The 57671-nt window shown below is 56.4% G+C and carries 50 protein-coding genes, 2 pseudogenes and 1 riboswitch (1 of these 53 running past the window's edge); of the genes and pseudogenes, 30 read left to right on the forward strand and 22 right to left on the reverse strand.

Annotation, left to right across the window (positions count from 1 at the left end; all coding sequences use genetic code 11):
• Window positions 1–167: 167 nt before the first annotated feature.
• A complete protein-coding gene (gene modF / locus IBT54_RS02530; protein WP_201251523.1) occupies window positions 168–1640 on the reverse strand; it encodes a molybdate ABC transporter ATP-binding protein ModF in 1473 nt (490 codons plus the stop codon).
• Window positions 1641–1709: 69 nt separating this feature from the next.
• Entirely contained in the window at window positions 1710–2492 is a 783-nt protein-coding gene (gene modE, locus IBT54_RS02535; protein ID WP_095707537.1) for a molybdenum-dependent transcriptional regulator, read from the reverse strand.
• Between the two features lie 136 nt (window positions 2493–2628).
• Between modE and IBT54_RS02540 the strand changes: the two genes are divergently transcribed.
• The 4 genes from IBT54_RS02540 to modC all read left to right on the forward strand — a co-directional run bounded on the left by IBT54_RS02540 (window position 2629) and on the right by modC (window position 5447).
• The gene (locus IBT54_RS02540; RefSeq protein ID WP_033731900.1) at window positions 2629–2784 is read left to right on the forward strand and encodes an AcrZ family multidrug efflux pump-associated protein; all 156 of its coding nucleotides are present in this window, start codon (window positions 2629–2631) and stop codon (window positions 2782–2784) included.
• Window positions 2785–2929: 145 nt separating this feature from the next.
• Entirely contained in the window at window positions 2930–3703 is a 774-nt protein-coding gene (modA, locus tag IBT54_RS02545; protein WP_041456714.1) for a molybdate ABC transporter substrate-binding protein, read from the forward strand.
• Window positions 3700–4389 (forward strand): molybdate ABC transporter permease subunit, encoded by a 690-nt coding sequence (gene modB / locus IBT54_RS02550; RefSeq protein WP_013357173.1) that lies wholly within the window; start codon window positions 3700–3702, stop codon window positions 4387–4389. The genes modA and modB overlap by 4 nt, the downstream gene beginning before the upstream one ends.
• A complete protein-coding gene (modC, locus tag IBT54_RS02555; RefSeq protein WP_013357174.1) occupies window positions 4389–5447 on the forward strand; it encodes a molybdenum ABC transporter ATP-binding protein ModC in 1059 nt (352 codons plus the stop codon). The genes modB and modC overlap by 1 nt, the downstream gene beginning before the upstream one ends.
• Here modC and IBT54_RS02560 read toward each other — a convergent pair whose 3' ends face one another.
• Window positions 5448–6266, reverse strand: a complete 819-nt coding sequence (locus IBT54_RS02560; protein ID WP_095707536.1) for a pyridoxal phosphatase — start codon at window positions 6264–6266, stop codon at window positions 5448–5450.
• 155 nt (window positions 6267–6421) lie between these two features.
• On the opposite strand from IBT54_RS02560, the gene pgl reads away from it, so the two are divergent.
• Window positions 6422–7423: a 6-phosphogluconolactonase gene (gene pgl, locus IBT54_RS02565; protein ID WP_013357176.1), complete on the forward strand. Its 1002-nt coding sequence runs from the start codon at window positions 6422–6424 to the stop codon at window positions 7421–7423.
• A gap of 333 nt (window positions 7424–7756) precedes the next feature.
• Here the strand turns inward: pgl and IBT54_RS02570 are convergent, their stop codons facing one another.
• A complete protein-coding gene (locus IBT54_RS02570; protein WP_013357177.1) occupies window positions 7757–8233 on the reverse strand; it encodes a kinase inhibitor in 477 nt (158 codons plus the stop codon).
• Window positions 8234–8308: 75 nt separating this feature from the next.
• Window positions 8309–9613, reverse strand: coding sequence for an adenosylmethionine--8-amino-7-oxononanoate transaminase (bioA, locus tag IBT54_RS02575; protein ID WP_147788512.1), 1305 nt, complete (start codon window positions 9611–9613; stop codon window positions 8309–8311).
• An 86-nt stretch (window positions 9614–9699) separates the two neighbouring features.
• On the opposite strand from bioA, the gene bioB reads away from it, so the two are divergent.
• Genes bioB through bioD form a run of 4 tightly spaced genes read left to right on the forward strand, consistent with a single transcriptional unit; the run spans window position 9700 to window position 13289 of the window.
• Window positions 9700–10731 (forward strand): biotin synthase BioB, encoded by a 1032-nt coding sequence (bioB, locus tag IBT54_RS02580; RefSeq protein WP_033782361.1) that lies wholly within the window; start codon window positions 9700–9702, stop codon window positions 10729–10731.
• Window positions 10731–11882: an 8-amino-7-oxononanoate synthase gene (gene bioF / locus IBT54_RS02585; protein ID WP_147788511.1), complete on the forward strand. Its 1152-nt coding sequence runs from the start codon at window positions 10731–10733 to the stop codon at window positions 11880–11882. The genes bioB and bioF overlap by 1 nt, the downstream gene beginning before the upstream one ends.
• Entirely contained in the window at window positions 11866–12621 is a 756-nt protein-coding gene (bioC, locus tag IBT54_RS02590; RefSeq protein ID WP_201251524.1) for a malonyl-ACP O-methyltransferase BioC, read from the forward strand. Before bioF ends, bioC begins: the two co-directional genes overlap by 17 nt.
• Window positions 12618–13289, forward strand: coding sequence for a dethiobiotin synthase (gene bioD, locus IBT54_RS02595; protein WP_147788509.1), 672 nt, complete (start codon window positions 12618–12620; stop codon window positions 13287–13289). The genes bioC and bioD overlap by 4 nt, the downstream gene beginning before the upstream one ends.
• Before the next feature lie 121 nt (window positions 13290–13410).
• On the opposite strand, the gene IBT54_RS02600 is transcribed toward bioD, so the two are convergent.
• The gene (locus IBT54_RS02600; protein WP_013357183.1) at window positions 13411–14133 is read right to left on the reverse strand and encodes an ABC transporter ATP-binding protein; all 723 of its coding nucleotides are present in this window, start codon (window positions 14131–14133) and stop codon (window positions 13411–13413) included.
• An 891-nt stretch (window positions 14134–15024) separates the two neighbouring features.
• Between IBT54_RS02600 and uvrB the strand changes: the two genes are divergently transcribed.
• The gene (gene uvrB / locus IBT54_RS02605) at window positions 15025–17046 is read left to right on the forward strand and encodes an excinuclease ABC subunit UvrB (RefSeq protein WP_033731912.1); all 2022 of its coding nucleotides are present in this window, start codon (window positions 15025–15027) and stop codon (window positions 17044–17046) included.
• Here uvrB and yvcK read toward each other — a convergent pair.
• Window positions 17030–17953 carry a uridine diphosphate-N-acetylglucosamine-binding protein YvcK gene (gene yvcK, locus IBT54_RS02610; RefSeq protein ID WP_013357186.1) on the reverse strand — a complete coding sequence of 308 codons (924 nt, stop codon included), beginning with the start codon at window positions 17951–17953 and terminating at the stop codon, window positions 17030–17032. The two genes, uvrB and yvcK, sit on opposite strands and share 17 nt — an antisense overlap.
• A 204-nt stretch (window positions 17954–18157) precedes the next feature.
• A riboswitch (molybdenum cofactor riboswitch) is annotated at window positions 18158–18291 on the forward strand.
• On the opposite strand from yvcK, the gene moaA reads away from it, so the two are divergent.
• The 5 genes from moaA (at window position 18281) to moaE (ending at window position 20977) form a co-directional block, all read left to right on the forward strand.
• Window positions 18281–19267 carry a GTP 3',8-cyclase MoaA gene (gene moaA, locus IBT54_RS02615; RefSeq protein WP_061061958.1) on the forward strand — a complete coding sequence of 329 codons (987 nt, stop codon included), beginning with the start codon at window positions 18281–18283 and terminating at the stop codon, window positions 19265–19267. It overlaps the preceding riboswitch by 11 nt.
• 14 nt (window positions 19268–19281) lie before the next feature.
• A complete protein-coding gene (gene moaB, locus IBT54_RS02620) occupies window positions 19282–19797 on the forward strand; it encodes a molybdenum cofactor biosynthesis protein B (RefSeq protein ID WP_201251525.1) in 516 nt (171 codons plus the stop codon).
• Between the two features lie 2 nt (window positions 19798–19799).
• Window positions 19800–20285, forward strand: a complete 486-nt coding sequence (gene moaC / locus IBT54_RS02625; protein ID WP_090962843.1) for a cyclic pyranopterin monophosphate synthase MoaC — start codon at window positions 19800–19802, stop codon at window positions 20283–20285.
• Window positions 20278–20523: a molybdopterin synthase sulfur carrier subunit gene (gene moaD, locus IBT54_RS02630; RefSeq protein ID WP_013357190.1), complete on the forward strand. Its 246-nt coding sequence runs from the start codon at window positions 20278–20280 to the stop codon at window positions 20521–20523. The genes moaC and moaD overlap by 8 nt, the downstream gene beginning before the upstream one ends.
• A 1-nt stretch (window position 20524) precedes the next feature.
• Window positions 20525–20977, forward strand: coding sequence for a molybdopterin synthase catalytic subunit MoaE (gene moaE, locus IBT54_RS02635; RefSeq protein WP_201251526.1), 453 nt, complete (start codon window positions 20525–20527; stop codon window positions 20975–20977).
• Window positions 20978–21072: 95 nt separating this feature from the next.
• Here the strand turns inward: moaE and IBT54_RS02640 are convergent, their stop codons facing one another.
• On the reverse strand, window positions 21073–21858 hold the full coding sequence (locus IBT54_RS02640; protein WP_201251527.1) for an OBAP family protein: 786 nt from the start codon (window positions 21856–21858) through the stop codon (window positions 21073–21075).
• Window positions 21859–21963: 105 nt separating this feature from the next.
• Here IBT54_RS02640 and IBT54_RS02645 point away from each other — a divergent pair, with 105 nt between their 5' ends.
• Together IBT54_RS02645 and IBT54_RS02650 are read left to right on the forward strand one after the other, a co-directional pair.
• Complete coding sequence (locus tag IBT54_RS02645; protein WP_135909669.1) at window positions 21964–23058, forward strand: DUF1615 domain-containing protein; 1095 nt, start codon at window positions 21964–21966, stop codon at window positions 23056–23058.
• Window positions 23059–23156: 98 nt separating this feature from the next.
• A complete protein-coding gene (locus IBT54_RS02650; RefSeq protein WP_201251528.1) occupies window positions 23157–23864 on the forward strand; it encodes a Bax inhibitor-1/YccA family protein in 708 nt (235 codons plus the stop codon).
• Between the two features lie 49 nt (window positions 23865–23913).
• Here IBT54_RS02650 and IBT54_RS02655 read toward each other — a convergent pair whose 3' ends face one another.
• The 3 genes from IBT54_RS02655 to IBT54_RS02665 are packed head-to-tail and all read right to left on the reverse strand — an operon-like array spanning window position 23914 to window position 26881.
• Window positions 23914–24879: a lysylphosphatidylglycerol synthase domain-containing protein gene (locus tag IBT54_RS02655; protein WP_013357195.1), complete on the reverse strand. Its 966-nt coding sequence runs from the start codon at window positions 24877–24879 to the stop codon at window positions 23914–23916.
• On the reverse strand, window positions 24879–26123 hold the full coding sequence (clsB, locus tag IBT54_RS02660; protein WP_098051156.1) for a cardiolipin synthase ClsB: 1245 nt from the start codon (window positions 26121–26123) through the stop codon (window positions 24879–24881). Before clsB ends, IBT54_RS02655 begins: the two co-directional genes overlap by 1 nt.
• Window positions 26120–26881, reverse strand: coding sequence for an endonuclease/exonuclease/phosphatase family protein (locus IBT54_RS02665; protein ID WP_147788504.1), 762 nt, complete (start codon window positions 26879–26881; stop codon window positions 26120–26122). The genes clsB and IBT54_RS02665 overlap by 4 nt, the downstream gene beginning before the upstream one ends.
• Window positions 26882–27060: 179 nt before the next feature.
• On the opposite strand from IBT54_RS02665, the gene IBT54_RS02670 reads away from it, so the two are divergent.
• From IBT54_RS02670 to IBT54_RS02685, 4 genes are all read left to right on the forward strand, one after another.
• Complete coding sequence (locus tag IBT54_RS02670) at window positions 27061–27453, forward strand: YbhQ family protein (protein ID WP_031594396.1); 393 nt, start codon at window positions 27061–27063, stop codon at window positions 27451–27453.
• 217 nt (window positions 27454–27670) lie between these two features.
• Entirely contained in the window at window positions 27671–29041 is a 1371-nt protein-coding gene (gene rhlE, locus IBT54_RS02675) for an ATP-dependent RNA helicase RhlE (protein WP_013357199.1), read from the forward strand.
• Between the two features lie 2 nt (window positions 29042–29043).
• Window positions 29044–29994: a tRNA dihydrouridine(16) synthase DusC gene (gene dusC, locus IBT54_RS02680; RefSeq protein WP_095707520.1), complete on the forward strand. Its 951-nt coding sequence runs from the start codon at window positions 29044–29046 to the stop codon at window positions 29992–29994.
• 70 nt (window positions 29995–30064) lie between these two features.
• Complete coding sequence (locus IBT54_RS02685; RefSeq protein ID WP_033782378.1) at window positions 30065–31252, forward strand: MFS transporter; 1188 nt, start codon at window positions 30065–30067, stop codon at window positions 31250–31252.
• 20 nt (window positions 31253–31272) lie between these two features.
• Here the strand turns inward: IBT54_RS02685 and IBT54_RS02690 are convergent, their stop codons facing one another.
• From IBT54_RS02690 to IBT54_RS02705, 4 genes are all read right to left on the reverse strand, one after another.
• Window positions 31273–32874: an inorganic phosphate transporter gene (locus tag IBT54_RS02690; RefSeq protein ID WP_147788501.1), complete on the reverse strand. Its 1602-nt coding sequence runs from the start codon at window positions 32872–32874 to the stop codon at window positions 31273–31275.
• 187 nt (window positions 32875–33061) lie between these two features.
• Window positions 33062–34174 carry a L,D-transpeptidase family protein gene (locus IBT54_RS02695; protein ID WP_013357203.1) on the reverse strand — a complete coding sequence of 371 codons (1113 nt, stop codon included), beginning with the start codon at window positions 34172–34174 and terminating at the stop codon, window positions 33062–33064.
• A gap of 214 nt (window positions 34175–34388) precedes the next feature.
• Window positions 34389–36203, reverse strand: a complete 1815-nt coding sequence (locus tag IBT54_RS02700; RefSeq protein WP_135909649.1) for a glycoside hydrolase family 15 protein — start codon at window positions 36201–36203, stop codon at window positions 34389–34391.
• 363 nt (window positions 36204–36566) lie between these two features.
• On the reverse strand, window positions 36567–37148 hold the full coding sequence (locus IBT54_RS02705; protein ID WP_033782384.1) for a DedA family protein: 582 nt from the start codon (window positions 37146–37148) through the stop codon (window positions 36567–36569).
• Window positions 37149–37353: 205 nt separating this feature from the next.
• Between IBT54_RS02705 and IBT54_RS02710 the strand changes: the two genes are divergently transcribed.
• The 3 genes from IBT54_RS02710 (at window position 37354) to IBT54_RS02720 (ending at window position 41737) form a co-directional block, all read left to right on the forward strand.
• Entirely contained in the window at window positions 37354–37941 is a 588-nt protein-coding gene (locus IBT54_RS02710) for a Yip1 family protein (RefSeq protein WP_013357206.1), read from the forward strand.
• 179 nt (window positions 37942–38120) lie between these two features.
• Window positions 38121–39068 carry a D-alanyl-D-alanine endopeptidase gene (pbpG, locus tag IBT54_RS02715; RefSeq protein WP_013357207.1) on the forward strand — a complete coding sequence of 316 codons (948 nt, stop codon included), beginning with the start codon at window positions 38121–38123 and terminating at the stop codon, window positions 39066–39068.
• A gap of 227 nt (window positions 39069–39295) precedes the next feature.
• Window positions 39296–41737 carry a DUF3772 domain-containing protein gene (locus tag IBT54_RS02720; protein WP_201251529.1) on the forward strand — a complete coding sequence of 814 codons (2442 nt, stop codon included), beginning with the start codon at window positions 39296–39298 and terminating at the stop codon, window positions 41735–41737.
• A 78-nt stretch (window positions 41738–41815) separates the two neighbouring features.
• Here the strand turns inward: IBT54_RS02720 and IBT54_RS02725 are convergent.
• The 3 genes and pseudogenes from IBT54_RS02725 to dld all read right to left on the reverse strand — a co-directional run bounded on the left by IBT54_RS02725 (window position 41816) and on the right by dld (window position 47901).
• Window positions 41816–44467, reverse strand: a pseudogene (locus tag IBT54_RS02725) (beta-N-acetylhexosaminidase).
• Between the two features lie 50 nt (window positions 44468–44517).
• The gene (locus IBT54_RS02730) at window positions 44518–45915 is read right to left on the reverse strand and encodes an OprD family outer membrane porin (RefSeq protein WP_201251530.1); all 1398 of its coding nucleotides are present in this window, start codon (window positions 45913–45915) and stop codon (window positions 44518–44520) included.
• Between the two features lie 282 nt (window positions 45916–46197).
• Entirely contained in the window at window positions 46198–47901 is a 1704-nt protein-coding gene (gene dld / locus IBT54_RS02735; protein ID WP_135909639.1) for a D-lactate dehydrogenase, read from the reverse strand.
• A 155-nt stretch (window positions 47902–48056) separates the two neighbouring features.
• Between dld and bglX the strand changes: the two genes are divergently transcribed.
• The 3 genes from bglX to IBT54_RS02750 all read left to right on the forward strand — a co-directional run bounded on the left by bglX (window position 48057) and on the right by IBT54_RS02750 (window position 51969).
• On the forward strand, window positions 48057–50354 hold the full coding sequence (gene bglX, locus IBT54_RS02740) for a beta-glucosidase BglX (protein WP_201251531.1): 2298 nt from the start codon (window positions 48057–48059) through the stop codon (window positions 50352–50354).
• 96 nt (window positions 50355–50450) lie between these two features.
• Window positions 50451–51323, forward strand: a complete 873-nt coding sequence (locus IBT54_RS02745) for an oxygenase MpaB family protein (RefSeq protein WP_013357213.1) — start codon at window positions 50451–50453, stop codon at window positions 51321–51323.
• A 169-nt stretch (window positions 51324–51492) separates the two neighbouring features.
• Window positions 51493–51969, forward strand: a complete 477-nt coding sequence (locus tag IBT54_RS02750; protein ID WP_201251532.1) for an N-acetyltransferase — start codon at window positions 51493–51495, stop codon at window positions 51967–51969.
• A gap of 117 nt (window positions 51970–52086) precedes the next feature.
• Here IBT54_RS02750 and IBT54_RS02755 read toward each other — a convergent pair whose 3' ends face one another.
• Both IBT54_RS02755 and IBT54_RS02760 read right to left on the reverse strand, forming a co-directional pair.
• On the reverse strand, window positions 52087–52572 hold the full coding sequence (locus IBT54_RS02755; protein WP_201251533.1) for a GNAT family N-acetyltransferase: 486 nt from the start codon (window positions 52570–52572) through the stop codon (window positions 52087–52089).
• Between the two features lie 174 nt (window positions 52573–52746).
• Window positions 52747–53814, reverse strand: coding sequence for a serine hydrolase (locus tag IBT54_RS02760; protein ID WP_201251534.1), 1068 nt, complete (start codon window positions 53812–53814; stop codon window positions 52747–52749).
• A 630-nt stretch (window positions 53815–54444) separates the two neighbouring features.
• Here IBT54_RS02760 and IBT54_RS02765 point away from each other — a divergent pair.
• From IBT54_RS02765 to IBT54_RS02775, 3 genes are all read left to right on the forward strand, one after another.
• On the forward strand, window positions 54445–54984 hold the full coding sequence (locus IBT54_RS02765) for a hypothetical protein (RefSeq protein ID WP_201251535.1): 540 nt from the start codon (window positions 54445–54447) through the stop codon (window positions 54982–54984).
• Window positions 54965–55375, forward strand: coding sequence for a hypothetical protein (locus IBT54_RS02770; RefSeq protein ID WP_201251536.1), 411 nt, complete (start codon window positions 54965–54967; stop codon window positions 55373–55375). The genes IBT54_RS02765 and IBT54_RS02770 overlap by 20 nt, the downstream gene beginning before the upstream one ends.
• A 464-nt stretch (window positions 55376–55839) precedes the next feature.
• Window positions 55840–56814 (forward strand): alpha/beta hydrolase, encoded by a 975-nt coding sequence (locus tag IBT54_RS02775; RefSeq protein WP_201251720.1) that lies wholly within the window; start codon window positions 55840–55842, stop codon window positions 56812–56814.
• Between the two features lie 364 nt (window positions 56815–57178).
• Here IBT54_RS02775 and IBT54_RS02780 read toward each other — a convergent pair whose 3' ends face one another.
• Window positions 57179–57469, reverse strand: a complete 291-nt coding sequence (locus IBT54_RS02780; protein WP_013357216.1) for a Bor family protein — start codon at window positions 57467–57469, stop codon at window positions 57179–57181.
• Between the two features lie 199 nt (window positions 57470–57668).
• Window positions 57669–57671: pseudogene (locus IBT54_RS02785) on the reverse strand (molecular chaperone DnaJ); its annotated part runs 144 nt beyond the window's last position; the annotation flags it as partial.

Consider the following 57671-nt stretch of genomic DNA (forward strand, 5'->3'; position numbering starts at 1 on the left):
CGGCAACGGGCGCACCTCAGGGATGAGGTGCGTAATCGCGCGGGCCGAGCGGCCATGGATGGTTTAAGCGACTTTCCGATCTGACCGTGTTGCCTTCGCAGACTCGGTCTCACCGCTGGGTATGGCAGACTTTGTCAGCAATCTCGTTGAGGGACATTGTTAACGCGTTAGCGCAGCGTTTCCTGCTGAAAAGCGTAGCCGCCATCATGGGGAATAAAGCTCAGACGATGCGTGATGCAGGCGGGCGCATCTTCGGCATGATGGGAAACAAACAGCAGCTGCGTGCGACCTTCGCCAATCAGCACATCGACGAAGCGCCGTACCAGCTGACGGTTAATCGGGTCGAGGCCTTGGAGTGGCTCGTCCAGAATCAGCAGCGTCGGATGCTTAACCAGCGCGCGGGCAATCAGCACCAGCCGCTGTTGTCCCCATGAGAGCGAGTGGAACGGCGCATCGCCCAGCCGGTTATCCATTCCCAGCAGTGTCAGCCACTGTTGTGCCAGCGCTTTCTGCCGATCGGACGCCGCCTGATACAGACCGATGGAGTCGAAGAAACCCGACAGGATCACCGTCCGCACATTGGTGCTGACGCGATAATCGAGGTGCAGGCTGCTGCTGACATAGCCAATATGCTGTTTGATATCCCAGATGGTTTCGCCACTGCCGCGACGACGGCCAAACAGGGTGAGATCATTGCTGTAGCCCTGCGGATGATCGCCGGTTACCAGACTCAGCAGCGTCGATTTTCCGGCGCCGTTCGGACCGACAATCTGCCAGTGCTCGCCCACGTTAACTTGCCAGTTCAGCCCCTGAATCACCGGCTTATCATTGTAGGAGACGGTGCCGTTGCGCAGGATAACGCGCGGGGCATCATCCGCCAGTGAAGGCAGCTGATCCGGCACATCCGCTTCGGGCAGCGCCATACCCATCAGCTGCTCACTGTGTGCCAGCTGTGCCACCAGCGCTTCCGTTAAGATCGTCTGGCGCGGGCCACTGTGCGTGAGCGTGCACTCCGCCAGCACACCCACCTGCTGAACGAAATCGGGAATATCGTCAAAGCGATTAAGCACCAGCACCAGCGTAAACGCCGGATGCTGCAGATTGCATAACGTGTCGGTCAGGCTGGCACGCGACGCCACATCCAGTCCGTCAAACGGCTCATCTAAGATCAGCAAATCTGGCTGGTTCATCAGGGCCTGGCAAAGCAGGGTTTTGCGGGTTTCGCCGGTTGAGAGATATTTGAAGCGGCGTGACAACAGCGGTTCGATGCCAAACTGCTGTGCCAGTTGTTTGCAACGTTCCGGCTGCTGCACTTCCGCCTGAATCACCTCTGCCACGATCAGCCCGGTATCCTCTTCGCCTTCGCTGAGCATATCGGTGTTGTTGCGCTGCCACTCCTGCGCCACCAGCGTCTGTAACTGCTCCAGCGACAGACGGACCGGCCTTGTGAAATCGCTGCTCACTGAACCCGCAAGCGGCGGCAGTTCACCGGAGAGTGCGCGCGCCAGTGAGGATTTACCGCTGCCGTTGGCACCGACAAAGGCCCAGCTTTCGCCGCGCTGAAGTTCCACCTGATTCAGCGTCAGTATCCGGGTATCGCTAAGATGAAACGTGCCTTGCAAAATATGCAATGAAGCCATGATTTGTTCCATTTTCTGCATCGTGTCATTGAGTTGTAACCATTGGCTGTAATGATGTCAAATCAGCTGCTAGAGCAGGGTGGCGACGATGGCGTTCTCCGCATTGAAACTGGCGATCACCGCGTCGCCGGGCTGCAGCTTCAGCTGCTGTAGCTGTTCATTAGTAAGAGTGGCACACAGGGTTTCGCCGCTGGCGAGCTGCATCAGCACCTCAGTCATCTGCTCACCCGGTTCGATGGCAGTGACGGTGGCGGCCAGCTGATTGTCTTCCTCTGCGGCGTCACGACTGATGCGGATCCACGGCGCTTTGATCAGCACCAGCACCTCTTTACCCGCCGCCAGCTGCAGACGATCGGCGCTGCGCTGGGTCAGCGCCACATTGAGCTGAGTGACGCCATCAGCCAGCTGAATCAGCAGATGCTGAACCACCTGCTGCGCATCGTTGCTGACCACGGTGCCGAACAGCTGGTTGCGGGCGCTGGTCTGCAGTGAGAAGCGAGCGATGGCCGCCAGCAGGCTGTCGAGCGGCAGCGTATCCTGCTGCAGCGCATCGAAGGCTTTCTGCTGGATCTGCTCCATCAGATGAAACAGCTGAATCAGGCGTTCACCGTAGCGGGTCAGCGTGGCTCCGCCGCCGCCTTTGCCGCCGGTTGCCCGCGCCACCAGCGTCTCATCCGCCATCTGGTTCATCTCATTAATCGCATCCCAGGCACTTTTGTAACTGATGCCAGCCAGCTTCGCCCCCTGACTGATCGATCCGGTCTGCTGGACGCGTTTCAGCAGCTCAATACGCCGCGGATCGGCAAACAGTTTCTGTTGTAAACGGATATGAAGGGATAGTTCAGCTTCCATGACAGCTCCGGCAAAGGGTTAAGGCGAAGGCCGATGATAGCGGCGTTTTATGACCAAAGTAAAAGCACGAAAAGGGCTGCGCAAAATTTTACTGACCCGTTACAATCACTTTTTTGTTAGCAGAGTGAGACTCTCCATGCTGGAATTACTGAAAAGCCTCGCCGTGGCCGTACTGATGGTCCCTGTGGTAATGGCGCTGATGCTGGGTATGATTTATGGCCTGGGTGAAGTGTTTAATATCTTCTCTAAAGTGGGTCATCGCGAAAAATCTTCAGCCCGTTCGCATAATTAATTTCTGCCACGCCCGCCATCCTGGCGGGCGTCGTCATTTTTGTAACGCACCGATTCAACCTTCTCTGACGCCTGCCGATAATTTACTGAACCTCCCTGATATTGCGTTATATTATCCGCTACACAACGAATAGCCGGAGAGAATCATGTCATTTAATTACACCCGCTGGGGCGTCGCGGCGCTGGTTACCGTGTCGCTGGCCGGACAGGCCGTGGCCGCCGATAACATTACCGTGTTTGCCGCGGCTTCGCTGACCAATGCGATGCAGGATATTGCCAGTCAGTATCAGAAGGAAAAGGGCGTAACGGTCGTCTCTTCGTTCGCCTCATCCTCCACGCTGGCGCGTCAGCTTGAACAGGGCGCGCCTGCCGACCTGTTTATCTCTGCCGATCAGCAGTGGATGGATGATGCCGTAGCGAAGAAAAGCGTGATCACCCGCACCCGCTACACCCTGCTGGGCAACGACCTGGTACTGATTGCGCCACGCAGTGCCGCAGCTAAAGCGGTGACGCTGGATCCTCAGACCGACTGGAAAACATTGCTGCACGGCGAACGTCTGGCGGTTGGCGATCCGGACCACGTTCCGGCGGGAATTTACGCCAAAGAAGCGCTGCAAAAACTGGGCGCCTGGGACGGCGTTGCGCCCGCGTTAGCGCCCGCTAATAATGTGCGGGCAGCGCTGGCGCTGGTCGAGCGTAACGAAACGCCTTATGGCATTGTCTACGGTTCGGACGCCGTCGCCAGCGACAAAGTGCAGGTGGTGGGGCGTTTTCCGGCAGACAGCCATAAACCGGTGGAATATCCGATGGCGATCGTAAACGATCACGACACGGCTACCGTTAAAGCCTTTTATGATTACCTGAAAGGGCCGCAGGCTGCGGCGATTTTCAAACATTACGGATTCACACCAACGAAATGATACTCAGCGATCCCGAATGGCAGGCAGTACTACTTAGCCTCAAAGTCTCTGGCATAGCCGTGCTGGGCAGTCTGCCGTTTGGCATCCTGATGGCCTGGATTCTGGTGCGCTGCCGTTTCCCCGGCAAAGCGCTGCTCGACAGCCTGATTCACCTGCCGCTGGTGCTGCCGCCGGTAGTGGTGGGGTATCTGCTGCTGGTTAGCCTGGGACGACGCGGGATCATTGGTGAAAAGCTGTTTGACTGGTTTGGTTTCAGCTTTGCGTTCAGCTGGCGCGGTGCGGCACTGGCGTCTGCCGTCATCGCCTTTCCACTGATGGTACGCGCCATCCGGCTGGCGCTGGAAGCGGTGGATAGCCGGCTGGAGCAGGCAGCGCGTACGCTGGGTGCCGGACGCTGGCGGGTCTTTTTCACCATTACACTGCCGCTGACGTTGCCGGGTGTGATCGCCGGAACGGTACTGGCGTTTGCCCGATCGCTGGGCGAATTTGGCGCCACGATCACGTTCGTTTCCAATATTCCCGGTGAAACGCGCACGCTTCCGCTGGCGATGTTTACCCTGATCGAAACGCCCGGTGCAGAGGGTGCGGCGGCGCGACTCTGCGTGATCGCTATCGTGCTGGCACTGGGTTCACTGCTGGCGTCGGAATGGCTGGCACGGGCAGGCCGTAAGCGGATGGGAAGCTGATGCTATCACTCAACTTTATGCAGCAGCAGGGCGATCATCAGCTTGAGGTCGATCTGCAGATCCCGGCCAAAGGGATCACCGCCATTTTCGGTGTTTCCGGTGCCGGTAAAACCTCACTCATCAACGCCATCAGCGGACTGACTCAGCCGCAGCGCGGGCGAATTGAGCTTAACGATCGCCTGCTGTTTGATGCAGAGCAGAAGATTGCGCTGCCGCCGGAAAAACGCCGCATCGGTTATGTGTTTCAGGATGCTCGGCTGTTCCCGCACTACCGGGTCCGGGGCAACTTGCAATATGGTATGGCGCCGTCAATGAAAGCGCAGTTCGACAGTCTGGTCTCGCTGCTGGGGCTGGAGGCGCTGCTGTCGCGCTTTCCGCTGTCGCTGTCGGGCGGTGAAAAGCAGCGGGTCGCGATTGGCCGGGCGCTGCTGACCGCACCGGATATGCTGCTGCTGGATGAGCCGCTGGCGTCGCTGGATTTGCCGCGCAAACGTGAACTGATGCCGTATCTGCAAAAGCTGGCGAAGCAGGTCGATATTCCGATGCTCTACGTCTCGCACAGTCTGGATGAAATCCTGCATCTGGCTGATAACGTGCTGGTGCTGGATGCGGGCAAGGTTAAAGCCTTTGGTCCGCTGGAGCGGGTCTGGAGCAGCAGCGCGATGCGGCCCTGGCTGCCGGTGAGCGAACTGACCAGCGTGCTGCGGGTGCAGGTGCTGGAGCAGCATCCCGACTATCCGATGACCGCACTGTCGCTGGGCGATCAGCACATCTGGGTCAGCCGGGTAAATCAGCCGGTGAAAACGCCGCTGCGTATTCGCATCGCCTCATCCGATGTTTCGCTGGCGCTGCAACCGCCGCAGCATACCTCCATCCGCAACATTTTACCGGCACAGGTCGTTGAGCTGCTGGAGGTCGGAGACCAGGTAGAGGTGAAGCTGCGTATCGGCATCAGCGAACTCTGGGCGCGCATCACGCCGTGGGCGCGCGATGAACTGGGCATCCGGCCCGAACAGTGGCTCTATGCCCAGATTAAAAGCGTCTCCGTGACGCCCTGATTACAGGACGAACTGACGGAGAGTATCGGCAATACCGGTTTCAAGGTTAGTGCCGATCACCTTTTTCGCCCGTGCTTTGATCGCCTCGTCGGCATTGCCCATCGCCACGCCCAGTCCGGCCGTTTCCAGCATGCTGAGGTCGTTGTAGTTATCACCAAATGCGATCACATCGGACATGCTCAGCCCCAGCGATTCAACCCACTGCGCCAGCCGTTTGCCTTTGCTGTTGCCGCCTTTAGCGATATCCACCTGATCGTGCCATGACCATTCGCAGGCCAGCCCCAGCTCCGCTTCCACCGCAGTGGCGAACTGTTGCAGCTCCTGATGATTGTCGTGCGACAGGGCAAACTTCCAGATCGAACCGGCGTCACGTGCCGCCTGGGCTAAATCAGGCACCTGACGGAACAGCGGACGCTGATGCTCAGGCAGCGATTCGGCCCATTTCAGCGTGCGCATCACGTGACCGGTCGGCGTCTGATAGAGCATCGCATCATCCACGTAAAGCAAGCCGTGAATCTGCTGCTGATCCAGCCTCTCAATGACCTGTAACGCCAGCTGCGGGTCGAGAGGATCGGACGCCAGCACCTGTTTCGCCTGGTAATCATACAAATAGGTGCCATTACAGCAGATTGCGGGTGTATCCAGTTGTAGTGCCTGATAAAAAGGGTGGATAGCGCAGTGATGGCGTCCGGTCACAATAGCGACATGAACACCCGCCTGGCGGGCCTGGTTCAGTGCGTCAATTGACTGCGGCAGAATCGTTTTGGCTGGGGTCAGCAGCGTGCCGTCGAGGTCGAGGGCAATTACCCGGTAGCTCATTCATCCTCTCGTTTTTTCAGGTTTGCAGAGGCTGAAGTCTACACCTGTCCACGGTCCGGAGACAAAAAACAGGGCACAAATGATTCCAGCGCAGGCCAATAAAACACGCTACAGTGATTCACAGATCATGATCAGGCAGCAAAAAAGGAGAATGCATGAAACAGGTTGTCTACACCGCCAGTCCCGAGAGCCAGCAGATTCACGTCTGGCAGATGAATGATGAGGGTGCGCTGACGTTGCTTCAGGTGATTGATGTCGCCGGCCAGGTTCAGCCGATGGTGGTGAGTCCGAAACGCGATTTTCTCTATGTCGGTGTGCGTCCCAATTTTCGCGTGCTGGCGTTCCAGATTGCCGCCGATGGCACGCTGACCGAAGCCGGTCAGGCACCGCTGCCGGGCAGTCCGACCCACATTTCCACCGATCGCGAGGGCCGGTTCCTGTTCTGCGGTTCCTACAATGATGCCTGCGTCAGCGTCAGCCCGATTGGCGATGATGGCATTCCGCAGGCCCCGCTGCAGGTGATCAACGGTTTGGATGGCTGCCACTCGGCCAATATCGATACCGATAACAAGACACTCTATGTACCGGCACTGAAGCAGGACCGTATCTGTCTGTTTGCGCTGGGCGCAGACGGTCAGCTGACGCCGCGCAAACAGGCGCAGGTCACGACGGTAGAAGGCGCAGGTCCGCGTCATATGCAGTTTCATCCGGGCGGGCAGTTTGCTTACTGCGTCAACGAGCTCGACAGCACGGTTGATGTCTGGGCATTAAATACCGGTGAAGGCGAAGCAGAAAGCGTGCAGACGCTGGATATGATGCCGCCTGACTTCAGCGGTACGCGCTGGGCAGCCGATATTCATCTGACGCCGGATGGCCGTTTCCTCTACGCCTGCGATCGCACCAGCAGCACGCTGGCAATTTTCAGCGTCAGCGAACTGGGCGATGAACTGACGCTGGAAGGGTTCCAGCCGACGGAAACGCAGCCGCGCGGGTTCAATATCGATCACAGCGGACGTTTTCTGGTGGCGGCGGGACAGAAATCGCATCACATCGAAGTGTATGCGATTAGCGAACCGAAGGGGCTGTTACAGCCGCTGGGACGTTATGCGGTAGGGCAGGGCCCGATGTGGGTGGTGATTCATCAGCTGCAGGCGTAACGCATCCTGAAAAACGCCTCTCCTGAGCGGGAGGGGCGTGAGATTGTTAACGAAGTCTGCCACTGCCAGCTATGAGATCGTGCAGACACAGGGAATAGGGTCAGATCAGAAAGACGCAAAAGCCACCATCCATGGCACGCTCGGCCCGCGCAATTACGCACCTCATCCCTGAGGTGCGCCCGTTGCCGGGCCAACGCGTTGCGTTGTTCAAAAACGCTCCCGGCGTTTTTGTCCCTGGCGCGGGACGCTTTCCTCTTCTGACCCTGTTCCCTGCTATTTAAGCTAATGCGTTGCTGCCAGATCATTTAGCTTTGGGTTTGTCAGTTGTCAGTCTTACTGATAATTCACGGTCAGCGAGGCGCTCGCCAGGGCGTGGAAATGCACATTAAAGCCGACCATTGCGCCACTGGCGCCTTCATCCACCTCAATCGTCTCCACATCCAGCGCATGCACGGTGAAAATGTAGCGATGGGTTTCGCCCTGTGGCGGTGCCGCGCCACCATAGCCCGCCTGACCGAAATCGGTGCGGGTCTGGATTGCGCCTGCTGGCAGTGACGCTTTGCCGGAACCGGCACCCTGCGGCAGTGACGTGGTGCTGGCCGGAATATTCGCCACGACCCAGTGCCACCAGCCGGAACCCGTCGGCGCATCAGGATCGTAGCAGGTCACCACAAAACTTTTGGTGCCTTCCGGTGCCGCTTCCCAGGCAAGATGGGGAGAGATATTCTCGCCCTGATAACCCATGCCGTTGAAAACATGCTTTTCTGGCATCTTCTCGCCGTCATTAAAATCCTGACTAAAAACGCGCATCACATCTCCTTAACTGTCGATGAATAGCCTTTCATCATAACCAAAAGCGCCACCAGTGCCAGTGGTCAGCCCGCTTCAGGCGGCAAAATGTTGCGAATGTTCCAGCGCGCCGCCAATTGCCTGCACCAGCTGACTCAGTGCCTGGGGCGTGATGATGTAGGGCGGCATCAGGTAAATCAGCCGACCGAATGGCCGGATCCAGACGCCCTGTTCAACAAAGAACTGCTGCAGCGCCGCCATGTTGACCACCTGATGGGTTTCCACCACGCCAATCGCCCCCAGCACGCGCACATCGGCCACCTGCGGTGAACGGCGCAGCGGCAGCAGCTCAGCCCGCAGCTGCTGTTCGATTGCGGCCACCTGACGCTGCCAGTGACCGTCCGCCAGCATGCTCAGGCTCTCCGCCGCCACCGCACAGGCCAGCGGATTGCCCATAAAGGTCGGGCCATGCATAAAACAGCCTGCCGCGCTGCGGCTGATGGTGTCGGCGACGTCGCGGGTGGTCAGGGTCGCTGCCAGCGTCATCATGCCGCCGGTCAGCGCTTTGCCGACGCAGAGAATATCCGGGGTAATGCCTGCATGTTCACAGGCAAAGAGCTTGCCGGTGCGGCCAAAGCCGGTAGCGATCTCATCCGCTATCAGCAGTACGCCATAGCGGTCGCACGCTTCCCGCACCTGCTGCAGATAGCGCGGATGATAGAAACGCATGCCGCCCGCACCCTGCACAATCGGCTCAAGGATCACCGCTGCCAGCTGCCGGTGATGCTGTTCGATCAGTCGGGCGAAATCATCGAAATCGCGTTCGTCCCATTCATCATTAAAGCCGCAGGCCGGTGCCGCCGCAAAGTGGTGCTCAGGCAGATAACCGCGCCACAGACTGTGCATCGAGTTATCGGGATCGCAAACCGACATCGCGGCAAAGGTATCGCCATGATAGCCGCGCTTCAGCGTCAGGAACTGCTGGCGCGTCTCACCCCGGCCCAGCCAGTACTGTAGTGCCATCTTCATCGACACTTCCACCGCCACCGAGCCGGAATCGGCCAGGAAGACGCACTCCAGCGCCTCGGGCGTCATCGCCACCAGCTGACGGCAGAGCGCCACTGCTGCCGGATGGGTAATGCCGCCAAACATCACGTGCGACATCTGCGTGACCTGCTCCGTTAGCGCCCGGTTCAGTCGCGGGTGGTTGTAACCATGAATCGCCGCCCACCACGATGACATTCCATCCACCAGCTCACGGCCATCGGCCAGCTGCAGCTGAAAACCCTGCGCAGCGACGACCGGGTAGCAGGGCAGCGGATCCTTCATCGAGGTGTAGGGATGCCAGATGTGCTGGCGGTCAAAACGGGCATCATCGGAGGAGAAAACGGGGGTAGTCATCGGAGTTGTAAACCAAAATAAAAAAATATAGTTTACAAGTATACCCCTGCTTTCTGTCGGGATGACACCCTTTTCTGGAGTACGTAATGGCTCAACGCTGGACAATTGCACAGGCGCAAGCGCTGTTTGATCAACCTTTTCTTGAACTGATGTTTAAAGCGCAGCAGGTGCATCGTCAGCACTTCGACCCGCGCCAGGTGCAGGTCAGTACCCTGCTGTCGATCAAAACCGGCGCCTGCCCGGAAGATTGCAAATATTGCCCGCAGAGCGCGCGCTACAAGACCGGCCTGGAGTCGGAACGTCTGATGGAAGTGGAGGAGGTACTGACCTCCGCGCGTCAGGCCAAAGCCGCCGGTTCGACCCGTTTCTGCATGGGTGCCGCGTGGAAAAACCCGCACGAGCGCGATATGCCCTACCTGGAAAAGATGGTCGAAGGCGTGAAGGCGATGGGAATGGAAACCTGCATGACGCTCGGCACGCTCAGCGATCAACAGGCGCAGCGGCTGGCGGGCGCGGGCCTCGATTACTACAACCATAACCTCGACACCTCACCGGAATTCTATGGCTCCATCATCACCACCCGCAGCTATCAGGAACGTCTGGATACGCTCGGCAAAGTGCGCGACGCCGGAATCAAAGTCTGTTCGGGCGGCATCGTCGGCCTGGGCGAAACCGTGAACGATCGCGCCGGTCTGCTGGTGCAGTTAGCCAATCTGCCGACCCCGCCGGAGAGCGTGCCGATCAACATGCTGGTTAAAGTCAAAGGCACGCCGCTGGCGGATAACGATGACGTTGAACCGTTCGATTTTATCCGCACCATCGCGGTGGCGCGCATCATGATGCCGACCTCGCATGTGCGCCTCTCCGCGGGCCGCGAGCAGATGAGCGAGCAGACTCAGGCGATGTGCTTTATGGCCGGGGCGAACTCGATTTTCTACGGCTGCAAACTGCTGACCACGCCGAATCCGGAAGAGGATAAAGACCGCGTGCTGTTCCGCAAACTGGGGCTGAACCCGGAGCATACCCACACCCAACACGGCGATCAGCAGCAGGAAGAACACCTCAGCGAGCAGCTGTTCCATGCCGATACAGAACAGTTCTACAACGCGGCGCTGTAATGAGCTGGCAGCAACGACTTCAGCAGGGGCTGGCGCAGCGCCGTGCGGCCGATGGCTGGCGACAGCGTCGAATCATCGATCAGCAAGCCACCCGCACGTTAGAGAGCGGTGGCCGCCGCTATCTGCACTTCTCCAGCAATGACTATCTCGGTTTAACCCGCCATCCGGCGGTGATTGCGGGCTGGCAGCAGGGCGCGGCGCTGGCGGGCGCGGGGGCGGGTGCCTCAGGTCACGTCACCGGTTATCACCGTCAGCACGCCGAACTTGAGGCGCAGCTGGCCGACTGGCTCGGCTATGACCGTGCGCTGCTGTTTATCTCCGGCTTCGCGGCCAATCAGGCAGTGATTCATCTGCTGGGCGAGAAAAACGATCGCATCCTGGCCGATAAACTCAGCCATGCCTCGCTGCTCGACGCCGCCAGCCACAGCCCGGCGCAGCTGCGGCGTTTCAGTCATAACGACCCGGAGAGCCTGACGGCACGGCTCGCGTCACCCTGCGAGGGGGAAACGCTGGTGGTGACCGAGGGGATTTTCAGCATGGATGGCGACAGCGCACCGCTGGCTTCGCTGGCGCAACAGACGCGTCAGGCACAGGGCTGGCTGCTGGTGGATGATGCGCACGGCATCGGCGTGGCAGGTGAGCAGGGGCGGGGCAGCTGCTGGCAGCAGGGCGTTAAGCCGGAACTGCTGGTGGTCACTTTTGGCAAAGCCTTTGGCGTCAGCGGTGCCGCGCTGCTGTGCGATGCGGATACCGCCGACTATTTCCTGCAGTTCAGCCGGCATCTGATCTATTCCACCGCCATGCCCGCTGCGCAGGCTGTGGCGCTACAGGCGGCACTGCGCGAAATTCAGCAGGGTGATGCGCTGCGCCAGCTGTTGCAGCAGAACATTGCGCATTTCCGGCGTGGCGCGGCCGCGCTGCCGTGGCAACTGATGGACTCAGCCAGCGCGATCCAGCCGCTGCTGATCGGTGAAAATGGCGATGCGATGGCGCTCTCGGCGCGGCTGGCGGAGGCGGGCTGCTGGGTCAGTGCGATTCGGCCACCTACCGTGCCGCCGGGAACGGCCCGGCTGCGCATTACCCTGACGGCGGCACATCGCCCGGAAGATATCGATCGGTTACTGGAGGCGCTGCATGACGCTGCGGGTTGATAAGCAGGCGGTGGCACGTGCCTTTGGTCGGGCGGCCAGCCATTACGATGCCCATGCGGCACTGCAACGGCTCAGCGGCGAGGCGCTGCTGGCACGCGCACCGGCTCACAGCGGGCTGCAGCTGCTGGATGCCGGGTGTGGCACCGGCTGGTACAGCAGGCTGTGGCGCGAACGCGGCAAACAGGTCACGGCGCTGGATCTCTCACCACAGATGCTGCAACAGGCGCGGGACAACGACGCGGCGCAGCACTATCTGGCGGGCGACATCGACGCGCTGCCGCTGGCGGATAACAGCATCGACATGGTGTGGAGCAACCTGGCGGTGCAGTGGAGTGAGGATCTGCCCGGCGCGCTGCGCCAGTTCCGGCGGGTGCTGCGGCCCGAGGGCACGCTGCTGTTTTCCACGCTGGGCGACGGTTCGTTGCATGAGGTGCATGAAGCCTGGTCCCATCTGGATGCGTTACCCCATGCTAACCGCTTTCTCAGCGAGGCGGAGATTGCGGCGGCCTGCCATGCAGAGCAACTGGTTTGCAGCGCAGAAAGGGTGACGCTGCATTTTCCCGATGCGCTCAGTGCCATGCGTTCGCTGAAAGGGATTGGCGCGACCCATCTGCATCAGGGCCGCGACAGGCAGATACTCACCCGACAACGGCTCAACCAGTTAGAGGCACACTGGCCGCGCGATCGGCACGGCTATCGCCTGAGTTACCATTTAATTTACGGAGTTACGCTTTCATGAAACGGCTTTTTATCACCGGCACCGACACCGAAGTCGGTAAAACGGTCGCCAGCGGCGCACTGTTGCAGGCAGCCGCCGCAGCGGGCTACCGCTGTGCGGGCTACAAGCCGGTTGCGTCAGGCTGTGAGATGACGCCAGAAGGCATTCGTAACAGTGATGCGCTGGCGCTGCAGCGCTTCAGCAACGTGCCGTTAAGCTATCAGCAGGTCAATCCGCTGGCGTTTATGGAGCCGACCTCGCCACACATCGTCAGCGCCGAAGAGGGCAGGCCGATCACCCATCTGGCACTGTCAGCGGGTCTGGCGGCGCTGGAGCCACTGGCGGACTGGATTCTGGTCGAGGGTGCAGGCGGCTGGTACACCCCGCTGTCAGAGACGCACACCTATGCGGACTGGGTGGTCAGCGAACAGCTGCCCGTGATTCTGGTGGTGGGAATTAAGCTCGGCTGCATCAACCACGCCATGCTCACCGCCGAGGCGGTGCGTGCGTGCGGCCTGCCACTGGTGGGCTGGATCGCCAACACCGTCGAGCCGCCTGGCAAACGCTATCAGGAATATCTCACCAGCCTGAAGCAGCGACTGCCTGCGCCCTGTCTGGGCACCATTCCGTATCTCACCGATGCGCAGCAGCAGGCCTCCTGTGGACAGTATCTGACGCTGCCAGAGTAAAAAACTGGCCCCACCGGCTTTTGCTCAATCAGTATGAGCCTGTGCAGTGCTCACCAGCCTGAACGTCAGGTTGTTGCGCGCTGCCTGCAATCCTGACGCCTGCCGTGACAGGGACTCAGCGTCAGGCCACCGTCAGCCACTTATCCACGGTGTGGTCATCGAGCTGCTCCATGCTGCCCTGCGCCACATTACGGCCACGGTGCAGCAGCAGGAAATAGTCCGCCACCCGCCGAATCAGCGACAGGCGCTGCTCCAGCAGCAGGATGGTCAGCCCGTAGTCGAGGTTAAGCCGGCGGATCAAGTTGCCCATCTCCTCTTCCAGCCACGGTGACATCCCATCAGTCGGCTCATCCAGAATCAGCAGTTTGGGCTGCAGCACCAGCGCGCGCGCCAGGGCCAGCTGTTGCTGCTGATCGATGGGCAGATCGCCGCTGCGCTGCTGGCGCAGGGAGTAGAGTGCCGGGAACAAATCAAAGACCATTTCGGGAATGGCGCGATGACGATCGCGCTGGCTGGCACCCGCCAGCAGGGCAATCAGCAGGTTATCTTCCACACTCATCTGGGTAAAAATATGGCGGCCCTGCGGCACATAGCCGATGCCCATCTGCGCCCGCTGTTCGGCCGGTTGCAGCAGCAAATCTTCCGGCGGCGAGCCATCCTCTTTCCAGGAAATGGTGCCGCTGTTAATCGGCAGTCTGCCCATGATGCAGTTGACCAGCGTGGTCTTGCCCATGCCAGGACGGCCCAGAATGCCGGTGCAGGTGCCAGGCGACAGATCCAGGTCCACATCCCACAGGATATGGTTCTGACCGTAAAATTGATTTACCGAACGTAGACTCAGCATCTGACACTCTCCTTCCCGATCATTAGCCTGATTGCTTCCGCTCTTTGTCGTCTGGCAAACAAGTCATCAGCAACGGCAGCCTCACCATTGCAGCACAGTGCGCGTAAAGCGCGGTGACGTTACTGACTCCTGCAATTCCCAGGCCAGATCTTAAAACGGCCCTGTTTCCTGCTGCAGTGCGCTGTATCAGGGAGGAAAGGTGAGAAAAACTTATCAATTACCCATGGTCATCACGCGCCTGCACTTTTACAGTGCCTGTGGGCGCTGTTTGTGGTGCAGACGTGCTGCGGTAACGCAGAATGTCTGATTAAGAATCTTAGTGGAACGATGAAAATTTGCGTGCCACGCCAGGCGATAGAATAAAAATGCAGAATAATCCGTCAGCAGCCGACGCGAAATTTAACGCAAAAAAATTATTTTCAACGAGGCGGGACGGCAGGGAAAAATTATACACAGCTGATGGCGGCGGGGCTGCCATCACTTATCCACTATTCCTGTGGATAACCTTGTGCATTAGGTAATGAAAACCGGTTAGAAGCGAGGAAATACGCGGCCTGGTAACATAATGACGAGATTCTGGCCTTATTAGCTTAAACCAGTAAAATCAGCTGGTTATCAAAAAACAAGCCTGCGAATTTTCTGTCAGGTAACCGAACTGTAATTTTGTGACGTTCTATTGACAAATGTTAAATCCGATCCCGGTCTGGGGATAACATTGCGCAACACGCTTTGCGATATCACGTATCTGAAGCAGGCGGGCTAAGTCTTACCCTGATTGCATTAACCTTGCACGATTACTGTTTTTATATCCAGTATTATTTTCTGGCAAAATCACCATAGCAGAGTAAAATAAGTGGCTGCCCGCCGACTTCTCCAGCAGGAACTGCATTCATGACCAAAGCTTTTAAACTCAATTCCGCCTTTAAACCTTCGGGCGACCAGCCTGAGGCGATCCGTCGCCTGGAAGAGGGGCTGGAGGATGGACTGGCCCACCAGACCTTATTAGGCGTAACCGGCTCCGGTAAAACCTTTACCGTCGCCAACGTCATTGCCGACCTCAATCGCCCGACGATGGTGCTGGCACCGAACAAAACGCTGGCGGCGCAGCTCTATGGCGAGATGAAAGAGTTTTTCCCGGATAACGCCGTCGAGTTTTTCGTCTCTTACTACGACTACTATCAGCCTGAAGCCTATGTGCCGAGCTCCGACACCTTTATTGAAAAGGATGCGTCGGTGAATGAACACATCGAACAGATGCGTCTGTCAGCGACCAAGGCGCTGCTGGAGCGGCGCGATGTTATCGTGGTGGCGTCGGTTTCGGCGATCTACGGTCTGGGCGATCCCGATCTCTATCTGAAAATGATGCTGCACCTGACCCGCGGCATGATTATCGATCAGCGCAGCATCCTGCGCCGCCTCTCAGAGCTGCAGTACACCCGCAACGATCAGGCGTTTCAGCGCGGCACCTTCCGCGTGCGTGGCGAAGTGATCGATATCTTCCCAGCGGAGTCGGACGATATTGCGCTGCGCGTCGAACTGTTTGACGAAGAGGTCGAGCGTCTGTCGCTGTTCGACCCGCTGACCGGGCAGATCGATTCAGTGGTGCCGCGCTTTACCATCTATCCCAAGACGCACTACGTCACGCCGCGTGAGCGCATTCTGCAGGCGATGGAAGACATCAAAGTCGAGCTGGCGGACCGCCGCCGGGTGCTGCTGGAGAACAATAAACTGCTGGAAGAGCAGCGTATTACTCAGCGTACCCAGTTTGATCTGGAGATGATGAGTGAGCTGGGCTACTGCTCCGGCATCGAGAACTACTCGCGCTATCTCTCCGCACGCGGACCGGGCGAAGCGCCACCGACGCTGTTTGACTATCTCCCTGCCGATGGCCTGCTGGTGGTGGATGAGTCGCATGTCACCATCCCGCAGATTGGCGGCATGTATAAAGGCGACCGGGCGCGCAAAGAGACGCTGGTGGAGTATGGCTTCCGCCTGCCGTCGGCGCTGGACAACCGTCCGATGAAGTTTGAAGAGTTTGAGGCGCTGGCACCGCAGACCATCTATGTCTCGGCAACGCCGGGCAAATATGAGCTGGAAAAATCGGGCGACGAAGTGGTCGATCAGGTGGTGCGTCCTACCGGTCTGCTGGATCCGATCATCGAAGTGCGTCCGGTCGGCACCCAGGTTGACGATCTGCTGTCGGAAATCCATCAGCGCGTGGCGATCAACGAACGTGTGCTGGTGACGGTGCTGACCAAGCGCATGGCGGAAGATCTCACTGAATATCTGACGGAGCATGGCGAGAAGGTGCGCTATCTGCACTCCGACATCGACACCGTAGAGCGTATGGAGATTATCCGCGACTTACGTCTGGGTGAGTTTGATGTGCTGGTGGGCATCAACTTACTGCGTGAGGGGCTGGATATGCCGGAAGTGTCGCTGGTGGCGATTCTGGATGCGGATAAAGAGGGCTTCCTGCGTTCCGAACGATCGCTGATTCAGACCATTGGTCGTGCGGCGCGTAACATCAACGGTAAAGCGATTCTCTATGGCGATAAAATCACGCCGTCGATGGCGCGTGCCATTGAAGAGACAGAGCGCCGCCGCGAGAAACAGCAGCTGCACAACGAAAAGAATGGCATTGTGCCGCAGGGCCTGAACAAGAAGATCACGGATATTCTGGAGCTGGGCAAGAATGTGGTGAAAACCCGCGGCAAAGCGAAACCGGCTCGTCCTGGCGAGGCTCAGGCACTGGCCGATTTCCAGCTGTTAACGCCGCAGGCGCTGCAGAAGAAAATCCACGAGCTGGAAGGGCAGATGCAGCAGCACGCGCAGAACCTGGAGTTCGAACAGGCGGCCAGCGTGCGCGATCAGCTGCATGAGCTGCGAACGCTGTTTATCGCGGCCTCGTAGTGCCGTTAAAGCTCTGAATGGCGTGTTCCAGCGCCACCCGTAACAGCTGGCGGTCGTGACGATATTTAATGTCGGCGGCCTCCAGCGGTTCACGGACAATCAGCCGGTTTTCAATGCCCTCTGTGGCGACCGACGGTCCGACCACGACGGCATCGATCACCCGCTTGCCGATATAACGTTCCATCATCTGAAGCTTGTCAGCCACTGAAAGACTGGCCGCGGCGGGGCTGAGCTCACGGCCCAGATTGCCGATAAACACCATAGTGGCAGGCGTGCGACGCAGGGCCTGTGCCATCTCTTCCATCAGCAGAATCGGCATCAGGCTGGTGTAGAAACTGCCTGGACCAATCAGGATCAGATCCGCTTCTGCAATGGCCTGCAGCGCTTCCCGCGTCGGCTGGACGTTGGGATGCAGCATCAGCTCCTGCGGCGGCTGCTTCATCTCATCGATGGCGGTTTCGCCGTAAACCATATTGCCTTCGGCATCCATCGCCACCAGGTCCACCGGCTGCTCCGACATCGGGATTAAAAAGGCGTCGACCTTCAGCAGGTTACGGATGATGTTGATCGCTTCCAGCGGGCGAACGCTCAGATGATCCAGCGCCCGTAGCATCAGATTGCCGAGGTTGTGACCGGCCAGTTCGCCGTTACCGGCAAAACGGTACTCGAACATCGCGGAGGCGACGCTGGGTTCTGCAATCAGCTGGTTAAGACAGTTGCGCATGTCGCCCCAGGCGATACCGCCTTCGGATCGACGAATGCGGCCGGTCGATCCGCCATTATCGGTGGTGGTGACGATGCCGGTGAGACGGGAGCCCAGCGGGGAAAGGGCCGACATCACGCGGCCTAAACCGTGTCCGCCGCCCAGTGCCACAACGCGATCAAGATCGGCCAGTGTGCGATTCATACTTCTCCTTAACATCTCGTCGCGTAGCGTGGCTCTAAACGCTAATCCCGCGCGGATGACTTGCGTCAAAATCTGGATCGCATTTTAACGTATCCTGTCGCGAAAATGCGGTGAAAATTCGATATGTATAAGAATATATAGCGAAAAGAGCAAATGGAAGAGTGAGGAAATTCACGCTACCATCATGTTTACCGCGCTGATCAACGGGTCAGCGTACACTCAAGCCTGAATGCCTAAGTCTGCGGATAGGGGGTTCAGGCCGTAGCCATCGAGCTGCCAGGGTGCAGGAAGAAATGACTGCATCTCCCAATCTGGAAAGGTGTTCTGGTGTCACAATTTACTGATGCATACGCGCGTAAGTTCTATTACCTGCGCCTGTCGGTCACGGATGTCTGTAATTTCCGCTGTACCTATTGTCTTCCTGACGGCTACAAACCGCAGGGAATTCGTAACAAAAGCTTTCTCTCTCTGGATGAAATCCGCCGCGTCACGCGGGCTTTCGCCGCAGCCGGAACCGAAAAAGTGCGGCTGACCGGTGGTGAGCCGTCGTTGCGCCGTGATTTCACCGACATCATTGCGGCAGTGCGTGAAAACGCCTCTATCCGCCAGATCGCAGTGACCACCAATGGCTACCGGCTGGCGCGCGACGTGAAACAGTGGCGCGACGCGGGTCTGACCGCACTCAACGTCAGCGTCGACAGCCTGGATGCCCGTCAGTTTCACGCTATTACCGGTCAGGATAAATTCCATCAGGTGATGAGCGGCATCGACGCGGCGCTGGACGCCGGTTTTCGTCAGGTCAAAGTCAACAGCGTGCTGATGCGCGATCTCAACAGCCGCAATCTGGCCACGTTCCTCGACTGGATCCGCACCCGTCCGATTCAGCTGCGCTTTATCGAACTGATGGAGACCGGCGACGGCGGCACGCTGTTCCGCGACCAGCACGTTTCCGGCATGGTGATCCGCGATCAGCTCATTGCCCAGGGCTGGCAGCGGCGCGAAAGCGGACGCAGCGACGGCCCGGCGCAGGTCTTTTATCATCCCGACTATGTCGGCGAGATTGGCCTGATCATGCCTTACGCCAAAGATTTCTGTGCCAGCTGCAACCGTCTGCGCGTCTCGGCGCAGGGAAACCTTCACCTGTGCCTGTTTGGTGACGGCGGCATACCGCTGCGTGACCTGCTGGCGTCCGATGAGCAGCAGGCCGAACTGCAGGCGCGCATTGCCAGCAGCCTGGGGCAGAAGAAGCAGACGCACTTCCTGCATCAGGGCAACACCGGCATCACACAGAATCTCTCTTACATTGGCGGCTAATTTCAGGAGGAAGTATGGGTAAACCAGCCAGCGAATTTCAGGCCGTGCAGATTGCGGTGATGACGGTGTCAGACCGTCGCGATGCCAGCAACGATACCTCCGGCGACTATCTGCGCGAGGCAGCGGCGGAAGCGGGTCATGAGGTGGTCGATCACGCCATCGTGCCGGATAACCTTTATCGCATTCGCGCTACAGTATCGCGCTGGATCGCCAGTGAAGATGTCCAGGTGGTGATCATTAATGGCGGCACCGGCTTTAACCTGAAAAACAGCACACCGGAAGCGCTGCTGCCGCTGTTTGACCGCGAGATCGACGGGTTTGGCGAACTGTTCCGGATGATCTCCTATGAAGAGATTGGCGGCTCGACGCTGCAGTCGCGCGCCATTGCCGGTCTGGCTAACGGGACGCTGATCCTGGCCGTGCCGGGTTCGACCAGCGCCTGCCGCACCGCCTGGGAGCGGATTATCGCTGACCAGCTTGATGCGCGCACTGCGCCCTGTAATTTTGTCTCACATCTGAAGAAACGGTAAGTATGTCTCAACTCACACACATTAACGCCGCGGGCGAAGCGCACATGGTGGATGTTTCCGCCAAGGCTGAAACTGTGCGCGAAGCGCGCGCCGAAGTGCTGGTGCTGATGCAGCCGGAAACGCTGCAGATGATTATGGAAGGCAGCCATCACAAAGGGGATGTCTTCGCCACGGCGCGCATCGCCGGGATCCAGGCAGCAAAACGCACCTGGGAGCTGATCCCGCTCTGTCATCCGCTGATGCTGAGCAAAGTGGAAGTGAATCTGGAAGCGGAACCGGATCATAACCGGGTGCGCATCACCACGCTCTGCCGACTGACCGGCAAAACCGGCGTCGAGATGGAAGCGCTGACGGCCGCTTCAGTTGCCGCGCTGACCATCTACGACATGTGCAAAGCCGTGCAGAAAGATATCGTCATCGATCAGCTGCGCTTAATCAGCAAGAGCGGCGGCAAAAGCGGCGATTTTCAGGCGGTCACGCATGATTAAGGTGCTGTTTTTCGCCCAGGTGCGCGAGCTGATCGGCACCGCTTCCCTTGAGGTTAACGCTGACTATCCGGATGTGGCGGCGCTGCGCGCTGCGCTGGCCGAACGCGACGATCGCTGGGCGCTGGCGCTGGAGTCGGGCAAACTGCTGGCGGCGGTTAATCAGACGCTGGTGCCGATGAGTCACCCGCTGCATGCTGGTGATGAAGTGGCCTTTTTCCCGCCCGTAACCGGAGGCTAAGATGGAAACGCAGATTCGCGTCGGCCCCGAACCCTTTGATATGGCGGAAGCGTATCGCTGGCTGGCGGCCTGTGATGAAGATGGAGCGGTAGTGACTTTTACCGGCAAAGTGCGTAACCACAATCTGGGTGATAACGTGGCGGCGCTGACGCTGGAGCACTATCCCGGCATGACCGAAAAAGCGCTGCAGGAGATTGTTGATGCTGCGCGCGAACGCTGGCCGCTGCAGCGCGTCACGGTAATCCACCGCGTCGGCGAGCTGTTTCCCGGCGATGAGATCGTGCTGGTGGGCGTCACCAGCGCCCATCGCGGTAGCGCCTTTTCTGCCGCGGAGTTCATCATGGATTACCTGAAAACCCGCGCGCCGTTCTGGAAGCGCGAAGCGACAGAGCAGGGCGATCGCTGGGTGGATGCCCGCGACAGCGACCACCAGGCGGCCCGGCGCTGGGACTAAGGCATTAATGGCGCAAGCGGGCAGAGGTTTCTCCGCTCGCTGCGTTACCGCTGATCCCTCCCGCGTCACAGCCCGCTAACACGCATACACAACGCCTACGGCTGCTTCAGCTGCTCCGCCGGACCAAACCCGGTCTGACCGTGGCTGTGCTCACCACCACCGCTGGTGCGCTTAAGCTGAATAACCTGGCCCTTCTCCCAGGCGTTAGCACCCGGCGCCGCCGGATTGGCTACGATATCCGCCCGCTCGGCCCGGATCTGCTTGCTGTCCACGTCAAAACGGCGATCGCGATCCGCCAGCAGCCGTGAATCCATCTGACCATCCTGGGTAAAGCCCATCATCAGCGCCGGAATGCCGATCGGCAGCGTTTTGTCGCGATCGGTATGCCAGGTGTGCCAGGTTTTGCCATAGGTATTCACGATGCGGGTCATCAGCGCGTGGTCGGCAACTTTCGGTAAGCCTGGCGCAATCAGCGTGCCCGATTTCACCTCATACTGATGGCTGTGCCACAGCTTTTTCTCTTCGGGCGGCAGGGTCTTAAACAGCCGTTCGCTGATGATGTACTCCACGCCCATCAGCCGCGCGTCGCGCGTGTTGCCATCGTAAATCACCGCCTGCATCACATCGTCGTTCAGCACGGTGACATAGTGGTGCGCCTCCATCTGACCGTTTTTATCGCCGTTATAAAAATGGAAGCCATCGAGATAAGTATTGATGGCGTCGATAGGCGGACGTGACTGCATCACACTGGCGCCGGTCTCCAGCACTTTCAGTGAGGAGGAGGTGGGCGCGCCCGGTGACTGCACCTGGGCAGGGGTATTACTGGCGCCGCAGCCGGTTAATAACAGGCTGAACGCCGCAACAGGCCAGAGTTTAAACATCGTAAGTTCCTTTAACGTTAAAAAAGTAACCTTAGTTCAGTTCTCTCCTGCCTGTGAAACTCTGGCGATGATAGAGTAGGGTTTTGGTTCATTCTGAGGACAGGCATGTCATCCACCCCGATTCTGCAACGTCTGACACTGGTTGCCGCCCTGGTGCTGGCGGGTTGTAGCAGCAAGAAAACGCCGGAGGCGCCGGTACGGCAGCCTGAAGATGTCAAAGCGCAAATCCAGCGGCTGCTGCCGTCGCATGTCAGCAATAAAGCGGCCTGGAGCGACGATATCTACACCACCTTCCGCACGCAGCAGATCGACCCCAGCGCCAGTAACCTGTGCGCGGTAATCGCCGTGGCGGATCAGGAGAGTAACTTCAGCGCCGAGGCCGCGGTGCCAGGCCTGCCAAAAATCGCCTGGGGCGAGATCAACCGCCGTGCAGCGCAGGTGCACGTCCCGGCCTTCCTGGTGCGCACCGCGCTGCTGATCAAATCGCCGACCGGAGAAAGCTACGCCGCCCGGCTGGACAAGGTGCGCAGTGAAAAAGACCTCAGCGCCATCTTCGATGATCTGATCGATATGGTGCCGATGGGCCAGACGCTGTTCGGCAATCTCAACCCAATTCACACCGGCGGGCCGATGCAGGTCAGCATCGCGTTTGCCGAAGCGCACGCCAAAGGCTATCCGTGGCCGATCGATGGCACCATCCGACGCGAAGTCTTTACCCGTCACGGCGGGATCTACTTCGGGACGATGCACCTGCTCGGCTATCCGGCTGACTACAGCCAGCCGCTCTATCGCTTTGCCGACTACAATGCAGGCTGGTACGCCAGCCGCAATGCGGCGTTCCAGGCGGCAGTGTCAAAAGCCACCGGCATGAAGCTGGCGCTGGATGGCGATCTGATCCTCTATGGCTCAGACGCGGCGGGCGGCACCGAACTGGCGGTGCGGACGCTCTCAAAGCAGATCGACATGAGCAACAGCGCCATTCGCCGCGATCTGGAGAAAGGGGAGAAAGAATCGTTCAGCGACAGCGAACTCTGGAAACAGGTCTTTGCCCTGGCGGATAAAATGGCAGGCCGTAAGCTGCCGCGTGAAATGCTGCCGGGCATTAAGCTGGAAAGCCCGAAAATTACCCGTAATCTGACGACGGCGTGGTTTGCGCAGCGCGTCGACAGCCGTTATCAGCAGTGTCTGTCGCGGCGTTAACCGGCATGTTGTGGCACAGTTGAGCTGAGCTGTGCCACACTTAACTCTGGCATGGCTCCCGGCAGGGAGCTGTTCATCCGTTCAACAAGAGGTGCATCATGGACCGATATCCACGCAATGATTCCATCGTTCAACCCGCATCTCGCGGTTTACAAGCCTATATGGCGCAGGTCTATGGCTGGATGACCTGCGGTCTGTTACTGACCGCATTTGTCTCCTGGTTCGCGGCGCGTACGCCCGCAGTGATGGAGCTGGTGTTTGCCAATCGCATTACCTTCTTCGGGCTGATTATTGCGCAGCTGGCGTTGGTGTTCTTCCTGTCAGGCATGGTGCATCGTCTGAGCGGAGCCGTAGCCAACGGGCTGTTTATGCTCTATTCGGCGCTGACCGGCATTACCATGGCGAGTATCTTCCTGGTCTACACCTACTCCTCCATCGCCAGTACCTTCTTTGTCACGGCAGGGATGTTTGGTGCGATGAGCTTCTACGGCTATACCACCAAACGCGATCTGAGCCGTTTTGGCAGCCTGCTGTTTATGGGGCTGATTGGCATTGTGCTGGCGTCGCTGGTGAACTTCTGGCTCAAAAGCCCGGCGCTGATGTGGGCGATTACCTATATCGGCGTGGTGCTCTTTGTGGGATTAACCGCTTATGACACGCAGAAGCTGAAAAACATCGGTGAGCAGATTGATGCCCGCGACACGGAAAACCTGCGTCGCTATTCGATCATGGGCGCGCTGACGCTCTATCTCGACTTCATTAACCTGTTCCTGATGCTGCTGCGGATCCTCGGTAACCGCCGCTGATTTTCAGTGTAAAAGGGGGAGGCGCGAAGGTTGCGCCTCCCTTTTTTTATTACGATTTCTGTAACTTCTGCTCGTTCTTCTGACGCAGATGCTTCGCCCGACTCTCCAGGCCCAGATAGAGCACCAGCGCTAACAGCAGCGGCAGGATAAAGTAGAGCACACGATAGGCCAGCAGCGCCGCAATGATGGTGCCATGCGAAGCGTGCTGACCGCTGAGCAGCGCCAGGAACACCGCTTCCAGAACGCCAATGCCCGCCGGAATGTGAATGATTACCCCGGCAATACTGCTGATCAGCAGGACGCCTAGCACCATCGGATAGCCCACGTCGCGTCCCAGCAGCAGCCAGATAATCGCGCCCATCACCATCCAGTTGGCACAGGAAACCGCAAACTGCAGCAGCGCCATGCGCAGTGAAGGCAGCTGCAGCGTCTGGCCTTTAATCGTCCAGCGACGCTGTTTTGAGAAGGCGCAGGCCCAGAGGTAAATCGCCACCAGCACCAGCAGAACCACGCCAATCAGCCGCAGCGTAGTCTCACCGATAAACCAGCCGCCGGGGATCGAGACCATGCCCGCACTGAATACCACGCCCGCCAGCAGAATATAGCCCAGCCAGTTAGTCGCGATGCTCAGGGAGAAGATGCGGGTGATGGTGCCGCTGTCGAGGCCCAGCCGGGAATAGAGCCGGTAGCGCATGGCGACACCGCCCACCCACGTACTCAGCGTCAGGTTAAAGGCGTAACAGATAAACGACACCAGCATGACCTGCCGCTTCGCCAGCTTATGGCCGCAGTAGGCGCGGCCAATCAGGTCATAGCAGCCATACACCAGGTAACTCAGCACCACCAGTCCGGCGGCGGTCAGGACGACAAAGCGATTGTAGTTAACGATGACCTCATAAACATCTTCCCAGTTCACTTTGCGGGCATAAACCACCAGCAGAACCACCACCGCGACGAAAAACAGCACGGTGAGGATTTTTTTTGCCAGCTGCCAGCGTGGATGTTTTTTTGCCATCAGGATTTTGCTCCCGGGTTGTCTGCTTCTACACGATCCTGCGTTTCCATTTCAGGCTGTACTGGCGCACTGACCTGAGCCAGTTGCGGCGTGTGTGCCGGAAGCCAGCCCGCGATGGCCGGGAAATGACGCAGGAAATGGAATACCACCACGCTTTTGCTCAGTTGCCACCAGTTGCGCGGCGGCAGGCGATCCTCCTGCACGCGCTGGCAGTCGTTGGCCAGCAGCGCTTCGAGGTTGTCACGCAGCGTCTGGTTGAACGGCCGGTCATGGATGATCAGGTTAGCTTCCAGGTTCAGAGAGAGGCTCAGCGGATCGAGGTTGCTGGAGCCGACGGTCGCCCAGTAATCATCTTTTACGGCGATCTTGCCGTGCAGCGGACGACGGATATATTCGTAGACTTCAACGCCACCATCGACCAGATAGTTGTAGAGCAGCTCTGCGCCCACTTTCACAATCGGCATATCCGGCTCGCCCTGCACAATTAGCCGCACCCGGACGCCACGCTGCGCGGCATTGCGCATCTCACGCAGCAGCCGGTAGCCTGGGAAGAAGTAGGCGTTGGCAATAATTACATCCCGCTTCGCCTCGCGCAGCATCTCCAGATAGTGCACTTCGATGTCGTCGCGGTGCTCGTCATTATCACGATAGACATAGAGCACCTGGGCATCGCCGGGTTTAGCATTCACCGCCGGACGATGAGAGCGCGATCCCCACCAGCGGCGGGTATGCTGTTCGCTGCCAATCGCCTGTTGCAGATAGCGGGCGATGTCAGCCACGACCGGGCCTTTGACCTGTACCGCGTAATCCTGTTTCGCCTCCGGGCCATAATCGGTGTTATGTTCAGCCGAGAAGTTGATGCCGCCGACAAAGGCGACCACGTCATCCACCACCACCGTTTTACGGTGCAGGCGGCGGAAGACGTTGGTGCGCATCCCCATCACCAGCGGGCGCGGATCGTAATAGATGAAACGCACACCCGCGCTGGTCAGGCTGTTCACAAACTTGTCGGAGAGTTCAGCTGAGCCGTAGCCATCGACCATCACTTCGACCCGCACGCCGCGCTGGGCCGCTGCCAGCAATTCGCGGTGCAGGGCGTTGCCGACGTCATCCTCAAACAGAATAAAGGTTTCGATCAGAACTGAGCGTTCTGCCCGCTGAATCGCGCCAAAGACGCGCGGGAAAAACGCTTCACCATTTTCCAGCAACAGCAGCCGGTTGCCTTCCTGCCAGTTAAAATTCATAGATGAATCTCCACCGCCAGCGGCGCGTGATCGGAAAGATGGGACCAGGGCTTACGCGGCAGCGCCCACGGATGACTGACGGTGGCGTTGCGCACATAGATGCGGTCAAGCCGCAATAGCGGGAAGCGCGCCGGGAAGGTGCGCGCCGGGCGTCCGGTCTTCATACTGAATACCTCTTTCAGGCCTGCGCCCTGTTTTAATATGGCGTTAGCGCGTCGCTGCCAGTCGTTGAAATCGCCTGCTACGACGACCGGCGCGTCGGGCGGCAGCGAGTTGACCATTTCACAGATCTTCTTCATCTGCGCGTGACGATGCGACTCTTTCAGACCCAGGTGAACACAGATGACATGCAGCGTGCCGTGCGGCTCGGGCAGGGCGATCTGACAGTGCAGCATGCCGCGATTTTCACTGCCTGCCACCGAGATATCCCGGTTCTCATAGTCAGTTATCGGAAAGCGTGACAACACGGCATTGCCGTGATGTCCCTCCGGATAGACCGCATTGCGGCCGTAGGCGAAATCGTTCCACATGGTGTCAGCCAGAAACTCATAATGAGGCGATTCAGGCCACTCTTCATGGTTAAGGGAGTGGATGGCATGGGTGCCCATTACCTCCTGGAGAAAGACCACATCCGCCGAGGTTGCGCGAACGGCTTCGCGCAATTCCGGCAGGATGAAGCGGCGATTAAACGGGGCAAACCCCTTGTGTGTATTGATCGTCAGGACTTTTATTGAAAATCCTTGCGCATTTTGTGGCATACTCGCGACGCACTCCTTTTCATCATCAATAGAATCAAAGTGTAGTCTTTGTCACAAATGGGTGGTGAGAGAGCGCGATATTTAGGGCGTTATCCGAAAATTGTTTTACATTGAGGAAACCGTTTCCGGCTTGTGCCGGTAGCACTTGGGCGACCTGTTGGGTCTGCCAGGAGAATTGAATGAAATGGTCTAATCGTATTCAAATCATCACGGGTCAGACGTTGTTGCATATCGCTATGCATCTACTGGTGATCGCTGCGCTGATCTGGGGCTGGAAACACAAGGCGCTGGTTGATGTCTGCAGCACGCTGGTGGCGATGTACGCACTGGTTTTTGTTGCCATGCTGGTGACACAGCGCATCGCCCGTTTACGTACGCTCGGCGATTATCTTGAAGAAGCGACCACCACTTACTACTTTGGCGCCGCCATGATGACACTGTTCCTGGTGTCGCGGATTTACCACAACAACCTGCTGCTGGCCTGTCTCGGCGTAGTGATGTTGCTGGGTCCGGCGCTGGTTTCGCTGCTGGCGAAAGAGCCACCGCGGCGCATCGAAAATAAACGTAGTTAAGTTGAAGGCCACCGCGAGGTGGCCTTCCTGTTTCTGCGCAGTTAAGTTATGTCAGTAAATGTGAGCTATCTCGCACACTTCATTTAAAGCTGCTACACTCGCCCGCTTACGCATCGTAGTTTGTGCCCTTTTCACGCGTCAGCCCCAGCTGCCGTCACTATCCCTCTGAAAACTACACCGTGAATCACGGCCAGAGCGGACCGGAGTAAACCACGTAATGTCATTTGACTCTCTCGGCCTGAGTGCCGATATTTTGCGCGCGGTTGCCGAACAAGGCTACAGCGAACCTACACCTATCCAGCGCCAGGCGATTCCTGTGGTGCTGGCAGGCCGCGATCTGCTGGCGAGTGCCCAGACCGGCACCGGCAAAACGGCCGGCTTTACCTTACCGTTGTTACAGAAACTCTCTGCCACCGCGACGCCCATCCGCGGTCGTCGCCCGGTGCGCGCCCTGATCCTGACCCCAACCCGTGAACTCGCGGCGCAGGTCGGCGAAAACGTCAGCGACTACAGCAAATATCTCTCGCTGCGTTCGCTGGTCGTGTTTGGTGGCGTCAGCATCAATCCACAGATGGTTAAGCTGCGTGGCGGCGTCGATGTGCTGGTGGCCACGCCAGGTCGCCTGCTGGATCTGGCTCAGCAGAATGCCGTTGACCTGTCACAGGTCGAAATTCTGGTGCTGGATGAAGCGGACCGTATGCTGGATATGGGCTTTATCCACGACATTCGTCGCGTACTGGCACGTCTGCCGGCCAAACGTCAGAACCTGCTGTTCTCAGCCACTTTCTCGGATGAGATCAAAGGCCTGGCGGAAAAACTGCTGACCAACCCGGAAATGATTGAAGTGGCTCGCCGCAACACCGCTTCTGAGCAGGTGGCGCAGCAGGTGCATTTCGTTGATAAGAAGCGTAAGCGGGAACTGCTGTCGCAGCTGATCGGCGAAGGTAACTGGCAGCAGGTACTGGTCTTTACCCGTACCAAACACGGCGCTAACCACCTTGCCGAGCAGCTGGGCAAAGATGGCATCACCGCTGCCGCAATCCACGGTAACAAAAGCCAGGGTGCCCGTACCCGTGCGCTGGCCGACTTTAAGTCAGGCGGCATTCGCGTGCTGGTTGCGACCGATATCGCGGCCCGTGGCCTGGATATCGAAGAGCTGCCACACGTCGTGAACTACGAGCTGCCTAACGTCGCCGAAGATTACGTTCACCGTATTGGCCGTACCGGCCGTGCGGCGGCGACCGGTGTCGCGCTGTCGCTGGTCTGCGTCGATGAGCACAAACTGCTGCGTGATATCGAGCGTCTGCTGAAGCGTGAAATCCCGCGTCTGGCGATTGAGGGTTATGAACCGGATCCGAGCATCAAGGCCGAGCCGATCATCAACGGTCGTCAGCAGCAGTCTCGTGGCGGTGCAGGTGGTGGCGGTCGTGGGCGTGGTCAGGGCGGACAGGGTGCAGGCGCATCGCGTTCATCTTCATCCGGCGACAAACGTCCTCAGGCGCGTCGTCAGAGCCAGGCGGCACCTCAGGGCGATAAGCCCGCAGCCCGTCCACGTCGTCCGGCTCCGAAGCGCACTGGAAACGTCTGAGTATGAGGGTTTTACTGGCTCCGATGGAGGGCGTGCTGGACTCACTGGTGCGCCAGCTGCTATCGGAAGTGAACGACTACGATCTCTGCATCACTGAGTTTTTGCGCGTAGTCGATCAACTGCTGCCGGTAAAATCCTTCACCCGTCTCTGCCCCGAACTGCATCACGCCAGCCGTACGCCATCCGGCACGCGGGTGCGGATGCAGCTGCTGGGGCAGCATCCCGAATGGTTAGCCGAGAACGCCGCACGCGCGGTGGAGCTGGGTTCCTGGGGTGTTGATCTCAACTGTGGTTGTCCCTCTAAACTGGTCAACGGCAGCGGAGGCGGCGCAACCCTTCTGAAAGATCCCGATCTGATTTATCGCGGCGCGAAAGCGATGCGTGAAGCGGTGCCTGCCGATTTGCCGGTAACGGTAAAAGTGCGGCTCGGCTGGGATTCCAGTGCCCGCAGCCTGGAGATTGCCGACGCGGTCCAGCAGGCCGGTGCCAGCGAACTAACAGTGCATGGACGGACCAAAGAAGAGGGCTATCGCGCAGAAGCGATCAACTGGCAGGCGATTGGCGACATTCGTCAGCGGCTGCGCATTCCGGTGATTGCTAATGGCGAGATATGGGACTGGCAAAGCGCGCAAAACTGTATGGCGGTCACCGGCTGCGATGCGGTAATGATTGGCCGTGGTGCACTGAACATCCCTAACCTGAGCCGGGTGGTGAAATACAACGAACCGCCGATGGCCTGGCCCGATGTGGTGCGGTTATTGCAGAAATACAGCCGGCTGGAGAAGCAGGGCGATACCGGCCTCTATCATGTGGCGCGGATCAAACAGTGGCTCGGTTATCTGCGCAAAGCGTATGGCGAAGCCGATGGCTTATTCAGTGAAATCCGTGCGTTAAAAAACTCGGGCGACATCGCGCAGGCAATTGACCGTCATGCACATGTTCATGGTTTGTGATAAAAAATCAGGCGACCCCTTAACCGCCTGACGGTATAGTGGGCAAAATTTCCCACACCACAAGCCTGCTATGTCTGACACCGCTGTGTTGAGCAACAGTCAGCTCAACAAACGAATCCTCTCAGTTATCATTTTCACTTTCTTCTGCTATCTCTCCGTCGGACTGCCGCTGGCCGTGCTGCCGGGCTTCGTCAAAAATCAGCTTGGCTTCAGCTCCTTTATCGCCGGTCTGATTATCAGCATCCAGTATTTTGCAACGCTGCTCAGCCGTCCGCAGTCGGGCCGTCTCGCCGATCGCCTGGGGCCAAAAAGGGTGGTAATGCTGGGGCTGCTCTGCTGCGGCATGAGCGGGGTGCTGACTATCGTGGCGGCGCTGCTGAGCAGCTGGCCGTGGCTGAGTCTGGCGCTGCTGGCTATCGGGCGACTGTTTCTTGGCGTGGGCGAAAGCTTCAGCAGCACCGGTTCCACGCTGTGGGGCATGAATATCGTCGGGCCGTTGCAGACCGCGCGCGTCATCTCCTGGAACGGTGTCGCCACCTATCTGGCGATGGCTGTTGGTGCGCCGCTGGGTGTGCTGCTGAACAGTCAATTTGGTATGAGCGGATTTGCCGGACTGATTGCGCTGATGGGCGTCGTTGGGTATCTGATGGCCAGCCGCAAACCGGCGGTCACCGTCAGTGTGGGCGAGCGCATTCCGTTTCATCGCGTCTTCTCCCGCGTCTGGCTTTATGGCCTGGCGCTGGGCTTCGGCACCATCGGCTTTGGCGTCATCGCCACCTTTATCACCCTCTATTTTGCCAGCCGCGACTGGCAGGGCGCGGCCTATGCGCTGACGCTGTTCAGCCTGGGGTTTGTGCTGGTGCGGCTGGGTTTTGGTCGCTTTATTACCCGCTTTGGCGGACTGCGCGTGTCGCTGTTCTCTTTCCTGCTGGAGTGTCTGGGACTGCTGATTATCTGGCAGGCGGACAGCGCCTGGCTGGTGGGCGCGGGCGCGTTCCTCACCGGTAGCGGTTTCTCGCTGGTCTTCCCGGCGCTGGGCGTTGAGGCAGTTAAACGGGTTGAGCGTCAGGATCAGGGCTCGGCGCTGGGCACCTATTCCGCCTTTCTCGATCTGGGACTCGGTTTAACCGGGCCGGTGGCGGGCTTATTTATCGGACACTGGGGGATGCAGTCGGTCTATCTGGCTGCCGCCGTGATGGTGCTGGGCGCGCTGCTGATTACGCTGCGGCTCTATACGCAGCAACGGCTCACCACCTGACCGGTGGTGAGCACTGACTATCAGAAATGGGTAAACACCCAGTAGAGCAGGGCAGAAAGCAGAATGGAGACTGGCAGCGTCAATACCCAGGCGACAGCCAGATTTCGCAGAGTCGAAAACTGCAGACCAGAGCGGTTGGCCGCCATGGTGCCCGCCACGCCGGACGATAGCACATGGGTGGTCGACACCGGCAGGCCAAAGCCATCGGCTGCGCCAATAGTCATCATCGCCACCAGCTCGGCGCTGGCACCCTGGGCATAGCTCAGATGGGTTTTGCCGATTCGTTCTCCCACCGTTACCACAATTCTGCGCCAGCCGACCATGGTGCCAAGCCCCAGCGCTATCGCCACCACCACTTTCACCCACATCGGAATAAAGCGGGTGGCGCTGTCGAGTTCGGTTTTCACAGCCTTAAGATTGCGTTCGGTCTCCTGCGGCAGCGTCACCTTCGCGGTCTGCAGATGCTTGATCGACTCCGAAGCCAGATACATCTGGTTGCGGGTATTGGTCACCGCCTGGGCAGGGATATTATCCATCGAGCCGTAACGGCGAATCTGATCGCCCACTTCGTTAAGCGTCCGCGCCAGCGCCGGTAACACCTCGGCGTTCATCTGGTTGCTGCCGACAAAGCCGGTCAGCACGTCGCGGGCCGCCGGGGGATGCGCCGTCGCCGGTTGCAGTTGCAGTAGCTGATGGGCGGTCACTTCAGTCAGTGCGGCCACACGTGGGATCTGATCGGCCGGCAGCGATCGGTTCAGGGCGTAGGCGATCGGCATGGTGCCCACCAGGATCAGCATAATCAGCCCCATTCCTTTCTGGCCGTCGTTGGAGCCGTGCGCAAAGGAGACGCCGGTACAGGTCAGGATCAGCAGACCACGGATCCAGACCGGCGGTGGCTGGTCACTTTTCGGGGCCTGATAAAGCTGGCGATTACGGATAAACATCTTCATCACCCAGAGCAGCAGCCCGGCGCAGACAAAACCCACCACCGGCGACAGCAGCAGGGCATAGCCGACCTTGAGTGCCTGATCCCAGTCCACGCCGCTCAGTCCGCTGCGCCCATGCAGCATGGCGTTAGCCACCCCGACGCCGATAATCGAACCAATCAGCGTATGCGATGACGACGAGGGCAGGCCAAAATACCAGGTGCCGAGATTCCAGATAATGGCGGAGAAGAGCAACGCATAGACCATGGCGAAGCCGTTGCCGCTGCTGGCCTGCAGGATCAGCTCGACCGGCAGCAGCGAGATAATGCCAAAGGCCACCACGCCGCTGGAGAGCAGTACGCCCATAAAGTTACAGAAACCGGACCAGACTACTGCCACGCCAGGCGTCAGCGAATGGGTGTAGATCACCGTGGCGACCGCATTGGCGGTATCGTGAAAGCCATTGACGAATTCAAAACCGAGCGCAATCAGCAGCGCCAGTCCCAGCAGAAAGAACGGCAGATAGCTGGTGACCGGGGTGTTGGTTTCTTCAACATCATTAACCAGGTTGAGCCCGGCGAAGGCCAGCCCGGCGATCAGCAGAATGAAAAACAGCGGTTTGCTGAAGCGGCTGCCCTTACCGTTGAAATCGGGGCGTCCCCGGGCTGATGAGGAGGAGAGACTGTTTTCGCTCATGGTGTACCTCACGTGGCTGATGCCGGATGCTGATTTGCATCGGGTTAACGGAGTGTGATACGCGCTTTATATGACAGATTAATGATGGTCACGCGTGGAAGGAGGGCGGAAATGTTCGGTAATTTGCCTTAATCCAGGCAATAAAAAAGCCAGCGACAGGCGCTGGCTTCTTAGAGCAGGACGGCGATTACGAGTTGGTATTGGCCGCTGCTGCAGGTGCTGCTGGTGTGACCGGTGCGGCCTGCTCAGTGGCGGGCTGCTGTGGCTGTGCAGCATCACTGTTTGCACCCTGTGGGGTCACTGGCGTCATCGGCTGTTCCTGTGGTGCAGCCTGCGGGTTTTCCGGCATTGGTACAGGTGCAGTCTGGATGTTGTTTTCCACACCGTTCACTTTTACCGGCATACCGGTACGGCCCTGAATGGCACCGTTAACCTGATCCTGATTGACGCTGGCATCAACCAGCACTTTGCTTACTGCCTGCGTCAGCGTAATCGGCACCAGCTCGCGCGAGTTGAACTGCTCTTCGGTAGTAGACAGCGGGTTATGCACTTCAACATAACGTGAACCGTCTGGCTCTACGGTCGCTTTTACCGGCTGATCGACGAACTGGACGCGGGTTCCGACCGGCACGTTCTGATACAGCCATTTAATATCGTCAGCGCGCAGACGCACACAGCCGTGGCTCACGCGCAGGCCGATACCGAAGTTGGCGTTGGTGCCGTGAATCGCATAGAGACGACCGATATAGAGCGCGTAAAGACCCATCGGGTTATCCGGGCCTGCCGGGAACACGGCTGGCAGCGTTTCACCGCGTGCCGCATAGTCCGCATGCATACCTTTGGTTGGCGTCCAGGTCGGGCCATCTTTCTTACGTTCTACCGCTGTGGTCCAGTTAATCGGGGTATCTTTACCCAATTCACCGATACCAATTGGCAGCACCACGACGGTTTTGCTGCCTTTCGGGTAGTAGTAAAGACGCATCTCTGCGCTGTTAATCACAATACCTTCACGCGGTGCGTCAGGCAGAATCAGCTGCTGTGGGATGATCATTTTGCTGCCAGCTTTAGGCAGATAAACGTCAACACCCGGATTGGCTTCCAGCATATTGCTGAGGCCCATCTGGTACTGCGCCGCAAAAGCTTCCAGCGGCAGCTTGCTGTCTTCAGGAACCGTAATTTCAATATTTTCCCCGATCAGACGGCTGTTGGCCGGCGGTAACGGGTAAACCACAGCAAAGGCTGACTGGCTGAATGCCGCCAGAGCCAGAGCGATTGAAGCGAAAGCGCGAATAATTTTCATATTTTACAAGTCTTTATCGCCATATTTCAGGCTGGTCTATGTGTCGAATTCATGCTGGCCAATGTGACCTGCTGCGCATTATATGTTCATTAATCTGACGTTGTGAATCGGGAATTTAACCTGCCTGCAATACTTTACGTAAATTCACCGCGGATGTTAGCGCATTTCCGGAAAGCAGGGCGTGTAAAATGCGGCTTTCCGGGGGCAGTCCTGATTAAGGTTGCCACTGCGTCTGTTCACCGCTGAGTTTGCGATTCAGGAAAAAGGCGGCACTGATTAACGCCAGATGCGTCAGCGCCTGCGGCGTATTGCCCAGCGCATGACCGTGGCTGTCAAACTCCTCGGCGTACAGGCCCAGCGGATTGGCGTAGCTCAGCAGCTTCTCAAATTCAAAATGCGCTTCCTGAATCCGGCCCGCGCGCGCCAGACACTCGACATACCAGAATGAGCAGGCACCAAAGGAGCCTTCCGATCCCTTGAGGCCATCGGCTGGTGTTTCATGCGTATTGTAACGCCGCACCATACCGTCGCTGACCAGATTGGTTTTGATCGCGTCCAGCGTGGCAATCCAGTCCGGGTCGGTGGCACCGACGAAGCGCACCAGCGGCATCAGCAGCATGGAGGCGTCAAGATGTTCACCATGACGGGTGGCAGAGAAATGGCCGCGTTCACTGTTCCAGAAGTTTGCCCAGATATCTTCGCGGATCTCGCGACGCGCCCGATCCCAGCGTTCATAAGGCATCGGCAGAGATCGCTTCATGCCGAGACGCAGCGCACGATCCATTGCCACCCAGCACATCAGACGCGAATGCAGGAAATGCTCGGGTTCACCGCGCATCTCCCAGATACCGGCATCGGGCTGATTCCAGTGTTCACACAGCCAGTCGATCATCTTGACCACATGCTCCCAGCCGCGCTGCGAGATCGCCTCACCATACTTATTGGCCAGATAGACCGCATCCATAAGCTCGCCATAGATATCGAGCTGGGTTTGCTGCCAGGCGTCATTGCCGATGCGAACCGGACGGGAGTCGGCATAGCCGGAGAGATTGAGTAATTCCATCTCATGCAGCTCGGTGCCGCTGTCCAGCCGGTACATTACCTGCAGGCGCATCTCATCATGATGGCTGTTTTCAACACAGCGGCCGACCCAGTGGGTAAAGTGTTTGGCTTCATCCACGTAGCCCAGCCGCATCAGTGCATACATGCTGAACGAGGCGTCGCGGATCCAGGAGGCGCGATAGTCCCAGTTGCGTTCGCCGCCCAGCTCTTCAGGCAGGCCAAAGGTTGCCGCCGCCGCAATCGAGCCGTGCTGATGTGAAGTCAGCAGCTTCAGGACCAGTGCCGAGCGCTGCACCATCTCGCGCCAGCGTCCCTGATAGGTGCTCCGGGCGCTCCAGCGTCGCCAGTAGTTCAGCGTCTCTTCGAAGCAGTGCTCGGTGGCCAGCGCTTCGATATGTGCATCATCCACGCTGCCAAATTCGAACTGCGCATGTTCGCCAGGCTGTAACGTGAAGTGGGCAGTGGCGCTGTCGTCTTCAAGCGTCATCACCACGGAGGCTGCCAGGCGCAGCGACGGCTGACCTTCAGCATGAAAGTCGATGCAGCCGTTGTGCGCTTCGGCCCGGGTCTGCGCCCGGGCGTAGTCATGACGCGGTGAACAGCGCAGCTGAAAGGTTGCGCTGCCGCGAACCATCTTGACCCGGCGGATCAGGCGCGGCAGTTTGTTCTTATCATCACAAATCGGCATGTAGTCGGTGATTTCCGCCACGCCTTCATCATCCAGCCAGCGCGTCTGCAGGATATTCGTGTCGGGCAGGTAAAGCTGCTGACGCCGCGCATTGGGCCAGTCAGGTGCGAGGGAGAAAAGGCCGGCATCATCGCTGTCGAGCAGGGCGGCAAACACCGACGGGCTGTCGAGTTCAGGCCAGCAGAGATAATCAATAGTGCCGTCGTTAGCGACCAGCGCACAGGTGCGCAAATCGCCGATGACGCCGTGGTCTTCAATCTTACGTTTTACCTTACTCATTCTTATCTCCCTGTCAGTGTCCATCCTAACTATAGCTGAGCCATCCGATGCGGCTTCGTTTGGGCACAGATGGTTAACGCGCGATTGAATAAGGAAGGAGAGGGGAAAGTGGGCGGGTGAGACTCACGTCATCGTCAACAGGTCGCCAGACGCTTTTCAGCGGGGGGGGGGCGGGGGGGTTTTGAGAACCACCCCCCCCCGGGGGGGGCCACCACCCCCCCCCTTTTTTTTTTTTTCCCCCCCCCCCCCCCCCCCCGCGGCGCCCCCCCCCCCCCCCCCCCCCCCCCCTCCCCCCCCCCCCGCCCCCCCCCCCCCCCCCCGCGCCGCCCCACCTCTGTGTAATCAGGAGAATACGCCATTCGTTTATTGCTGATCGGCCCGGCGGTTGTGCCAGCGACGGATCACCCAGCGCAGCACAAAGGCAAAGACGACCGCCCCGACCAGCCACAGCAGATGTTTCAGATGCTGGTCGAGTTTATGCAGCCACGGCGCGATGATGCCGCCTGCGAAATAGCCCAGCGTCACAAAGATCAGCGACCAGATAGCCGCCCCGATGACGTTAAGAATAAAAAACTTCATCGGGTTAAGGCGGCTGGCACCGATGATGATGGGGCCAATCAGCCGGAAGCCATACATAAATCGCACGCCAATCACGAACAGGCTGGGGCGGCGTTTGATCAGGCGGTTTGCCTTCACCACTTTGTCCTGATGCTTTTTAAAGCGGCGAAGGATCCGCGTGCCCCAGCGGCGACCGACCCAGTAGAGCAGCTGATCGCCAACAATGCCGCCACCCATTGCCGCCAGCACGACCCCCACATAATGCAGCAGCCCCTCATGCGCGGCCACGCCGCCCAGCAGCGTAAATGTCTCCCCCTCGGCAATACAGCCAATAAAAAGTGCCAGATAACCGTATTGCGTAATTAATGCGTTGATATCCAGATGCAAAATGACTCTCCCTGTTCGGTGATGATTTCTTTCAGTCTATACGCGATTTGGCTTCGCTTCCGCCCGGCCACCACGGGTCTGTTTATTTATGCTGTTTTTTTGTCCGGTCACCACGAAAATTTCACTGCCGTTTATACTTGAGGAGACGCTGCCCCCAAAGACGCATGCATCACCGGGCGGCCCATCGCATCAGAGGAGTGACTGTATGAACCATGTCTGGGGACTTCTGGCGCATCCGAACCAGGAAATGCGTCATATCAAGCAAGAGAATGAGAGCGTCTCGCACCACTACACCCACCATGTTCTGCTGATGGCGGCGATCCCGGTGATCTGCGCCTTTGTCGGTACAACTCAGCTGGGCTGGAATCTGGGCGAGGGGCAATATGTGCAACTTAACCTGGCAACCGGCATCGCGCTGGGCATTCTGTTCTACCTGATTATTCTGGGTGGCGTCGCGGTTATGGGGCGCGTGATCCACTGGATGGCGCGTGATTATCCGCAGCGTCCCGGCGTCCAGCGCTGCACCGTGTTTGCGGGATACGTGGCAACGCCACTGTTTCTCAGCGGGCTGGTGGCACTCTATCCGCTGGTCTGGCTCTGTGTACTGGCAGGGGCGCTGGCGCTGCTCTACACCGGCTATCTGCTCTATATTGGCATTCCCCTGTTTCTGAATATCGATCGCGAAGAGAGCCTGCGTTTTTCCGGCTCAACGCTTGCCATCGGCGTGCTGGTTTTTGAAGTGTTACTGGCATTAACCGTGGTGCTGTGGGGATATGGACCGCATCTGTTCTGACTGACCGCTGCCGCCGCTCTGGCGGCAGTTCTCTTTTTACGCCCGGAAACAATCTCACCAGGAAATTTCTTAACCTAAAGCGTATGATGCTGCTGCCAGCCCGCGCGCCGACGTGACTGAAGCGGGCGGCCTGTGTCGGTCTGACACAGTACACAATCATAACCGGGTTTTTTTCTACGATGCCTGCAAAAATTCGCTCCACCCTGCTTTCGCTGGCGCTGCTCGTTTCCGGGCAGATTGTTTCACTTCCGGCGCAGGCGACGACTTCATTGTCGCAACTTACGCCTATTGCTCAGCCGCAGATCGCTTCTGGCAGTGCGATGATTGTCGACCTCACCACCAATAAAGTGCTTTTCTCCAGTCACCCGGATCGGGTCAGGCCCATTGCGTCTATCACCAAGCTGATGACCGCGATGGTGGTGCTGGATGCGCATCTGCCGATGAATGAGATGATTAACGTCGATATCAGCCAGACGCCGGAAATGCGTGGCGTATTCTCGCGCGTTAAGCTCAACAGCCAGATCAGCCGCCGCAATATGATGTTACTGGCGCTGATGTCTTCAGAAAACCGTGCCGCCGCCAGCCTGGCCCACGCCTATCCGGGCGGTTATCGCGCCTTTATCCAGGCAATGAATGCTAAAGCGCGGTCACTCGGCATGAAACAGACCCGCTATGTGGAGCCAACCGGCCTCTCAACGCAGAACGTCTCCAGCGCGCAGGACCTGGTGAAGTTACTCAAAGCGACGCGGGAATATCCGATGCTTGGGGCGCTCAGCACCACAAAAGAAGAGACGGCCGTGTTTGCCCATCCGAGCTACGCGCTGCCGTTCCGCAATACCAACCATCTGGTCTATAAAAATGACTGGCATATTCAGCTGACCAAAACCGGTTATACCGACGAGGCCGGCCACTGCCTGGTGATGCGCACGATGATTAACAATCGTCCGGTGGCGCTGGTGGTGCTGGATGCCTTTGGCAAATATACCCACTTCGCCGACGCTAACCGTCTGCGCAGCTGGATTGAGACCGGCAAAGCCGCGCCAGTGCCTGCCGCTGCGCTGGCGTATAAAAAGCAGAAGTCGGGCCAGGTTGCCAGCAATGGTGCCGGCAGTGCCGACGTTGAGTAGAAAATAGCCGGTGTTGCGCACGGCGCGCACCGGCATTGCCTGCAGGCTGAGCAGGTAGCCGGGAAGAAACAGGCAGAGGCATACAGCGATGTTCATGCCGCTGCCTGTCCCGAATCAGCCCGAAAAATGCCCGTTATTCCTATATTGCCATCCCTTGCAAAGCCCTAAACTTACGCGCGACTGGCGAGGGAAGATCGCCTGATTTAAGCTGCCGGAATCTTACACATATGTTTATACGATCCCTTTTTGCATTGTTAATGCTGGCGCTGGCAGGGTTTGCCCCGGCGCTGGCGCTGGCCGCGGATGATACGGCCGGTGCTGCTCAGGAACAGGATGCTCCGCCGAAGCTGAAGGCCGCGGTTGAACTGCCGAAAATGCAGAAGATCCTCGACAAAATTAAAAGTCAGGTTTCTGTCGATGCTGGCGAAAACAAGCTGACGCAGCTGAATGAAATGGCGCTGGAGCTCTCCGGTAATGCCGATACGCTGGGTCAGGTGCTGGTTCCCGATCGCCAGCAACTGGAAGCCCAGTTGCAGGTGCTGGGTCCGGCCCCGAAAGCGGACAGCGGCGTCAAAGAGACGCCGGAAGTGACGCGCAAGCGTAACACGCTGGAGAGTCAGAAAAGCAAACTCGACGACCAGATTAAGCAGGCGGAAGGCATTAAAAATGGCGCACTGATGCTCTCCTCGCAGATTGTTAACCTGCGTCGCGATCAGCTAAAAAGCCAGCTGGCGCTGAACTCCGGCAGCATCCTCGGGGCGCGCTTCTGGTCACCGTTGCTGAGTACACAGGATCTGGATGGCGAGAAAATTGGTGAGTTCCTGCAGGAGTTGCAGGATACCGCTGCGCTCTCCTGGGAGCCGGGCTGGCGCGTGGGCAGTGTCTTCTGGCTGCTGGCAGCGCTGCTGGTAATGACGGTGGGCCGTCGTTACAGTGAAGAGTTTCTGGCCTGGGTCAGCATTAATAAACTGCCGGAAGGGAAGCTGCGTCGCAGTTTCCTGGCGGCAGCGATAGCGCTCACCACGCTGGTGGCGGTTGTCCTCACCTTTAACTTTATCTCCCTGGCTTTCACCCGCCGTGATGAGGTCTCTGAAAACGTTCAGGACTTTGTGGATCAACTGGTTCGGCTCAGCGTCTTTTGTGGCCTGATTGCCGGACTGGGACGCGCGTTCCTTTCTACCCGTCGGCCCAGTTGGCGATTACCAACCATCTCTAATGAAGTGGCGATGGCGTTAAAACCGTTTCCACCGATTACTGCGGTGCTGGTCTTTATCTTCCAGACGGTCGAGGCGTTCAATTACAGCGTCGGCACCAGCCTGAATACCACCATTTTTGCCAACGGGCTGACAGCTCTGCTGATTGGCTGTACTGCGCTGGCGATCAGCATGCGCACCAACCGTGTGCGTCGTCGCATGACGCTGGCGGGCACCCCGCCTGAAGCGCGCTCAACGCTGGTCGGACTGATACAGATGGGCCTGACGCTGACCGCAATTGCGATCCTGGTCTCGCTGCTGATTGGCTACGTTACGCTGGCGCGCTTCCTGAGTTATGAGTTGATCTGGTGCGGCTTGCTGTTTGGCTCGTTCTACTTCCTCAGTCACCTGCTGAAAGATGGCTGTGAGAGCCTGTTTTCGACCAGTAACCCGACCGGTCGCCGCATCCAGAGTTCACTTAACATTAATGAGCGTCACCTGCAGCAGACGGCCACGCTGCTGACGGCCATCGGTAAAACCTTCCTGGTGCTGGTTGTGGCACTGGCGCTGGTCAACGGCACCTTTGCCTCCTCAACGCCGCTTGAGCTGCTGCAGAAAGCGATTGAATTTTGGGGCGGTAAAGGCCTTGAATCCCTGAACATCGTACCGGCACACATGGTGAATGCGATAATCTGCCTGATTGTCGGAATCTATGTGCTGCGCTCAGTACGCCGCTGGCTCGAAACCGATTTCCTGCCAAAAACCACCATGGATGCGGGGATGCGCGTGTCGCTGGTGACGCTGTTCAGCAACATCGGTTACGTGCTGATTATCCTGCTGACCCTGTCGATCATGGGTCTGCAATGGAACAAACTGGCGTGGATTGTCAGTGCGCTGTCGGTTGGTATCGGTTTTGGCTTACAGGAGATCGTGAAGAACTTTATCTCGGGGCTGATTCTGTTAACCGAGCGTCCGGTGAAAGTCGGCGATCTGGTGAGCATCAGCGGCATTGAAGGGGACATCCGCCGCATTAACGTGCGCGCCACCGAGATTCAGCTGGGCGACAAGTCCACGGTGATTGTGCCGAACTCGCAGTTTATCTCGCAGAACGTGCGCAATGCGACCATGGGCAATGCGCAGGGGGTGGTCACGATTACGCTGACTTTCCCGCTGGATATCGATCCGGTGAAGGTGCGCGATATTCTGCTGGAAGTTTACAACGAGAACGAACGTATTCTGGAAACGCCGGAGCCGTCTGTTTCGTTTAAAGATCTGACTCAGCAGGGCATTATTCTGAGCGTCACGGGTAACGTAGCGGGTCAGCGCCAGATCTCAGGGGCGAAGAGCGACCTGCTGTTCGATATTCTGACGCGTCTGCGTAAAGAGGGCATTCTGCTCTCCACACCGCAAACCATGATTATCGAGCGCCGTCAGATGCCGGGTGTGGAGCCGGTACCCGAAGAGAAGCTGGTTTAGGTGTGAAAGGGGCCGACTTCTGTCGGCCTTTTTTATGTTCACAACGCTGGCTTCTTCGCCCGTGCTTAACCGCGCCTTCTACAAAATTTCCACGCGGCTGGTGCGCTGCCCGTCGCGGCTCACCGAGCGGATTGCCACGGCACCGCTGACCTGCGGCGGTCTGTTGGCATCATAGCGCTGCCAGTTAACCCCCTTGTCCAGACTGTACTCCAGCGTTACCCCAGGCAAGGCCACGTTCATCGACAGGATGCCATCAACGATTTTTGCTCCCGGCACTGGCAGGCGATAATCGATACCCGCTTTATCCAGCTTCGCCAGTTCCCGCTGTCCCAGCAGGTTGGCAAATCGCTGCCAGTCATGCAGGCGTGCCTGCTGATCGACGAGATAGGTTTTGCCTCCCGTGTATTCCTGACCTGGCTGGTAATCCCGCTCCCAGCTGGCGCGGTGCCAGCTTCGTTCCGCGACCACAAACAGGCGCGGATAGATCATGTGATCCATCTGGGCATCTGTTCGCACGGTTTCGCTCCACAGCTGGGCCGACATGCCCTAAGCACCGCGCCACGGCTTCTCTGATTTAGCGCTGAAAACGTTGCCGTCGCGATCCACCGAGGTTTCCGCATTCTGCGGCAGGTTGTCCGGTGCGAAGCCGAAGATTTTACGCTCGTCGTTGAAACGCGTGCCCCAGTAGTAGCCGCGCTCCAGCGGGTTCACCTCATACGGGAAGTCCAGGTAGAGGTAGTCGGGACTGGAGATCACCACGTCGTAACCTTTCTGTGACCAGTCAGCGGCACTGTCAAAACCGCCCCAGTAGAGCGTGTCCCAGAAGTTGACCGCAACCCGCGGGGTGGCGAAGGCTGCGGCATTTCTGGCATCTTTTAAACCATCCTGCCACGCCTGCATTTTGCCAATGCCGTGCCGGTTAACAATCTCACTGACGGTCAGGGCAAAATAGCTCGGCAGGTGTGCGAAATCTTCTACTTTGCCGCTCTTCACCAGCGCCTGACAGACCTGCGATTTTGCCCACGGCAGATCTTCGTTACGCCAGTCGCGCAGTCCGGTGCCCGGTTTAGGATTATTTTCGTCAGAGTAACCTGCACCCAGCCGGATGTTTTTCGCCTCGTCGCCGCCAAAATGCCAGACATCGAGCGGCTCTCCCGCCTCCTGATGCATCGCCTGAACTTCACCGATCACCTTGTCAACAAAGCGCTGTGAGCCGTCAATGCAGGGATTAAGATAGCTGGTGCGGTCATAGAGCTGCACGGAGGTGGTATTGGAGTCGTCAGTGGGATCAATCAGGCGATACGCGCTGGCCTGTTCAGATTCTCCCTCCTTCATCAGCTGCTGATAGCGTGCTTCCATGGCGATAACCGCCGCGCGGGCATGGGCGGGCATATCGATTTCCGGGATCACCTGAATGTGGCGCGCCTGCGCATATTTCACAATGTCGATGTAATCAGCACGACTGAAGAAGCCACTGCCGTTGTTATCGCTGAACGGGCCGGAACCGAGCTGCGGCAGCAGACAACGCTGTTCAGTCAGGTCATGACAGCGTTTAGCGCCCACGTCAGTCAGCTCCGGTAAGCCAGGAATTTCAAGCCGCCAGCCCTCATCGTCACTCAGGTGAAAGTGAAAGCGGTTCATCTTCCACGCCGCCATTTGATCAAGCAGCCGCATCACCGCCTGCTTACTGTGAAAGTTACGGGCAACGTCAAGAAACGCGCCGCGATAAGCAAAGCGCGGCGCATCATGGGCTTCCAGCGCGGCGATACGCGCCGCACCCTCGCCAGGGACCAGTGAGAGAATCGACATCAGACCATAGAAAGCCCCGGCAGCATCGTAGGCCACCACAACGGCGCGGCGAGGCGTGATATTTAGATTGTATGCACCCGATTTCGCCGTTTTGCCGCTGAAGTGGCCTGGCTTGATCTGTGTCGTGATGGCGAATCCATCGGGTGCTTCTTTCAGGCCGAGCAGGGTGAGGCGCTGTTTTACCGCCTCACCGGTTTCAGGTGTCAGCCCGGTAAGCATCAGCCTGACGCCGCGGCTGAGATCGGCATCCTGCGGGCGGAGCTTCACCTCAAGCGGCGTGGGGGTGATTTGACCGCGCAGCGCAGAGACGGGCAGGGCAGCAACATCGCTGTTTTTATCAAACCGGCTGGCGGGCTGCATCAGGACATTGTGGTCATCGGCACTGCGTCGCCAGTGGTCACCCAGCGGCGATACAAACTGGCTGGAGTCTTCATGATCGGTGCTGGCAATAATTTTGGGCGCTGCCTGCCCGGACGTAACATACCAGCGCGGCATCACATCAGTGACAAACAGCTGCCAGTATTCGTTAACGATGGGAATCTGCACCGACTCACCTGCACCAATGCCGGTAAACTTCTCCGTCGGCTCCAGCCGGGTTAAGTCGCCTACCAGATGCGTCATTTTAAACTGATCGTTTTCGACCCGCAGCGTCTGGTGAACGTTGCTCATGTAGATGGCCCAGTGTTTGTCGGTCAGAGCCGGGCCGTTATTGGTCAGGGTAATGGTGGCGCGATTGCAGGCGGCATAATCGGCTCCCAGCGCGGCGCAGTCGGTGCCATTCAGAGCGGCCTGGTTGTCATTTACTTCATAAGTAATGCCAAACTGGCTGATTTGATTCACCACCTGCTGCTCTGACGGGCTGGCGCGGCCTGTGACTGCAACGCCCAACAGAGTGAGCGCGATAAGACTTAATTTTAACATGTTGATTTTTATCCTTGCTGGTGAAGAGATATCCGTAAGTCCGCAGGGCATCAGAACAGCGTAAACGGCACGATAACCATAAATTTGATGTCCTTCTCGTCCTGGAAAATGTTACCGTAACCGCCGCTGTAACTGGGCAGATCGCTGTGATTGTCGTAGCGGGTGTAGTGCAGTTTAAACAGGGTATCTTTGGCGCGGCCCTGCTGGATTTGATAGATCAGATCGAGGTTCCAGGCGGACTCTTTCAACCGCTGACTCTGGTCAACGGTGGGCAGGGTGGCGGGTCTGGCATCCCAGCCCCAGACGTACGATGCGCCCACTTTCCATCCCGCCAGCTGCCACGGTGTTAAGTCGAGCATCGCACCGGCAAAGATCGCTTTTTCGCCATTGGCGTTCCAGTCGGAACGGGCATCCCACCAGATATCCAGTCGGCCATTGGAGCTGGCATAGCCCGGCGTCATGCGCTGCAGGAAGAAGCCCTGATTGCCCTCTGCTTTGACCCAGCTGCCTTCGAGGCGCAGATCCACCGGGCCGACGTTGTAACCGATCGTGATTGCCTGTAGCCAGGCGAGGCCGTCATAAACATCCCGGGAATTAGCCGCACCGCCCTGCACGTTGTCGTGTGCACCGTAAAACTGATAGCTGGTGGAGAGTGCATTGCCGTAAGGCGTGGCCGACCAGGAGGCTTTGGCAAAATATTGATCCATATAATCTGCCGCCTGACCAAATGCACCTTCCAGCACCAGTTTATTTTTGAAGTCATATTTCATGCCGAATGAGTGCAGATAGCTGATATGCGTTTTGCCATCAGCCTGCCGGAAATCATATAAATCACGATACCAGGGTGCCTTATATTTATCACTCCACATCCACGAGCATGATAATGCTCCGGCTTCCTGAAAATCATATAGCGCACCCACTTCGACACCGCGATAGGTGCCGGGTAAGAAACTCCAGTGCGGTGCAATCAACGTCTGGCCGGTTGGCTGAATATATCCGGCGCGTAACCAGTAATCGTTATATTTAAGCTTTAGCGCGGCTTTATAAACCGAAGCACCGCCGCTGTCGCCATTCCATTTTTCATCCCAGCGGGTACGTGCCTTACTGAAGCCAATTTCGTTGGGCGCGGCGGGGCCACTGTTGGCAAGTTCGGCAGCGCCAAAAACGGCGAGGTCCAGACCTATCCACTCTCCGGCGTAGCCTGACTGGAAGTCGAGATTACTGTTGAGCGAGGCGTGATGTAAATTAGCCCGATACTGTCCCTGATAGTCACTGGCGGGATCGGTGTCTCTGCGATCCCGCTGCCGCTGCCAGTAAAAAACATTGCCTTTTAGCGATGCGTCGTCAATAAATCCGGCCGCATGAGTGGGTGATGAATTTATTGCTGACAGGGCTATTACCACAGTGGCTATTACTGTTAACGCTAACGCGAAATTATTTTTCCGCATGGTCATTCCTCCCTGAATGAAATAAAGGCAATTACACGGCTTTTTGTTTTAGTGGCGACAATCTATTTTTCGCGACGCGAATTATCAATTAGCAGGATGATGATTTGTGAGATGTTGCGCAGAACCCAATGAGAGAAAATAAAGAAGGTGCAATCTGGGAAGAGGAATTAATTTTTTGATGAAGTTGTTAGTAATAAATATGGGCCGTAAAGGGGAGTGAGCGGGTCAAAAAGAAGTGTGACGATCAGCCTGCCCGGACCGGCAGGCTGACCGATAACGCGATTAAACCTGCTTCACCGCCCAGCCTTTTTGCTTGCTGGTTTTGCCAATGCCAGGATTGAAGCTATTGGTCGGATCGAGCTGGCGATAGAACGCCGCCAGCTGCGGTTTTGCCTGATAGAGATGGCCGACATTATGCTCAGCGGGATATTCCGCCCCGCGCGCCTGCAGGATCTCCAGCATCTGCGCTTTCAGTGCATGCACATCCACCCCTTTTCTGACGATGTAATCCTGATGGAAAACATGACAGAAGAAGTGACCATAGTAGAGGCGATGGCTTAAGGATGCGCGGATCGCATCGGGCAGGGTTTCGAACCAGTCCGCATCGTTGCGACGCAGCGCGATGTCCAGCGCCAGAATATCCTCGACCTCATCTGCATGGACTGCGTGGTAGCGCACAGCCGCACCCGCTGCCGCAAAGCGATGCAGAAACGCGTGCGCACCTTCTTTGCCTTCACACTCGAAGAACTCGCCACCGCCTTCACGAAAGTAGTCGCGCAGATAGTTACGCGCTTCTGCCACGCCGTCGCCCGACATCTTCAGCATCAGATGATGTTCATATTTGTCGCGATACTGCTTCATGCGTTTGGGCAGATGCGCCGGGAACAGTTTGCTCAGGCGCTGCAACAGCCGGTCGCTGAAGTGCGGTTTAACGAAGGAGAGCTTGCTCAGCCAGGCGTCAACCCGTCCTTTCAGCGTGAAAAACAGCGGCATCTTGTCGGTGCCCAGCTTGTCGATCATCAGGAAGGTGTCTTTGCCGTAGACTTCCGCAATGTCATAAATGTCGCGGTGCATATATTCGCCCGCCACCGGCAGATGGGTGAAATGCGCCAGGATGTGACGGCGGATATCGTTAAGCACACCGGGTTCGTTGGTGCCGATGTAAAACACCTGCTGCTGCGGTTCGCTGGCGAACGTATCGAGTCGCACCGCGAAGACCGCCAGCTTCCCGGCACAGCCGGACGCTTCAAACAGGCGACGCGCATCGGCGTTGTAACGGGCGGGCGTATCCGCATCGACTTCACGGACCCGGTCGGCATATTCATGATCGGAGGCGTGACGGCCATCGTGTTGCACGTCGCCGGGCTGCCAGCGGTCGTCATCCAGTCGTCCCAGAATCTCTTCCGGCGAGGTCCCCAGATCGATACCCAGATGGTTCACCAGCTTCAGTCTTCCCTGTGCATCAATCTGCGCATACAGGGCCATCTCACTGTAGGCCGGGCCGCGCTTAATCAGCGATCCGCCGGAGTTATTACAGATGCCACCCAGCACCGAGGCCCCAATGCATGAGGAGCCAATCACCGAGTGGGGTTCACGTCCCAGCGGCTTCAGCGCTTTTTCCAGCTGATAGAGTGTGCTGCCGGGGAACGCCAGCACCTGCTGGCCTTCGTCGATCAGCTGAAGCTTATCCAGTCGCAGGGTACTGACAATCACCAGCGGACGGTCGTAATCATTGCCATGTGGTGTTGAACCTTCGGTCAGGCCGGTATTCGCCGCCTGCATCAGGATGATGACATCCGCTTTCACCAGCGTCTGCAATACCCGCCAGAGCTCCAGCAGCGTACCGGGAAACGCCACGGCCAGCGCCTCACCTTCGCCGGAGCGAAAGCCTTTGCGATAGCGGGCAGTCTGTTCAGGTTCTGTCAGCAGATGGGCAGGGCCGACCAGGCGGCGAAGGTCAGAAAGCAGGGCAGAGGTTTGTATCATGAGCAATTCCCTTGTCTTATCAGTGCGTCCTAACTGTAGCACGTCAACTGACCTCAACGCAGTGTGACAGCGGCAGCTACCTGCTATTCTCATCTTGTGGCACACTGCCGCCTGTTTATTCGATATTGCGCAGTTACTTAAGAGAACCCAACCTGATGAAATGGATTTACTCTGTTAGTCTCGCTGTCTCCCTCGCGATGCAACCCGCACTGGCTGAGACAGTGCCAGGTAACCACCCGATGACCGAACAGGCGCGTGATGCCTTCGTTAACCAGCTGCTTAAAAAAATGACGCTGGATGAGAAGATCGGTCAGCTGCGTTTAATTAGTGTCGGACCTGATAATCCGAAAGAAGCCATTCGCGACATGATTCAGAAGAGTCAGGTTGGCGCGATTTTTAACACTGTCACGCGTCAGGATATCCGCGCGATGCAGGATCAGGCGATGCAGCTCAGCCGCCTTAAGATCCCCCTGTTTTTCGCCTTCGATGTGATTCACGGTCAGCGCACTATTTTCCCGATCCCTCTGGCTCTTGCGGCCAGCTGGGATCTGGATGCCGTTAAAGAAGTAGGGCGCGTCTCTGCCTATGAAGCGGCTGACGATGGCCTGAATATGACCTGGGCGCCAATGGTGGATGTCAGCCGTGAACCGCGCTGGGGTCGTGGTTCCGAAGGCTTCGGTGAAGATACCTATCTCACCAGCGAAATGGGTCGCAGCATGGTGCAGGCGATGCAGGGCAAAAGTGCCGCCGATCGCTACAGCGTGATGACCAGCGTGAAACACTTCGCGCTCTATGGAGCCGTTGAGGGTGGACGCGATTACAACACCGTGGACATGAGCCCGCAGCGCATGTTCCAGGACTATCTGCCACCGTATAAAGCCTCACTGGATGCGGGGAGCGGCGGCGTGATGGTGGCGCTGAACTCCATCAATGGCGTCCCCGCCACGGCGGACAGCTGGCTGCTGAAAGATCTGCTGCGCGATAAGTGGAAATTCAAAGGCATCACCATCAGCGATCACGGTGCGATTAAAGAGCTGATCAAACATGGCGTCGCCAGCGATCCGCAGGAAGCGGTACGCATCGCCCTGAAGTCGGGCGTTGATATGAGCATGAGCGACGAATATTACAGCAAGTATCTGCCGGACCTGGTGAAGAGCGGCGATGTCACGATGGCCGAAATTGATGATGCGGCGCGTCATGTGCTTAACGTCAAATATGACATGGGCCTGTTTAACGATCCCTACAGCCATTTAGGTCCGAAAGAGAGCGACCCGCAGGACACCAATGCGGAAAGCCGTCTGCATCGCGCTGAAGCACGCGATGTGGCGCGTAAAAGCATCGTACTGCTGAAAAACCGGCTGGAAACCCTGCCGCTGAAAAAATCGGGCACCATTGCGCTGATTGGTCCGCTGGCAGACAGTCAGCGCGACATCATGGGCAGCTGGTCCGCGGCGGGTGTAGCGAAGCAATCCGTTTCGCTGCTACAGGGCATGCGCAATGCCACCGAAGGCAAAGCGACGCTGCTTTATGAGAAGGGCGCTAACGTCAGCGACAACAAAGGGATTCAGGACTTCCTGAACCTCTATGAGCAGGCGGTTTCCGTGGATACGCGTTCACCGCAGCAGATGATCGATGACGCGGTTGCCAAAGCGAAGCAGGCCGATGTGGTGGTTGCCGCCGTGGGCGAAGCGCAGGGGATGGCGCATGAAGCCTCCAGCCGCAGCGACCTGGTGATCCCACCAAGTCAGCAGAAGCTGTTAGCGGCACTGAAAGCCACCGGTAAGCCGCTGGTGATTGTCCTGATGAACGGACGTCCGCTGTCGATAGTGAATGAAGATCGCATGGCTGATGCGGTACTGGAAACCTGGTTCAGCGGCACCGAGGGCGGCAACGCTATCGCCGATGTGCTGTTTGGTGACTACAACCCGTCGGGCAAACTGCCAGTCTCCTTCCCGCGTTCAGTGGGTCAGATTCCGATCTACTACAACCATCTGCCAACAGGCCGTCCTTACAACTTTGCGAGGCCGAACAAGTACACCTCGCATTACTATGATGCGGTTAACGGCCCGCTCTATCCGTTTGGTTACGGTCTGAGCTACACCAGCTTCACCGTGTCGCCGGTAAAAATGTCCTCACCGACCATGCCGCGCGACGGCAGCGTTGAGGCCAGCGTGACAGTGACCAACAGCGGTAAGCGCGATGGTGCGACGGTAGTGCAGATGTATCTGAACGACCCGGTCGCGTCCATCAGCCGTCCGGTGCAGGAGCTGCGTGGCTTTAAGCGCATCATGCTGAAAGCAGGTGAGTCGCAAACCGTGACCTTTAAAATTGACGTGGATGCGCTGAAGTTCTGGAACCAGCAGATGCAGCACGTTGCAGAGCCCGGCAAATTCAACGTGATGATTGGACTCGATTCCGTTCGTACCGAGAATGCGCAGTTCAGCTATCAATAACCGTCAGCCTTTTCCCTGAACTCAGGGGAAGGTGATGCGGCGCGTCGGGAGCGTCCTGTTACCGCGCGCCGCATCATATCCACTATCAGAGCCGCCATGATTAATCTGCGTGACCGCATTCAGCAGCAGGTCTTCCGCCTTAACGGCCTGTCGATGAATGAATTTGACCTCTCTCAACCGCCTGGCGATCCCGGCCTTTTTGGCCCGGACAGCGTAATCTGGCGCGTCCATGGTGACTTCACCTCCATGATGTGCGGCGGAATCAGCGCGCTGCTATTGCAGATGCTGCATCCGGCGGCGCTGGCGGGCGTCTGGGATCACTCCAATTTCCGCGAAGATATGATGGGCCGCCTGCGCCGTACCAGTCAGTTTATTGCCGTGACCACCTACGGTAATTCGCAGGATGCACAGACGCTGATCGAGCGGGTGAAACGTATTCACCTGAAAGTCAGCGGCGTCGACAGCGCGGGCAAACCTTATGCCGCCAGCGATCCGCATCTGCTCACCTGGGTGCATGTGGCAGAGACCAGCCGTTTTCTGGCCGCTCATCTGCGCTACAAAAATCCGCAGCTTACCCGGGCGGAACAGGATCAGTACTATCAGGAAGCGGCACTGATTGCCGAAGCGCTGGGTGCAGAGAAGGTGCCGAAAAGCGTCGTCGATGTGGCAGATTATCTGCAACAGATGCGTCCGGAGCTGCGCTTTGATGAACGCACCGCCGAAGTGACGCGATTGCTGATGAATGCCCCTGCTCCGAGCTGGCAGGCGAAACCGGTGATGAAAATCATGCTGAAGTCGGGATTCGGGCTGATGCCCGCGTGGGCGCAGGCGATGTCCGGCCGTGAAATCGGCCGCTTTGAGCAGGCGATGATTGACAAGAAGATTAATGCGATTGCGGTGGGGTTGAGGTGGTCAATTCAGCGCGGGGCCTGGTATCGGGCGATGCTGAGGATGGGCAGGCTGGGGTGAGGGGCTATGAATGTCCGCTTTGTGCCAGAAGCGGACATTGAGTATCCCTTTCATGTAATCGATCGGAAGTGTTGTTATTCCATAAACGAATAATTTGACATTGTATTGCTATTAGCGCTTTTAGTATGGTCCTTTCTGTCTCTAGGACTTCCTCAATAAGGATTACAAGATGGTCTCGTTTCGCTCAATGACAGAAGAAGAGTACTCTGCTCATCTTGAATATTTTATTCCTGATTATGCAAATGAGATAGCGTCAAATTATAGAATGTCTAAAAGTGATTCTCTAACAATGGCCAGGCAGGAAATATCAAAATTGCTTGCGGAAGGAGTGAATACGCACGGGCAAATTTTGCTGTCCATTTTCTCGAAATTAGATGTATCTGAGAGGCACGTAGGCTATCTCTGGTACAAACCAGATGCGGCAATGTGCACAGTATTTATCTATGATTTTCATATTTTTAATTCATTTCAGGGAGAGGGATTGGGTAAACAGGCTCTTCGCGCTTTTGAAGAGGATCTTCAGGATAAGGGTTTTAAAGAGATTAGACTACGTGTAGCTGGAGATAATGCCCGCGCTCTCCATGTATACGAGAGCAGCGGTTTTGGAGTAACGGGTATCAATATGAGCAAGGCCATCGTGCGTTAGGATATTAAATAACAGAATCAGTAATTGAAAACTACGTCTGCCTTTCGCTCATAGCGAACATTGCGCCAATTCAGTCCGCTCTGTGCCAGAAGCGGACGTCAGAGTCGATTCATACAATCAGCGCAATGTTTTTGAAAAGCAGACAGCTTCTGTCCTACCTATATATGGGCCATAATTTTCAATACGGACATAGCCAATTTTTTTGTAGAAATTTACGGCCCGATAGTTGATGTGTCGTGTTTCCAGCCTAAGCTCGATATATCCCATCTCTTTTGCAGATTCTTCAAGAAAAATAAGTAAAGCACCACCAACCCCTGGCACACTTCGGTCTGAAAACATTCTTTTAAGCTCGGCTATATTGTACGTTAATGGCCGTATAGCTCCGCATCCTATCGCTTTACCTTGAGGGTTCTTTGCTAATGCCCATAAGGCTTTGTCATCACTCATTGCTTCAGCGGTGAAATGGCTTTTGCCGTTATCACCAGTAATAGCGGCAAGTTCTGCTGACAGCAATTCGATTAGGTGATGGGATTCTGAAGAAAATGGATCTGATTTCTCTACTGTTATCATGGTTGTACCCTGCAGGATGAGTGTGACCAACATAAAGCATCCTGCTAAGGAAAGCATCAGACCAAAGCGGGTGATGGTGCAATACTGTTTCCAAACTATTTCGAGAGTGTAATGTCTGTTCCTCGCTCATAGCTGCCCCTGCATAACGTCTTGATGGGCAGCTTAGTGCCAGAAGCGGACGCTAATATATTCACATGCTTGATTATATTAATACCCAAAGTCACTTTGTGAATCATAGTCATTCAAGTTAATATTGAGTAATATTTCAGATGCTTTGTAAGCAACTTCTCCAGCGTTAAAGTCATCTCTGTTTGAAAGCACAACAACAGTTAACTTTGAATCCATATGCCTTACAAAAAATGAAACATAACCTATCCAACTACCTGAATGCATTAGGCTTTCCTCCCCGAAATCATGCTGAACGACTAGCCCGGAAGCATAGGGTTGATAATCTTCAACTTTGAGAATCTCAGTTAACTCCTCTTTATTTGGTACTGAAATAATATTTATTAATTCCGAGCCACCTGCTTTTGCCTCAGAGAAATTTCTGCCCCATTTAATTAAATCATTTGCCGTTGAGTAAACTGCCCCATCTCCGGTTTGAGTCCATAAGCTTTCTTTGTGTTCATAATTATCTCCGGATTCAGAAAAAAAATAACCTTTAGCAGTCTCCAGTTTAATTGGATATGATTCATTGAAGAAAGTATCCTTCATACCAAGAGGGGAAAAAATCATATCATTGGCATATTTAGATATTTTTACCCCTGTAACTCTTTCAATTGCAATGGAGAGTAGAAAATAATTTGTGTTAGAGTGTGCAAATTTCTTTCCCGCTTCAAAGTCAGGCTTAATACAATTGCAAACATCTTCCAGGCTTTCCTCTGGAGTCAAATCACCAAAGAATGAAATTCCTTTTTCTTCTGCTATGTCAATATAATCTTTAAATCCACTCGTATGATGGATAAGATTTTTTATTTTTATATCCTCTGCATAACTTGGCAACTCAGGAATATATTCTTTTACCGACTTTGATAGCGAAACTTTACCTTCACGTTCTAATAAGTGAATACAAAAAGCAGTAAACTGCTTTGATAGAGACGCAAGATTAAAAATAGTATTTTCATCACAATATCTGGATCTTTCTACATCCGCCAAGCCACGTGAAGAAAAATAGCGACTTCCATCATCAAATTCAGCAAGAAGGACTACGCCAGGCTCATTTTCTTTAATGTCGTGCAAAATAAAATCTAACTTATCTTTTAGTATTAAATCCATTTTAAGTAAATCTCGCTTGGTGATATGATAACTTTCACTTATCATTGGGCTGCAAAATGTTAAGAATTTTTAGTTTGAAATAACACATACTTACTATTAAATTCAACATTTTTCCATTTTATTTAATAGCGGAATTCATATCGAATTAATTTAATAAATCCTGTTACCCTGAATAGCCTTTCTCATTCTGATTATATTCGGAGGAAGATCGGTTTAATCAGGGGGCGCTAGCTGCAGGCGAAACTTGGGTTCATGGCCGGAATATCATGGTAGTACTGTAGAATCTCAGTTATTAAAAACGTTCTGTCCGCTTTTCGCTCTTAGCGAACATTAGACTATTATCAGTTCGCTTTGTGCGAAAGCCTGCAGTCGGGTCGGAAACGCCCCAGGGGTTTCCGGTGCATTCTAACGGAATGGTTGCGCGTCAAAGCGCCCGCAGCGCAGGATTTCTCTTTGCTTCCGGATCGGTTCTCTTATGTGAGTAGGGGGAAGGGTGGTTACGGTTTTCTCTGGCATAAGATTGAAAGTCTGAAGTTCAGATAATATAAAAAGCAACAGGCAGAAAAAATTAAAGTAAGGGCTATTTTTTGCCGATAACTCCGGATAAATTAAACTTGGGTTTTTATTATTATGAAAAAATGTTTGCCTTTTACTTTCTTGAGCGTTGCTTTATTAAGTGGCTGTTCAGCTTTCAATTATTCCGCGCCGCTTTATCACGACCCTGTTGGTGAGAAAAGTCATCTGGCTCGCGTTCGTTTTATTGGGAATGTCACCGGTACATCGATATCTACAAAAGGAAACAGCACGTTTCAGGAATTAGTCCCGCATACATCATTTGGTTATTATAATGACTCCCGCGATATTGGCATGCCTAAAATAAGCTATCGTCAGCAGGATTATAAAAGTTACTATTTTGAAGTACTTGCAAAGCCAGGTCCAACCATTTTCCACATCATTACCGATGAAACCGACCAGGGACACTGCTCAATGTCAGCGTTAGTAAATCTTGAGGCTGGAAAAGATTACGACGTGAATTTTGATGCACATGAACAGTTTACTAAATGTGTTTTTCACTTTAGTGAAATTGTAACCGATCCAGCTACAGGCGTGAAAATCCTTAAAGCTGAGCCGTTTAAAAAAGGTGATTACTTTGCAAACGAATTTAATTAAAGGCATCGTTTGTTCAGTAATGCTGGTTTTACCTTCCGTGCAGGGCTGTATATCTGGAGGCGTACGCTCGCACAATGTATCGGAAACGTCTTTTGAAGATAAATCCCTTAGTAGTTGGTTAGTCGCTGGAAAAACAACTAAACGGGAAGTCCTGAGCCGTTTTGGCCCCCCCAATTCTCCTGAAAATTTTAGCGAGGCGCTGAGGTGGCGCTATATCTGGAGTCAACAAAGCAGACTCGTAATAATTCCGATTTCACCGAAAATAGTGGGTCAGGAACAAATTCTTACTTTATCCTTTACCGAGGATGGTCATCTTATTTCTTATAAACTTGATGAGCAGAGTCCTCACTTCCAAAAAGGTGATGAGCCTAAAGGGGTTTTTAATAGGTGAGCCTTACTAACTAAAGACAGCTCTATCATACCAGTTGACCTGCACCCCTCCAATTGGTGCAATGCGGACGTTACTTACGTCCGCTCCTCGCTCATAGCGGACATTGGGCTAGATAGCGTCCGCTTTGTGCCAGAAGCGGACGTTGACAGCCCGGCACTGCAGTGGCTGCCCTGAAGCTGGACGCAAGCGATTCTTCAGTTTCAGGCCTGACTAAATTTGGCTCCGCAATCCAAAATATATAAAATATTTTCATTTAATTTGTGACATTCATCCTCTCCATATTTTCATGCCCTCAACAAAAAAACACCTTAAAATCAGGCTCTATTTGGCATTTAAACTATAATCAGGTTTCATCATCTGGATTCGTACGGATGGTTTTTCACTGACCTGATACAGTTAATTGTTAAGGATATATCATGAATAAAGTGACCTCTGCCCTGATTAGCAGCAGTATTTTTCTGGCTATGAGTGCGGCCGGCGCGGCCTCAAACGATGTTCATCTGGAGCATCACACGCAGTCTTTCGTTGACCAGCTGAACAGCGGTAATGGAAAACCCATTGAGAAACTTTCGCCGGAGGAAGCCCGCAAGGTTTTGTCCGGTGCACAGTCTTCAGTGAAAGTTGACCTCTCCGGCGTGACAACCTCAAACAAAACCATTCAGGTCGATGGTAAGCCCGTAGAACTGACCATCGTCAGGCCTGAAAATGCCTCAGAAAAGCTGCCGGCCTTTATGTTTTTCCACGGAGGAGGATGGGTTCTGGGAGATTTCCCGACGCATCAGCGCATGGTCCGGGACCTGGTCCTTGCGTCCGGTGCGGTGGCCGTCTTTGTAAACTATACCCCCAGTCCGGAAGCACACTATCCGGTTGCCATAAACCAGGCCTACGGTGCCACAAAGTGGGTCGCTGAACATGGCGATGAAATCAGTGTCGACGGTAAGCGCCTCGCAGTCGCGGGAAACAGCGTTGGCGGAAACATGGCGGCAGTGGTAAGCCTGATGGCAAAAGAAAAACACGGACCTGACCTGCGTTACCAGGTGTTGTTCTGGCCGGTAACCGATGCAAAATTTGACACAGCCTCCTACGAAAAATATGCGACAAAGCGCTTCCTGACCCGGAATATGATGAAATGGTTCTGGGATAATTACACAACCAGCGATGCGCAGCGCAATGAAATATACGCTTCACCGCTCCGTGCTTCAGAAACCCAGCTGAAAGGTCTCCCGCCAGCGCTTGTACAGACGGCAGAGAACGATGTGCTGCGGGATGAAGGGGAAGCTTACGCCCGTAAGCTTAACGCAGCCGGCGTGGACGTGGTTCAGGTGCGTTATAACGGCATGATACATGATTACGGACTGCTGAATGCTCTCGCCGAAGTTCCTGAAGTTCAGGCCTCACTGACTCAGGCGGGTAGTCTGCTTCGTGAGCATCTGAAATAGTTTTAGCGGGCTGCTCAGAATGCTGACCAGCCCGGGTTTACTCTTCCTGAACCCTTCTTCATGCCGTAGATCAGTGCGGTTATGGCAATCCAGCAAATCAGACATTTCATCCCGAAAGACTATTACGCCGGAAAATAACGTCTACTCTTCGCTCTTAGCGGACTTTAATGTCTAACAGCTTAACCACTGCTTTTACCAGGCTGGACGATGTTACCTGAACTCGTTCCGGGTAACGTCGTCAGCAGGCAAGCCGCGCAACGGTGCGACAGCACAATTTAATAGTTACAACATATTAATGTATTTTAATCACTGAACATGGAAAATAGCAGGCAGGATTAGGCCGGCGAACCGGCCTGAGGCATTATCAGATGGCGCAATAAACGCGCGCTTCACGTGGCGTGTAGATACCAAACGTCACCACGCTCAGTAAGCCATTAACAAACGTCTGCTGCACTTCAACCCGGCTAACTTTTTCCGGGCTGCCGCACACCTGTGCCGCATCAATGCTCTTACGCTGACCGATACCTGAAACAAAGAACGGCTGGCTGGTCGTTTTCGTCGCCGCGCCAACCTGGTTCTGTTTCATCACGAAAGTCTGCTGCGCACAGCCGGTTAAACTCAGAGCCAAAAACGCCGCAACACAAAGCTTGTTCATAAATATCCTTATCGCCAGAAATGAAAAAAAAGCTGAGTGTAATCATCACTCAGCCAGCAATCAGGTTATCGACAACGAAAGCGGAAACTTGAGAAAAATTTCTGAGTACGCCTTAACGGATACGTTGTGCTGAATAGTACAGCAATTAAAAAAGCCCCTGCACTGCAGGGGCTTTTTATGTTTACCGTTGCGTTTCCGCTTA

It is taken from the genome of Pantoea sp. S62 (genome assembly GCF_016658625.1).
Classification (GTDB): Bacteria; Pseudomonadota; Gammaproteobacteria; order Enterobacterales; family Enterobacteriaceae; genus Pantoea; species Pantoea vagans.

Bases quoted from the DNA above. Each gene is read 5' to 3' on its own strand.
- modF (WP_201251523.1), bottom strand. From the start codon at position 1,640: ATGGCTTCATTGCATATTTTGCAAGGCACGTTTCATCTTAGCGATACC.
- modE (WP_095707537.1), bottom strand. From the start codon at position 2,492: ATGGAAGCTGAACTATCCCTTCATATCCGTTTACAACAGAAACTGTTT.
- IBT54_RS02540 (WP_033731900.1), top strand. From the start codon at position 2,629: ATGCTGGAATTACTGAAAAGCCTCGCCGTGGCCGTACTGATGGTCCCT.
- modA (WP_041456714.1), top strand. From the start codon at position 2,930: ATGTCATTTAATTACACCCGCTGGGGCGTCGCGGCGCTGGTTACCGTG.
- modB (WP_013357173.1), top strand. From the start codon at position 3,700: ATGATACTCAGCGATCCCGAATGGCAGGCAGTACTACTTAGCCTCAAA.
- modC (WP_013357174.1), top strand. From the start codon at position 4,389: ATGCTATCACTCAACTTTATGCAGCAGCAGGGCGATCATCAGCTTGAG.
- IBT54_RS02560 (WP_095707536.1), bottom strand. From the start codon at position 6,266: ATGAGCTACCGGGTAATTGCCCTCGACCTCGACGGCACGCTGCTGACC.
- pgl (WP_013357176.1), top strand. From the start codon at position 6,422: ATGAAACAGGTTGTCTACACCGCCAGTCCCGAGAGCCAGCAGATTCAC.
- IBT54_RS02570 (WP_013357177.1), bottom strand. From the start codon at position 8,233: ATGCGCGTTTTTAGTCAGGATTTTAATGACGGCGAGAAGATGCCAGAA.
- bioA (WP_147788512.1), bottom strand. From the start codon at position 9,613: ATGACTACCCCCGTTTTCTCCTCCGATGATGCCCGTTTTGACCGCCAG.
- bioB (WP_033782361.1), top strand. From the start codon at position 9,700: ATGGCTCAACGCTGGACAATTGCACAGGCGCAAGCGCTGTTTGATCAA.
- bioF (WP_147788511.1), top strand. From the start codon at position 10,731: ATGAGCTGGCAGCAACGACTTCAGCAGGGGCTGGCGCAGCGCCGTGCG.
- bioC (WP_201251524.1), top strand. From the start codon at position 11,866: ATGACGCTGCGGGTTGATAAGCAGGCGGTGGCACGTGCCTTTGGTCGG.
- bioD (WP_147788509.1), top strand. From the start codon at position 12,618: ATGAAACGGCTTTTTATCACCGGCACCGACACCGAAGTCGGTAAAACG.
- IBT54_RS02600 (WP_013357183.1), bottom strand. From the start codon at position 14,133: ATGCTGAGTCTACGTTCGGTAAATCAATTTTACGGTCAGAACCATATC.
- uvrB (WP_033731912.1), top strand. From the start codon at position 15,025: ATGACCAAAGCTTTTAAACTCAATTCCGCCTTTAAACCTTCGGGCGAC.
- yvcK (WP_013357186.1), bottom strand. From the start codon at position 17,953: ATGAATCGCACACTGGCCGATCTTGATCGCGTTGTGGCACTGGGCGGC.
- moaB (WP_201251525.1), top strand. From the start codon at position 19,282: ATGGGTAAACCAGCCAGCGAATTTCAGGCCGTGCAGATTGCGGTGATG.
- moaC (WP_090962843.1), top strand. From the start codon at position 19,800: ATGTCTCAACTCACACACATTAACGCCGCGGGCGAAGCGCACATGGTG.
- moaD (WP_013357190.1), top strand. From the start codon at position 20,278: ATGATTAAGGTGCTGTTTTTCGCCCAGGTGCGCGAGCTGATCGGCACC.
- moaE (WP_201251526.1), top strand. From the start codon at position 20,525: ATGGAAACGCAGATTCGCGTCGGCCCCGAACCCTTTGATATGGCGGAA.
- IBT54_RS02640 (WP_201251527.1), bottom strand. From the start codon at position 21,858: ATGTTTAAACTCTGGCCTGTTGCGGCGTTCAGCCTGTTATTAACCGGC.
- IBT54_RS02645 (WP_135909669.1), top strand. From the start codon at position 21,964: ATGTCATCCACCCCGATTCTGCAACGTCTGACACTGGTTGCCGCCCTG.
- IBT54_RS02650 (WP_201251528.1), top strand. From the start codon at position 23,157: ATGGACCGATATCCACGCAATGATTCCATCGTTCAACCCGCATCTCGC.
- IBT54_RS02655 (WP_013357195.1), bottom strand. From the start codon at position 24,879: ATGGCAAAAAAACATCCACGCTGGCAGCTGGCAAAAAAAATCCTCACC.
- clsB (WP_098051156.1), bottom strand. From the start codon at position 26,123: ATGAATTTTAACTGGCAGGAAGGCAACCGGCTGCTGTTGCTGGAAAAT.
- IBT54_RS02665 (WP_147788504.1), bottom strand. From the start codon at position 26,881: ATGCCACAAAATGCGCAAGGATTTTCAATAAAAGTCCTGACGATCAAT.
- IBT54_RS02670 (WP_031594396.1), top strand. From the start codon at position 27,061: ATGAAATGGTCTAATCGTATTCAAATCATCACGGGTCAGACGTTGTTG.
- rhlE (WP_013357199.1), top strand. From the start codon at position 27,671: ATGTCATTTGACTCTCTCGGCCTGAGTGCCGATATTTTGCGCGCGGTT.
- dusC (WP_095707520.1), top strand. From the start codon at position 29,044: ATGAGGGTTTTACTGGCTCCGATGGAGGGCGTGCTGGACTCACTGGTG.
- IBT54_RS02685 (WP_033782378.1), top strand. From the start codon at position 30,065: ATGTCTGACACCGCTGTGTTGAGCAACAGTCAGCTCAACAAACGAATC.
- IBT54_RS02690 (WP_147788501.1), bottom strand. From the start codon at position 32,874: ATGAGCGAAAACAGTCTCTCCTCCTCATCAGCCCGGGGACGCCCCGAT.
- IBT54_RS02695 (WP_013357203.1), bottom strand. From the start codon at position 34,174: ATGAAAATTATTCGCGCTTTCGCTTCAATCGCTCTGGCTCTGGCGGCA.
- IBT54_RS02700 (WP_135909649.1), bottom strand. From the start codon at position 36,203: ATGAGTAAGGTAAAACGTAAGATTGAAGACCACGGCGTCATCGGCGAT.
- IBT54_RS02710 (WP_013357206.1), top strand. From the start codon at position 37,354: ATGAACCATGTCTGGGGACTTCTGGCGCATCCGAACCAGGAAATGCGT.
- pbpG (WP_013357207.1), top strand. From the start codon at position 38,121: ATGCCTGCAAAAATTCGCTCCACCCTGCTTTCGCTGGCGCTGCTCGTT.
- IBT54_RS02720 (WP_201251529.1), top strand. From the start codon at position 39,296: ATGTTTATACGATCCCTTTTTGCATTGTTAATGCTGGCGCTGGCAGGG.
- IBT54_RS02730 (WP_201251530.1), bottom strand. From the start codon at position 45,915: ATGCGGAAAAATAATTTCGCGTTAGCGTTAACAGTAATAGCCACTGTG.
- dld (WP_135909639.1), bottom strand. From the start codon at position 47,901: ATGATACAAACCTCTGCCCTGCTTTCTGACCTTCGCCGCCTGGTCGGC.
- bglX (WP_201251531.1), top strand. From the start codon at position 48,057: ATGAAATGGATTTACTCTGTTAGTCTCGCTGTCTCCCTCGCGATGCAA.
- IBT54_RS02745 (WP_013357213.1), top strand. From the start codon at position 50,451: ATGATTAATCTGCGTGACCGCATTCAGCAGCAGGTCTTCCGCCTTAAC.
- IBT54_RS02750 (WP_201251532.1), top strand. From the start codon at position 51,493: ATGGTCTCGTTTCGCTCAATGACAGAAGAAGAGTACTCTGCTCATCTT.
- IBT54_RS02755 (WP_201251533.1), bottom strand. From the start codon at position 52,572: ATGTTGGTCACACTCATCCTGCAGGGTACAACCATGATAACAGTAGAG.
- IBT54_RS02760 (WP_201251534.1), bottom strand. From the start codon at position 53,814: ATGGATTTAATACTAAAAGATAAGTTAGATTTTATTTTGCACGACATT.
- IBT54_RS02765 (WP_201251535.1), top strand. From the start codon at position 54,445: ATGAAAAAATGTTTGCCTTTTACTTTCTTGAGCGTTGCTTTATTAAGT.
- IBT54_RS02775 (WP_201251720.1), top strand. From the start codon at position 55,840: ATGAGTGCGGCCGGCGCGGCCTCAAACGATGTTCATCTGGAGCATCAC.
- IBT54_RS02780 (WP_013357216.1), bottom strand. From the start codon at position 57,469: ATGAACAAGCTTTGTGTTGCGGCGTTTTTGGCTCTGAGTTTAACCGGC.